The following is a 57122-nucleotide window of genomic DNA, read 5'->3' on the forward strand; positions in this document are numbered from 1 at the left end:
GCATGACGACGCCGATCGTCACCGCGGTCAGCGCCAGCAGCCACTGCAGCTGGCCGCCGAGGCCGAACAGCACGGTGCCCGCGACGGTGACCGTGATCAGCCCGCCCACCAGGGCGACCAGGTCCGGTCCGCCGCGCTCCCGGCGGCTGGGGGTCCGCTCGTCAGTCACGGGTCACCTCCACGCTCCCGACCCCGACCCGCAGGTCGAGGGTCAGCTGACCGCCGCCGGGCCCGTCCGGGCCGAGGTCGGTCGTCGTCTGGTCCGCGGTGCCGCCGCTGGACGTCTGGTTCAAGCACTGCACGTCGCCCAGCTCCGCCTTGCACCGCACGGTCGCGTCGACGTCCCGGGGCAGCCGCACCACGATGTCGCCGACCCCGACGCTGGTCGCGCTGCTGGCCGATTCGCCGTCGGCGATCTGCATGTCCCGCAGGTCCAGCGTGACCGTCCCGGCCGACAGCTGGTAGTCGGGGGCCAGGCCGCTGAGGGCCGCCGGGCGGATCTGCTGGTCGCCGACGGAGCCGCCGAAGGTGCTCGCCGGTAGCGCCGAGGCCAGCATCGCCACGGCCGCCAGCGGGACCGCCGCGACGATGAGCCCCCGCCCGCCGCGCAGGAACGAGCCGAGGAGCATCCCCACCCCGAGCACGCCGAGCGCGATGGCCAGCGAGACGTACAGCGGCGCTCCCAGCGAGCCGGTGAGACCACCGGCGAAGGCCGCCAGCACCAGCGTCACCCAGGTGATCCAGCGCCGCGGCGGCCGCTTCGGCTCGGGCGGTTCTGGCTCGCCGGGCTCCGGCAGGTCCCAGGCGAACGGTGCGGCGCCGAGCGGGTCCCACGCGGGCGGGGTCTGCTGCTCGGTCTTCGAGGTCGACTCGGCACCGGGGTAGACCCAGGTGTTCTCGCCCGCGGGCGTCGCGTCGGGCACCGGTGTCGTGGTGGGTGCCGCGGCGGGCGGTGCCACGTTGCGGTCGCCGTACGTGCGGTGCACCAGGTAGAACGCGCCCAGCCCCACCGCGAGCCCGATGATCGACGGCGAGCTGGTCAGCCAGAACACGCTGGGGATCAGCAGCAGCACCAGGATCACGGCGAGCGTGCTGGAGGTCGGCTCCGGCTTCGGCTTCGGACCGCCGGGAACCGGGTCGCCCTCCTTCGGGAACAGCAACCAGCCCAGCAGGTAGAGCACTACGCCCGCACCGCCGTAGATGGCGGCCAGGACGAAGGCGACCCGGACCAGGATGGGATCGATGCCGTACCGGAGGCCGATCGCCGCGGAGACGCCACCCACCTTGCCGCCGAACCGCGGCCGGACCGGGCGGGTCGCCCAGAAGTCCCGCAGGGTGTCCTCGAACGCCGCGACTCCGGCGCGCTTCGTCGTGCTCATGCCAACCACTATCGGTGCCAGGCGACCCCCGGAGCATCAGGGACGCCCCTGATCCGGCCCGGAATGTCATTGCCAGTCGGTGGTTGAGTTGCCAGGGTGGTCGCTTGGCGGAACCTGAGCGCTTCCCCGGACTGCGGGTGCCCCTCCTGATGTATGTCCAATGCACGGCGGAGGGGCCGTCCTCGCCGGGAAACCGCTCAGAACCCGCCGGTGGTCACTTTGCCGAGGTGGCCCAAGCGGCTGCCGCCGCTTCCGAAGGCGCGGACGGCTTCGCCGACAGGATCTCAGGGACGGTCCCTGATGCCCCCGTGCGCGCGAGCGTGTGACCATCGATGTCGTGAGAGACCAGCTGAACCAGCAGCGCGACACCGGGCCGGGGGCTGCCACGCAGCCGATGGCCCAGCAGCGCCCGCAGAGCGTGGCGCAGCTGCGGCGGCGCCGCAGCGGGCGACTGGTCGCCGGGGTGGCCAGCGGGGTGGCCGAGCACCTCGGGGTGCCGGTGCTCTGGGTGCGCGGCGGGTTCGCGGTGCTGGCGGTGTGCGGCGGGGCGGGCATCCTGGCCTACTCGCTGCTGTGGGTGTTCGTGCCGCAGTCCACCGGTGCCGAGAAGCCGGTGTCGACCAAGGAGCGGCAGCAGGGCTTCGGCGTGATCCTGCTCTGCCTCGGCGCGATGGTGGCCGTCGGCGGTCTGATCTCGATGCCCACCTGGCTGGGCGCGCCGCTGGTGGTGGTGCTGGTCGGGGCGGCCGTGGTGTGGCGGGAGGCCGACGAGTCGCAGCGCCGCCGCTGGCGGCAGGGCGCGCGGACCAACGTGGTCGGCGCGCTGCTCGGCGGTGGCGGCCGGTCGGCCATGATCCGGGTGCTGGCCGGTGCGGCGCTGGTCGTGGTGGGCATCGTGGTGCTGCTGGCCGGATCGACGTCGATGGACGAGGTGCGCTTCGCCCTGCTCGCGGTGGGCGCGACGCTGGTCGGTGTCGCGGTGCTGACGGTGCCGTGGTGGGTGCGCCTGGTGCGCGACCTCAACATCGAGCGGGCCAGCCGGATCCGCTCCCAGGAGCGCGCCGAGATCGCCGCTCACCTGCACGACTCGGTGCTGCAGACGCTGGCGCTGATCCAGAAGCAGGCCGAGTCCGAGCGCGAGGTGCGGCGGCTGGCCCGCGGGCAGGAGCGCGAGCTGCGGAACTGGCTGTACGGCCCGGACGGCTACGGCGCGCAGCGGCAGGCGGTGGAGGACAAGCCCGCGGCCACCCTCTCCGCCGAGCTGACCCGGATCTGCGGCGAGGTCGAGGACAGCTTCGCGATCAAGGTCCAGCAGGTCGTGGTCGGCGACTGCGACCTCGACGAGCGGTTGTCCGCGCAGCTCGCCGCGGCCCGGGAGGCGGTCGTCAACGCGGCCAAGCACGCCGGGGTCGCGGAGGTGAGCGTGTACGCGGAGGTGGAGGCCTCGCAGGTCTCGGTGTACGTCCGCGACCGCGGCGCCGGGTTCGACCCGGCCAGCGTGCCCGCCGACCGGCACGGCCTGGCCGATTCGATCCGCGGCCGCATGCAGCGGCACGGCGGGAAGGTCAAGGTGCGCACCTCGCCCGGCGAGGGCACCGAGGTGCAGATGGAAATGCCGAGAGCGGCGTGAAGTTCGCGTACGCTGCGGACGAGCCCAGCGATGGAGGATGTTGATCGTGACCGGTGAAGACACCACCGCCCCGCACCGGGTCCGGGTGTTCCTCGTCGACGACCACGCGCTGTTCCGCACCGGGGTGCGCGCGGAGCTGGCCGCTGCCGAGCAGGTCGAGGTGGTGGGCGAGGCCGGGTCGGTGGCCGAGGCCGTCGCCGGGATCGCGCACTACAAGCCCGAAGTCGTCCTGCTGGACGTGCACATGCCCGACGGCGGCGGTGCCGAGGTGCTGCGCCAGGTGCGCGGCCAGCAGCCGGACGTGGTGTTCCTGGCGCTGTCGGTGTCCGACGCCGCGGAGGACGTGATCGCGGTGATCCGCGGCGGCGCCCGCGGCTACGTCACCAAGACCATCTCCGGCCGGGAGCTGGCCGACGCGATCGTGCGGGTGCGCGCCGGGGACGCGGTGTTCTCGCCGCGGCTGGCGGGTTTCGTGCTGGACGCCTTCTCCGAGGGACCGAATTCGGCCCCGGTCGGCGACCCCGAGCTGGACCTGCTCACGCCCCGCGAGCGCGAGGTCCTGCGGCTGCTGGCGCGCGGCTACGCCTACAAGGAGATCGCCTCGGAGCTGTTCATCTCCGTCAAGACGGTGGAGACGCACGTGTCCAGCGTCCTGCGCAAGACCCAGCTCTCCAACCGCTACGAGCTCTCCCGCTGGGCCTCCGACCGCCGCTTGGTGTGAGGGGTTGTCTGACGAACTCGTTTTGCGTGGCGGTGCCGGTAGCGGAACCTCAGACGCCGCCTGGCTGCGGGATCCCGTTTTTATGTATGTCCAATACACGGCAAACGGGCTGTCCTCGCCAGGCGACGTCTGAGAACCCGCGGCGGTGCCAGTTTGCGGGGTGGGCTAAGCGGCTGCGCCGCTTAAGAGACAACTGACCATCGCCTAGGCCCAGACGCGCATCGGGACGAAGCCGGTGGCGCGGCCCGAGCGGTCCAGGAGCCGTCCCATGCGCTTGACCGTCCGCAGGTTCACCAGCGTGTCGTGCACGACGAGGGCCGGGAAGTTCCGCGTCGCGACCTGCTCGAACTGCTGGACCGCGCTGATCGACGGCAGCCAGACCGTGGCGACCAGGTTGTGCTCGCCGGTGACCGCCGCGCACATCCGGACCGGCGAGAGCCCGGCCAGCCCGGCCCCGACGCGGTCCACGTCGAGCGCGGCGACCCGCCCGCGCAAGGTGGCGGTGACCGGCAGCCCGACCAGCGGCGCGGCCACCTCGCAGCGCAGCGCGAGCACGCGCGAGCGCAGCATCGCGGTGACCCGGCGGCGGGCGGTGGCCTGGCTGGTCCCGGCCTCCTCGGCGAGCTGGGCGTAGGAGGTGCGGCCGTCCGCGGACAGCAGGCCCGCCAGCTTCCGGTCCAGGCCGGTGAAGGTGATCGACGACGCGGACTGCTGGCCGAAGCCGGGATCCAGCGCGGCGTGCGCCGAAGCGCCCAGCGCGTGCAGCCGCCAGTTCGCCCCCTCGCTGTAGAACCGGGTGACCAGTGCGGTCGTGGTGGCGGTCAGGCCGTGGACCTGCTCGACGTGCTGCACCAGGTAGTGGTTGAGCGCTTCGAGGTCCTGCGCGGCCACGGTGAGCAGCAGGTCCTGCGTCCCGGCGGTGATCTCCACGGAGATGCAGCACGAGTCCTCGGCGAGGGTGGCCGCGACCTGCTCCTTGGTGCCCGGTCGGCACCGGGCCGTCACCAGCGCGACGCAGCCGCCGGTGGACAGCGCGCGGAAGTACGCGGTCGTCCAGGCGTCACCGCGCTCGGCGAGCCGCTCCCAGCGCCGGGCCACCGCGTCCGCCGAGCGGACGCCCAGCGAGGTGGCCACCGCGGACCACGGCGCCCGCGGCCAGACCTGCAGCGCGTTCACCAGCGCCAGGTCCGACTCGCTCAGCATGACCGTTTTCCGCGTCACAGCCGGGGATCATGACGGATTCCCCGACATCCGACAACGCTTGCGCCGCGTTCACCGACCATGCCGCCACCCGGATGGAAGGAGGCGCTGGTGACCGCCGCACCCCAGCCCACTGGTACGGAACTCCTCGCCCGCCTGGACCGGCTCCCGGTCGGCAGACCGCATCGCCGGTTGATGCTGCAGGGCGGGCTCGGCTACCTCTTCGAGTCCTACGACGCCGTGCTGCTCGGCTACGCGGCCTCGGCCGTGGTCGCCATCTGGTCGGTCGGCTCCGGCCTGGCCGGGTGGCTGCTGGCCTCGGTGTTCATCGGCTACCTGATCGGCGCGCTGGTCGCGGGCGTGCTGGCCGACCGGATCGGGCGGCGGCGCGTGCTGATGTACGCGCTGCTGGTCTACGTGGTGTTCACGGTCGTCGCGGCGACCGCGAACAGCCCGGGGGAGCTGATCCTCTGGCGGGTGCTCAGCGGGATCGGCATCGGCGCCGAGGCCACCATGATCGTGCCCTACATCTCGGAGTTCCTGCCCACCCGCAACCGGGGCCGCAACATCGGCAACACGATGCTGTTCCTCGGTTTCGGCTACGTGCTGGCCGGGCTGACCGCGGTCACCGTGATCAGCCCGAACCCGGAGCCGGGGTGGCGCATCGCGTGCCTCATCTGCGTCGCTCCCGTCCTGCTGCTGCTCTGGTGGCGCCGGGATCTGCTGGAGTCACCGCGCTTCCTGATCAGCCAGGGCCGCATCGAGGAAGCCGCCGCGATCGTCGAGCGCTTCGAGCGCGAAACCGCGGTCAACGGTCAGCTGCCACCGGTACCGGCGGCGACCGCACCGGCCCGCGAACCCGCGCCCCGGCGGAACGTGCTGCGGCAGTTCGCCGCGCTGTGGGGGCCGGGCCTCGCGGTGCGCACCGGAGTGGTGTGCGTGCTGTGGTTCGCCATCCAGGCCACGCACTACGGCTACGGGACCTGGCTGCCCACGCTCCTGGTGCTCAAGGGCTTCACGATCACCAAGAGCTTCTCGTTCGCGCTGGCCAGCGCCGTCGCGCAGATCCCCGGCTACTACCTGGCCGCCGCCATCAGCGAGCGCATCGACCGGAAGTGGACGATCGTGGCGTTCATGGGCGGCTCCATCGCCTGCGCGGCCGGGCTGGCCACCGCGGAGGACGAGGTGGCGATCTTCTGCTTCGTCGTCGCGCTCTCGTTCTTCATGAACGGCGTCGCCGGTCCGCTGTACGCCTACACCTCCGAGATCTACCCGACCGAGTCCCGGGCGACCGGGATGGGGCTGGCCAGCGCGACCGCGCGGGTCGGGGCGATCATGGCGCCGGTGGCGATCGGCTACCTGCACGACGACCTCGGGTTCGCCGGTGTTTTCGCGATGCTGTGCGGACTCCTGCTGGTCGGCGCCGTGGTGCTCGCGCTGCTGGGGCTGCGCACCGCGGGGCGGAGCTTGGAGGCCATGCACGCCGAACCGGCCGCCGCGAGGACTCGCGACGACCAGCCGGCGTGATCGGTCACTTCATCGGGTGGTTGGTGGCCAGCTCGGCGTAGAGCTGGGAGCCGCGCATCAGGGCGAGGTGCAACCGGGCCCAGCCCTTCGGCGGGGCGATCGGCGGGAGCTCCTCGGTCCTGGTGCGCGGCTCGACCGCGGTGGCTCCGGTGCGGTTTCCTTCCGACATCTTCTCCTCCTGAACGGTGGTGGGGACGGCAGTGGTTCGGGTGGTGGGCGAGCGGCGGGTCAGCAGCACGCCGACCAGCACGACCGCCATGCCCAGCAGGATTCGCAGGCCCAGCTCCTCGCCGAGCAGCCACCAGCCGAGCAGGACCGAGACGATCGGCATCAGGTAGGTCACCGTCGAGGCGGTGGTGGCGCCCTCGTCGCTGATGATCCGGTAGTTCAGCGCGAACGCGAGGCCGGTGCCGAAGATGCCCAGCACGGCGACCGAGACCAGCGCGAGCAGGCCCCAGTGCACCGGGCGCAGGCCGTCCAGCGGCAGCGCCACGACGGCGTACCCGGTGGCCGCGATCATCTGCATCGCGGCCAGCACCAGCGGCGGCAGACCGTGCTGGCCGGTCAGCTTCCGTCCGATGTAGACGTACGAGATCCCGTAGCTGACCGCCGCGCCGAGGCAGGCGAGCACTCCCCAGCTGAGCATGCCGGTGCCCTGCCACGGCGCGAAGATCAGCAGCACGCCGAGGAAGCCGAGCAGCAGCCCGCCGAGCCGGGCCGGGGGCGGTGCCTCGCGGGTGACCAGCACCCCGAACAGCACGGTCCACAGTGGAGTGGTCGCGTTCAGCACCCCGGTCAGCCCGGAGTCGACAGTCTGCTCGCCGATCCCGAACAGGACCCACGGCAGAGTGCTGCCGAACAGCGCGGCGACCGCGACGTGCCGCCAGACCGCGCGGTCGCGGCCGATCCGCAACCCGCGCACCGCGCACAGCGCCAGCAGCACCAGCGCGCCGAGCACGATGCGCGTCAGCGCGATCTGCGTGGGCGCGAGCGCCTCCAGGGCCAGCTTGATCAGCAGGAAGCTGGATCCCCACAGCAGCGCCAGAGCGCCGAGTCGGAAGTAGTTCGTCGGGTTGTTCATGGCCTCTCCGGTTTCGCGGATTCGCCGGGACGGTAGGTGGTGGTTGCTTCGGCGCTTGCCGAACCGTTCGCTCGCCCTCTACGTTCCGCCAGACCGCGCGTAAGGACAAGTGAAATAAAATCAACGAACGTTTCAGATCTGCTGTAGGATCGGGAGCATGTTGGACGTACGCCGCATGCAGGTCCTGCGCGCCGTGGTCACCAGCGGGTCGGTCAGCGCCGCCGCGACGAACCTCGGCTACACCCCGTCGGCGATCAGCCAGCAGCTGTCCACGCTCGAGCGGGAAGCGGGCGTGCCGCTGCTGGAGAAGGTCGGCCGCGGGCTCAAGCCGACCCCGGCCGGGATGCTGCTGGCGGAGCGGGCCGGGCAGATCTCCGAGCTGCTCAGCAGCGCGGAGGTCGAGCTGGCCGACATCCGCGCCGGGCGCACCGGTCTGCTCCGGGTGCGGTTCTTCCACACCGCCTCGGTGGGGCTGATCCCGGCCGCGGTCGCCAAGTTCCGCGCCGAGCACCCGGAGGTGCAGCTGGACCTGCAGATGCAGGAGGTGGGCCTGGTCGACGACCTGGCCGCTGGCGAGTCGGACGTGGCGATCGTGGTGGTCGGCAGCCGGGTGCCCGAGCGGCGCGGCGTGCGGTTCGTGCACCTCGGCGACGACCCGTACCGGGTGGTGCTGCCGAAGAACCACCCGATGGCCGAGCAGGACTGCATCGACCTGGCCCAGCTGGCCGCCGAGCCGTGGGTGAACAGTGCGGTGTCCAGCGACGACATCTGCGCCCAGCTGCTCCAGGAGGCCTACGCCAGCGCGGGTTTCAAGCCGAAGGTGGCGCTGGAGACCGACGGGAGCTACTCGGCGCAGGGCTTCGTCGCCGCCGAGCTGGGCGTGGCGCTGGTGCCGCGCCTGGGCCTCGACGTGGTGCACCCGGGAGTGGTGGTCCGGGCGGTCCGCCGACCGGAACCGGTCCGCCGCCTGTACGCAGCGGTCCGCGAAGCGGTCGCCGACCGCCCGGCCACCAAGTCCCTCCTCGCGACCCTCCACGAGGTCGCGAGCTGATCAGGTGCCCGCATGGTGGAGCTGCGCCATGCGGGCACCGTGTCGTGCCTGCTCTCTCAGCCGTCGAAGCGGTCGCTCTTCACAGCAGCGAGCCGATTTCGTGAGAAGTCTCTGCACTCACCACCGGGACGACGGCCGTGCGATCAGGGTCCTGGTTCCGTCGGTCGACCGCAGTCGTGGCCCGGCCGAGGGGTGGCGACGACTCCGATATCACCGCTGTCGGAGGGGTGGTGACGACTGCAATTTCGATTGAAATTGCATCACCCCAGGGCAACCACCTACCGCTTCGAACCCAAGACCAGCCCCGCACCCCACCGCACCAATCCTCACCAACCCGGCCCGGGTATCACCACCGATCCTCCGGTACTGCCGCCTTGCCGATGCAGGTGGCGAGCTGATCAGCGGCTGGCGGCTCGCCGGGCTGCGGTGGCGATGGCGAAGCCGAGAGCGGCCGCGGCCGCGATGGAGACCGGGACCGTGATCAGCATCCGGTCGAGGAGGTCCGCCCACGCCCACGGGACGAGCGGCCACAGCGTTCGCTGCATCTCGGTGCCGCCGATCAGGATCCCGGCGAGGACGCCGACGACCCCGACGGCCACCGCGGTCGCGAACGAGGTGCGGATGGCCAGCCAGAGGCTGAACGCGGTGAGCATCGCGCCGACCGCGGTGCCGGTGAGCGCGATTGAACCGGCGTCGGCCAGCGGCAGGCCAGCGACCAGGTAGACCGCGGCGCTGGCCACCGACACCGCTGCGGTGATGCCGATCGCGACACCGGTCAGCGCGAGGGCGGGTTTGGTGGTGCCGGTCGAGCGGGCGGCGGTGGCCCGCCAGCCGGGGGCGCAGGCGTACCAGGCGAGCAGACCCAACACGAGGGTGCCGATCGGCAGCACCACCAGGGTGAAGAGCTCGACGCTGCGGCCCGGATCGTGCCAGGTCAGCCACACCCCGATCAGTGCGACGGCCGCCGGGCACAGCCACCGCAGCGCGGTCCCGCGCAGGATCACCACCACCGCCGCCAGAACGCGGGGACGGCCGGGACGTTCCACCTCGGCGCTCGTCCAGCGAAGCTGCGGTTCGACCGGCTTCGACCGCGGGGCCCGGGTCGCCGTGCGGATTCGGGGCAGCAGCAGGAAGGGCACCGCCAACGCCGCGCCGAGCATTGTGGGTGGCCACGGCGAAGCAGCGGCGAGAGCGGCGCCGGGCTCCAGCGCGATGCCGTTGGCGTGCGTGCCGATCAGCGGCAGCACGCCCCGGACGAGCCAGGTGAACGGAAGTGCCGCCCAGGACGGCGATTCGGCGAGCACGACCCCGAGCACCGTCCACATCAGACCCGCGCCGAGCACCACCAGCCATCCCACGTGCAGGGACAGCCACAGCAGCAGCGACAGCACGCCGAGCTGGGACGCCCAGAGCACGACGATGATCGCGGCCGTGCGGCCCCACGGGATCGAGGTCGGATCGGACAGCGCGCCGATGACCAGCACCAGCGGGAGGACGGCGAGCGCGTTCAGCAGCAGCGAACGGGTGGCCAGGACGGTGAACCGGCTCAGCCGCCGGAAGCCCGGGCGCACCGGCCGGTACCAGGTGCCGCCACCCCGGGAGGCGTTCTCGACGCGCGCCGCGGTGGCCACGAGCAGCGCGGTGAGCATCGGCCCGGCGAACACCGCCCACAGGTTCTGGAAGCCGAGCGCACCGGACCAGGAGACCTCGGTCCCGGCCGCGAAGAACAGCGCGATGGCGACCAGGCCGAACGCCAGCCCGCTCAGCGGCAGGCGGGCCACGGCTCCGCGCCGCCAGACGGCGAACTCGGCGCGGAGGGTGCGGGGCAGCCCGATCGTCGTCATGCCCGCACCCCGCCGGTCAGCGCGAAGTAGGCGCGTTCCAGGTCGCCGTCCGGTGCGAACTCGGCGATGCCGCCCTGGTAGCGCAGCTGTCCCGCGGCGATCAACCCGATGTCGTCGGCGAGGGAGGCGACCTCGGAGAGCAGGTGGCTGGACAGCACGATGGTGCGCCCGGTTTCGGTGAAGCGGCGCAACATCGCGCGCAACGCCGCCGTTCCCTCGGGGTCGAGACCGTTCTGCGGTTCGTCCAGCACGAGCAGCTCCGGGTCGCCCAGCATCGCCATCGCCAGCGCCAGCCGCCCCTGCATCCCGACGGAGAAGCTCTTGGCCTTCTTGCGGCCGGAGCCGTGCAGGTCGACCGCGGCCAGCACCCGGTCGACCTCGGCCCCGGACACGCCGAGCAGGTGCGCGTGGACCATCAGGTTCTGCCGCGCGGACAGGTGCCCGTAGAAGCTGGGGCCGTTGATGCTCGCCCCGATGCGGGACAGGGCCTGGCGGCTCCACGGCCGTCCGAACAGCTGGATCTCGCCCGAGCTGGGCGGCAGCAGCCCGAGGACCATCTTGAGCGTGGTGGACTTGCCCGCGCCGTTCGGCCCGAGCAGGCCGTAGATCCGGCCCGGGCGCACGTGGAGGTCGACGGACTCCACCGCGGGGGTGCGGCCGAACGTCTTGGACAGCCCCGCGGTGCGGACCACGGGCACTTCGGCGTTGTGCATCAGCGGTTCTTCCTTTCTGCTACGACGTGTAGCAAGTCGAGGTGTGCGAATGCTGTTCGTCGGGGGCGATCAGCTCACAGCAGGACGATCACGAGTGCGATGGCCAGCCCGCCGGTCGCGCGGGCCAACCACAGCTGCGGAGCCGGGATCTCGCGCGGCGGCGCGGCCAGAGCGCGCGCCCGGTGCGCGAGTTCGCTGCGGTGGGCGGCGAACCCGCTGCTCGCCTCCGCCGGACTGCTGGCTACGTCGAGCTGGGCGAGCAGAGCCTTGGCCACGGCGCCAGCGCCCCGCGTCTCGCGCGCTCCTTGGTCCGCCCAGAGCTCGGCCGCGAGCCGCGCTTCGTCCAGCACCGCGCGCCATCCCGGGATCCACCACCACGCCCGCAGCGAGCAGGTGGCCACGAATATCCACAGTGGATGGCGAGCCTTCGCGTGCACGCGCTCGTGCGCGACGATCGCGGGCACGTGCGCGGCCGGCACCGCCGAGCCGAGGAGGATGCGCGGCCGCAGCAGTCCGACGGTGCACGCCATCTGGTCGGAGTGCACCAGCCACACCTCGCCGTTCCGCTCGGGCGCCAGCGCGGCGACACGTCGCGCGGTGCGGACCACCTGCACCGCTCCGATCGCGAACGACGCGGCCAGCGAGGCGAACGGCAGGACCCAGAGCGCGTGGAAGAGGTGCGCGGCCGCCGTGCCCACCACGTCCTGCCGGTCGACGTGGAAGACGTAGTTGGTGATCCCCCAGGCGTGCGGCGCCCGCCACGGCAGGTCCCGCGCGGGGCTGCCCGGCAGGTACGGCACCGACATCGCCAGCAGCGGTGTCACGGCGGTCAGCACGGCGAGGACGAACCGCTCGCGCGGCGGCAGGCGGCGGGTGACCGGTCTCGCCGCGCGCCACAGGGCGATCGTCGCCAGCGGGCCCCAGATCGTCACCACGATCTGCGGATATCCCAGCAGGCCGGTGCTCACCGCGGGTCGTCCTCGATCTCCGCCAGCAGCGCGCGCACCTGCGCGAGCTGGTCAGCGTCCTCGCGCACCGCTCGGACGAAGTTCGCCACCGCGAGGTCGCCGAACCCGTCCACCAGCTGCCGGACCTGCTCGGCCGCCACCGCCTGCTCGACCTCGGCGCGGGGCCGGGCGGGCCAGTACACGTACTGGCGGCCTTCCTTGCGCCGGGCCAGGAAGCCCTTGACGACGAGGCGCTCCATCACCGTCTTCACGGTGGTGTAGGCCTGGTCACCGCGCAGCCGCCGGACGCACTCGGCCACGTCCATCTCGCCGCCGCCCCAGAGCACCTCCAGGATGGCCAGCTCCAGCGGCCCGAAGTGAGCGGCCAGGCCGCGCCGCGACGTCGACATGCTACAGAGGATAGCAGTTCGGTCGGGTGAGCCCGGCCGCCTCGCGCGGACCGGCGTCAGTTCCGCTTGTCGGTGTTGATCAGCGGCTTGCCGTCCGGGGTGGTGGCCATGCCGAGGACGTGCTGCTCGACCAGCTTGTTGCCGTCCTTGGTGAACTGCAGCGTGACGATCACGTTCGAACCGGACCGCACCGGCTCGCCGATGATCTTCACGTCGTCGATGCTCTTCCAGAACGACTCGTAGCTGTCCTTGCCCTGCTCCTGCAGCTTCGGGCCGAGCAGCTTCCAGGCCTGGTCCAGCTTCTTGGGCACCAGCGAGTAGTACCGCTTCACCACCGACACGACCTCCTCCGGCGACGGCTGCTCCGCCGTGGTCGTCGCCGCGGTGGTGGTCGTGGTCGGCGGCGCGCTGGTCGTGGTGGCCGCGGCGGAGGTGGTGGGCGCCGCCGACGTGGGCGGAGCGACCTCGGACTGCGGGGCGGGCGGCTGCGACGGTTCCGGCTGGCCCTGCGAGGAGTTGTCCCCGAAGGCGTTCGCGGCGAGCACCCCCACGAGCACCGCGACCACGATCGCCACCACCCACAGCGCCGCCTGCTTGTAGTTGCGCCGCGGGGCGGCCTCGGCGGCCGGGACCGCGCCACCGACCATCGTCGGCGGGTTGGCCGCGGTCGGCGGCCCCACCCGGGTGCCCGCAGGCGGGGTGTGCGACGGGGCCGCCGCGGGCCGCTGCCAGCCCGCGCTCGGCGAGGCGTTCGGGATCGGGCGGCCGTCGAGCACCGCCTGCAGCAGGTCGCGGGCCTGCGCCATGGTCGGCCGGTCCACCGGGTCCGGCCGCAGCATCTGCATCAGCGCAGGTGTCATCGGCCCGGCCTGCCGCGGCGGGTCGAACTGCCCGCGCGCCACCCGGTGCAGCAGGCTGATCGCGTTCTCGTCGGTGCCGAACGGCGGACCGCCCTCGATCGCCGCGTACAGCGTCGAACCCAGCGAGAAGACGTCCGAGGCGGGCGCCGGATCGCGCCCGAGCGCCACCTCCGGCGCCAGGTACGCGGGGGTGCCCGCCAGGATGCCGCTCTTGGTGACCGCCACGTCCCCGATCGCCCGGGAGATGCCGAAGTCGGTGATCTTGGCGATGTCGTTGTCGCCGAGCAGGACGTTGCCCGGCTTCAGGTCGCGGTGCACGATGCCCGCCATGTGCGCGGCGGCCAGCGCCCCGGCCACCTGCACGCCGATCCGGGCCACCTGCAGCGGCGGCAGGACGCCCTGCTCGTCGATGACCGACGCCAGGCTCCGCGAGGGCAGGTACTCCATGACCAGCACCGGCTGGCCCTCGTCCTCCGCCACGTCGAACACCACGATCGCGTTCTGGTGCTGCAGGCGGGCGGCGATGCGGCCCTCGCGCATCGACCGCTGACGGGCTTCTTCGGTCTCCTCGGGGGTGTAGCCGGGCTGCAGCAACAGCTGCTTCACCGCGACCGTGCGGTGCAGACGCTCGTCGACGGCTTGCCACACCACTCCCATGGCGCCGCTGCCGATCTGCTGCTGCAAGCGGTACCGGCCTGCGATCAAACGACCTTCGGCGCTCACAGGTTCTCCTGGTACTGGCTCTGCTGCCTGAACTGCCTATTCCGATTGCGGACTGACCGGACCCCCGTGGCCAGCTTTCACCCAACGGTGTGCAACGTTACTGGGCACCTCGCACACCGGTACACACCGGGGCGACCAAGAGCACCGGCCGGGGCGCCCACCTCGCGGTGCGCGCCCCGGCCGGTGCTGATCGTCGCGATCTGCCTCAGTTGTTCGAACTCGAACCCGAACCAGATTCGGAGTCCGACGGCTGCGTGGTCGGCTCCTCCTGCGGTTCGGACGAGACCGTCGTCGGCTTCTGCGAGGAGGTCGGCCGCTGCGAGGACGTCGGCCGCTCCGAGGTCTCCGGGTCCTCCCGCGAGGTGGTCGGCCGGTGCTGCGTGGTCGGCGTCGGCTCCTCGCTGGTCGTCTCCGGCGGGGGCGGCAGCATCGGCGGGGCCTCGCTGGTCGGGATGTTCCCGGTGTTCTCCGGCTGCTGGTTGTTCATCAGCGCCGAGGTCACCAGCACCGCGATCACCGCGACCGCGACCAGCGCGATGCCCGAGATCACCACCGGCCGCTTGCTCTTGCGCGGCTTCTCGTAGATCGCCGCGTCACCGCGGGTGTCCGCGCCCATGTACGAGGTGGCGTCCTCGTACGGCCGCTCCGAGTACGGGTCGTCCTCGTAGTAGGCGACCGCGGTGCCCTCCTGGCCGACCACGCTGGTCGGCTGCTCCGGGCCGGGCTCCGGCGCCAGCGCGGGCGGGATCGGCGCGGCCACGGTCGGGATCGAGCTCGCCGACCCGCCGTCGGCCACCGCCTGCAGCATCTCCCGGACCTGCGCCATGTCCGGCCGGTCCTCGACGCGGTTGGCCATCATCGCCAGCAGCGGGTGGGTCATCGGCCCGGCCTGCTGCGGCGGCTCGACCTTGCCCGCGGCCACCGCGTGCAGCAGCGCGAGGGTGTTCTCGTTCAGGCCGAACGGCGGGTGGCCCTCGATCGCGGCGTACAGCGTCGCCCCGAGCGAGAACACGTCCGAGGCGGGCGTCGGCTCCTGGCCCATCGCCACGTCCGGCGACAGGTAGGCGGGCGTGCCCGCGAGCATCCCGGTCTTGGTGACCTGAACGTCGCCCTGCGCCCGCGAGATGCCGAAGTCGGTGATCTTCACGTCGCCGTTGTCGCCGAGCAGGATGTTGCCCGGCTTGATGTCGCGGTGCACCACGCCCGCCGCGTGCGCGGCGCCGAGCGCCGAGGCGACCTGAGCGCCGATCCGCGCCACCTCGCGCGGCGGCAGCGGCCCGTGCTCGGACATCATCGCCGCGAGGCTGGTGGAGGGCAGGTACTCCATGACCAGGACCGGCTGACCCTCGTCCTCAGCCACGTCGTAGACCGAGATGGCGTTCGGGTGCTGGAGTCGGGCCGCGATCCGGCCTTCCCGCATAGCCCGCTGCCGCGCTTCCTCGGCCTCACCCGGATCCAATCCGGGCTGCAGGAGCAACTGCTTGACCGCGACCGTGCGGTGCAGGCGTTCGTCCACACACTCCCACACCACGCCCATCGCGCCACTGCCGATGCGTCGCTGCACTCGGTAGCGTCCGGCGACCAGGCGACCTTCGTCGCTCACCGACGTCTCCCCGTACTGCTATCGATGCCCAGCGGGATCCGCGATCATCCGGGACACTGGGTCCCGGTGCGCGTGCCCCACCGGACATCGGCGGATTTGGCGGACCGGCTCCGGTCCTCCGACATGTACACGTTCTCAGCGCGGACCGGGTTGGCCGGATGGGCCGGTGACCGAACCGCGCTACGGGAGCCTAGCCGACGCCGTATCGGCGTAGGTCCGAACTGGAAAAGATCTGCGCAACCTTTCCCGACGTTACTCGCCGACGCCACGACGGTCGCCCGATCGGGTCCCTTCTCACAGCTGTTTGCGCAGGTGATGTTGGTCGTGGCGGGTCCGGCGCACCACCCGTCTGACGGACCGAACAGGTTGCTCCCGGCAACCAGATCAGGGCTGTCCGGTTCGCCCCGGTCCGCGCTGCGGGATTCCGGCGGGCACCGGTCGTTGCCGCATTGTTGTCTCCAGCGGAGCCGACGGGTGACTCAGCGCGACGTGGTGTGCTTGGCGCGCAGCAGCTCCACACCGGTGATCCGCGGGTTGGAGTCCGACTCGACGGTCAGCCGTTGGTGCAGGTCAACGCGGTCGCCCGTCGGGTACAGCACGGCCACCTCGGCCAGCACCGCGCCATCCGGCTCGACCCGCACCGCGGGGTCGACGTGCACCGACGCGGCCTCCCGCCACGCGCGCACCAGCGAGTTCTGCTGCCCGGCCACCAGCTCCGGGTCCACCAGCGCCATCGCTCCGGCGGCGTCCTCCGGCAGGCGGCGGTAGAACTCCTCGACCACGTCGCGCGCCGACTTGCCGCTGCCCGCCTCCGGGTTGGCGGTCATCAGCTGCGGGGCCTCCGGCCGCTCGACGGCGTCCTCCCCCGGCGCGGTCTCGGCGAAGCCGCCGTTGTCGGCGAACGGCCAGCGCGCGTCCCGCACCAGGTCCGGGCGGAGCGCGAGCCCGCCCTCGATCGGCGCGGCCGCGGCGGGGCGGGGCACGTCGGCGGGGTGCGCGACGATCGTCGAGGTGGCGGCCGCCGCGCCCAGCAACAGCAGCACCCCCATCACGCCGAAGGCGATCCGCCCGGCCAGCGGCGGGGCGCCCGAGGTGTCGTCGTCCGGCAGGAGTTCGGCGAGCCGCTCGTGCTTGATCGAGAGCGGGGTGCGGCGGATCAGCTCGGCGACGCTGATCGAGTCCGGGGCATGGTGATCGCGCCGACGGCCGGACGGGGGAGTCTCCACGCCGTGAAGACGTACCCCGGCGCACCCCCGCGCGGGAAGGGGTTCCGCCGAGTTCACCGGAAGGGGCGGAGCGCTGTCACCGAACGGAGCAGTGCCGAGCACCATCCGTGACCGTCAGGAGAGCCGCACGTCCGAGTTGATCAGCGGCTTCTCGCCCCGCGCGTAGCGCAGCTCGCGCCGCTGGGTCTGCACCGAGCCGTCCGGCGCGGTCATCCGCAGCGTGTGCACCGTGCTGGTCGGGGTGACGTAGACGTCGACGACCTCGACCGACTCGGCCCCGGAGTACCTGGCGGCGAAGGACTCGTAGCCCTCGTCGCGCAACCGCCCGGTGGTCAGCGCGTACGCCGAGCGCAGGTCACCGCGCGCGATCGCGGCGTAGTAGTCGTCGCTGCGCTGCTTCATCCCCTCCGTGTCGGTGAACGACAGCAGCTGCGGCATCTCGGTGGTGCGGGGGCGCGTGGTCGTCGTGGGCGGGGTCGGATCGGCCGTCCCGGTGCCCGGCGTCCCGGTGCCCTCGTCCGGCAGTCCGGGGACCGCGCTCGTGCCCGGGGCCGGAGCCGCTCCGCTGGTGGGGGCCACCGGCAGCACCGAGCCGGTCGGGCGCACCGCCTCCGGTCGCGTCGGATCGCCGGTGAGGAAGTACCGGTCCCGGTCCCCGTCCGACAGCAGCGGCGGGTACTCGCCACCGCGGGGCATCCCCGGCAGGTCCAGCCCCTCCACCTTCGTCGTGCTGCTCGCCAGCATCGAGGTGACCAGCACCAGCCCGCCCAGCGCCGCCGCCGACGAGGCGATCGCGAACCACGCCGCCTGCCGCCAGCTGCGCGGCGGGGTGACCGAGGCGGGCACCATGCCCAGGTCGAACTTGTGCAGGCCCCCGACCGGCGCGGTGTCCACCATCGGGTCGAGCGCGTGCGGGGTCGCGGCGCGGGGCGCCGGCGTCCAGCCGACCGCCGACCCGGTCTTGCGGTGCCGACCGCGCGTCGGGGTTTCCGGGGCCGGCGGCCAGTCAAGCTGGCCGCTCCAGCCGAGGGTTCTGCCGCTGTGCATCGGAGGTCTCGACTTCCTGCGACTCGCGGGGAGTCACGCCGTGTCGACTACGTGGAAGGCCTCGGCCAACCGGCCGGGCATGCCGTGCCGCTCGGCCGTTCGGGTCAGGTGCCGGCCGATCGTGCCCGGCAGGTCGGGGAGGTGCGCGGTCTGCGAGCGGTGCGCGGACAGCGCGGCGAGCTTGGCGTCGAAGTGGTCGGTGATGTCGACCGCGTGGTTGACCCGCTCCTCGGGGCACTCGGACAGCCACAGCTGGCCCACGGTCCACGGTTCGAGCCCGGCGTCGAGCAGCTCGGGGAAGGCGAAGGCGTTGCGGGCGTCCGGGTAGACGGCGGCCAGCGCGGCCTCGCCGACCGCGCGGTGGTCCGGGTGCGACACCGGCAGGTGCGCCCAGTTGATCTCCGGGGAGTGCGTGATCACCCGGTGCGGCCGGACCTCGCGGATCACCTTCGCGATGTCCCGGCGCAGCCCGAGGTCCGCGACGACCTGCCCGTCCTGGTAGCCGAGGAAGCGCACGTCGGTGACGCCGACGGCGGCTGCGGCGGCCCGCTGCTCGTCCTGCCGCAGGCGGGGAACGTCCTCGCGCGGGGTGTCGTCGAAACCGCCCGCATCACCCGAGGTGCAGATGCAGTAGGTGACCTCCGCGCCGGCGGCGACCCAGGATGCCACGGTGCCCGCGGAGCCGAAGTCGACGTCGTCGGGGTGCGCGGTGACCACGAGAGCGCGCTGGAACACCGCAGCCGTGCCCGACGGAGTGGTCATGGTCACAGCCTACGGTGCAGCCAGGTCAACTCCGGAGCGGGGTCGCCTATGTGCGCTGAGTGATCGGTGTGGGTCGTTCGGCGGGTTGAGTTCCCCCGAACGACCCAGCGATGAGTCGCCGATCAGTACTGGCCGTTGCGGAAACGGCTCTGCGAGGTCTGGAGCGCCTTGAGCGAGCCGAGCCCGCCGCCCGCGCCCAGGATCATCGCGAAGATGTCCGCGCCGACCCCGCCGCCCGCGGCGATCAGGAACGCCAGCAGCGTCACGCCCAGGCCGACCCCGGCGATGGGGAACCGCTTCTTGGCGAAGTCGGCGGCGGGCTGACCGCCGGCCCGCTTCTTCGCGGCGGAGCTCAGCATCGCGAGATAGCCCGCGTGCCCGGCGGCGGCGAGCACGGCGGCGAGTGTCACGAGGAAGGCCACTAGAGCAACCATGAGCACAGTCTGCCTTGTCCCGGTGCTGCCCGGTATGGGTGATATCCCTGAATCTCCGACCCGGGGCCGCGGGAGTGCTCCGAGGTGCTGGCCCGGGGCGTCGGCGGCCATCGGAAAAGGTTGCGCTCAGCCCCTGGATTGAGACCCGAGTCACGCCTAGGTTCTGAAGGCTATGAGTGATCGCTCGACCGAACCGGATCGAACCGACACCGAGCCCGCCCCGGGGCTGGCGGGCAAGCGGGCCTTGGTCACCGGAGCGGCCAGCGGGATCGGCGCCGCGGTGGCGCGGCGGTTGGCGACCGCCGGGGCGGAGGTCGTCGCCGTCGACCGGGCCGCGGCCAAGGTCGAAGCGCTGGCCGCCGAGGTCGGCGCCGAAGCGCTGGTGGTCGACCTCGACGACCCGGAGGCCGCCGCGGAGCTCGGCGGCCGCGCCGACATCGTGGTCAACAACGCGGGCATGCAGCACGTGGCACCGATCCACGAGTTCCCGGCCGACGTCTTCAGCAGCATGCTGCGGGTGATGGTCGAGTCGCCGTTCCGGATCGTGCGCGCCGCGCTGCCGGGCATGTACAGCCGCGGCTGGGGGCGGATCATCAACATCTCGTCCGTGCACGGCCTGCGCGCCTCGCCGTACAAGAGCGCGTACGTGACGGTCAAGCACGCCATCGAAGGGCTGTCCAAGTCGATCGCGCTGGAGGGCGCGGCGTACGGCGTGACCTCGAACTGCCTGTGCCCGGGCTTCGTGCGCACCCCGCTGGTGGAGCGCCAGGTCGCCGAGCAGGCACGGCTGCACCGGGTCCCCGAGGCCCAGGTGGTGGAGGACGTCCTGCTGTCGCGCACCCCGGTGAAGCGCCTGGTGGAGCCAGCCGAGGTGGCCGACCTCGCGCTCTGGCTGTGCGGACCCGGCACGGCGTCCGTCAGCGGCGCCTCGTTCTCCATCGACGGCGGCTGGACCGCGAACTGAGGATCCCGGGTCGGCAGAGAGGACACCGCGATGGCAACCGAATCATCTCCGGCGAGATCGTCCACCGCTCGCGTGGTGGTGGCGAGCCTGGTCGGCACCACCGTCGAGTGGTACGACTTCTTCCTCTACGGCTCGGCGGCCGCGCTGGTGTTCAACAAGCTGTTCTTCCCGGCGCACGACCCGCTCGTGGGCACCATGCTGGCCTTCATCACCTACGCCGTCGGGTTCATCGCGCGGCCGCTGGGCGGGCTGGTGTTCGGCCACTACGGCGACCGGCTCGGCCGCAAGAAGCTGCTGGTGCTGAGCCTGATCATGATGGGCGGCGCGACGTTCCTGATCGGCCTGCTGCCCACGTACCAGGCGATCGGGGTGGCCGCCCCGCTGCTGCTGACCGCGCTGCGCCTGGTGCAGGGCTTCGCGATCGGCGGCGAGTGGGGCGGGGCGGTGCTCATCGTCTCCGAGCACGGTTCCGCCGCGAACCGCGGTTTCTGGGCGTCCTGGCCGCAGGCGGGCGTGCCGCTGGGCAACCTGCTGGGCACCGCGGTGCTGGCGGTGCTGGCCGCGGTGCAGAGCGACGAGGCGTTCCTGGCCTGGGGGTGGCGGATCGCGTTCCTGCTGTCCGGGGTGCTGGTGCTGATCGGCCTGTGGGTGCGGTTGGCGGTCGCGGAGTCGCCGGTGTTCCTGGAAGCGGCGAGGAAGGCGGCCGAGCAGGGCGCGGCGGACAAGCCGCCGATCCTGGAGGTGCTCCGCCGGTACCGCAGCGAGGTCCTCACGGCGATGGGCGCGCGGTTCGCGGAGAACGTCGTCTACTACGTGCTGACCTCGTTCGTGCTCACCTACGTCGCGACGTTCCTGGAGCTGCCGCGGGCGGTGGCGCTGAACGCGTCGCTGATCGCCGCGGTGGTGCACTTCATCAGCATCCCGCTGTGGGGCGCGCTGTCGGACCGGGTCGGGCGGCGGCCGGTGTACCTGGTGGGCGCGATCGGCACCGGGGTCTGGGCGTTCGCGTTCTTCACCCTGCTGGACACCAAGTCGTTCTTCGTGATCACCCTCGCCACCACCCTCGGCCTGGTGTTCCACGGCGCGATGTACGGCCCGCAGGCCGCGTACTTCGCGGAGCTGTTCGGCACCCGCGTGCGGTACTCGGGGGCGTCGATCGGCTACCAGCTGGCGTCGATCGTGGCCGGTTCGCTGGCCCCGATCATCGCGACCGCGCTGCTGGCGGGCTTCGCCTCGGCCGTGCCGATCTCGATCTACGTGGCCCTGTGCTCGCTGGTCACCATCGTCGCGGTGGTGCGCTCCCCGGAGACCCGCGAGCGCGACCTGGCCGCCGACCACGGCGTCTGACCCGGGCGAATCTGTGCGAGGCGGAGGTGGCGAGGAGGGTTCGCGGAGTGGTCATCGTCAGGCAAGCGGCGCCAGCCGCTTTCGGCGGTGAACAGTGACCGCGGAGGGCGACCGGCACCAATCTTTAGGCGTCGCATGCGCCGCAGGCGCATAGCCCACCCTCGCAACCGGCACCGCCGCGGGTTCTCAGAGGTCGCCTGGCGAGGACAGCCCGTTCGCCGTGTATTTGGACATACATAAAAACGGGATCCCGCAGCCAGGCGGCCTCTGAGGTTCCGCTACCGGCACCGCTACGCAAAAGGACCGCGGTATACGCTGTTTTCAGTGGCCGAGGCGGCCGCGGCCCAGGCGGAGCAGGATCATCGCGAGCTCGCGGCCCTCCGGGCCGAGCTCCCGGTAGCGGGCGAGCACGTCCATCTCGCGGTTGTAGACGATGCGCGGGCCGCCGGCGGCCATGCGGGCCTGGCCGATCTGGCGGGAGATCTCGGCGCGGCGCTTGATCAGGCGCAGGATCTCCGCGTCCAGGTGGTCGATCTCCCCGCGGAAGTCGTCGATGGTGGCCGCGGCCTGCTCGGGCGAGGTCTGCTCGGCCTGCGGCCGGTCACCGTCCACTGTGGCGTTCATCGGGCGTTGTCCTCCGGATCCGGCCCCGGCCCCGTCCCCGGCCCGGGAACGCGAAACGCCCCGGGTCCTAGGGACTCCGAGGCGTTCGTAGTGGTTTTCGAGCTCACGCAACTACGGGCGCCGGAGTCCCGGGCCCGTAGAAAAACTCGTAAGTCTGCGCTCGCACGAATCCAGTGTGCCACAACTCGCCTGCGCACAGCGATGAGGTGGGCCACTCATCCCACTGGGTGAACAACGCGGCCTTCGATCACTTGTTCGAGTTATTCCCCTTGGGTTCGCGCTGACCTGCCGGGATCGTGGGGTCCATGGAGATCAGAACGCATTCCGCCCAGCGCAGCTGTCCACCGGCTCCGGCGCCGACCGCCGCGAGGCCTGCCGTCGAACGCCGCGGATCACGAACAGGCCCGCGGCGAGGGCTGCTGCGATGGTCAGCGCGACCATCGTCCAGCCGTAGCCGACCGCGCGCGCCGCTTCGCCGAACGCCACCGCGACAGCGGTCTGCACGCCTGCCCAGAGCATCGCCGCGATCGCGACGAGGCCGAGGAAGCGGCGGTAGGGCATCCGCAAGGTGCCCACCACCGCCGGGACGACCGCGTGCACCACCGCGACGAAGCGCATCGTGATCAGCGCCCGGCCGCCGGACTCCTGCACGACCTGCTCGGCGGTCCGCCACCGGCGGTCGCCGATCTTCCGCCCCGCCCAGGTGTTGCGGAGACCGGGGCCGACCAGGCGGCCCAGCCAGTAGCCCCCGCTCGATCCGATCAGGTTGCCCACCACCGCCGCGGCGAACAGCGCGGGCGCCCAGCCCGCGCCCAGGACGGCGACGGTCAGCAGCAGGGTCGCCTCACCGGGGATCAGCACACCGATGAAGAGGGAGGTTTCCAGCACGAGCAGAACCATTGCCGCCAGCACGCACAGCCACGGGTTCAGCGTCGCGGCCCATGCGATGAACTCCCGGATCGCGAGGTCGATCTGGTTGATCAGGTGCATGCACGGCTCATTCCGCAGTGGGTTCGGGCGGGGGTCGAGAACCACCGTCCCGTTCGGTACCGCGCTGCGGATCGGGGGAGTCCCTGAGCCGTTCCCGGAGTTGCTCTCCGGCGGGGCTGACATCGGTGGTCGGGGCCCGCAGGTCCGACCTGCGCCCCGGTGCCGGACGGGCCGGTCTCAGGAGCAGGCGCACGCGACAGCACGTTCTGCGGCGGGGTGAGTGGTCGAGTGCCCATTGTTGATCTTGATGTCCGTTGTGCGCAAGTCGGGGTCCGGTCGCCGGTTCTCGGCGGCCCCGGCGCCGCGGCTGGTCCGAGTCGTCGGCGTCCTGGCGCACTGCTGCCCGCGACCCCGCCGGGGGCGGGCCCGGAACCGCGGGAGGACGCCGTGCCACGGGATTCGGGCTTTGTCCGGGGCGGCCGGTAACGTGGATGAGCGATGAGCACCCCACTCGACCTCCAGTGGAACAACGACCCGTTGTCGTCCGCCGAACCCCGCCCCGCCGGGCAGCGCGGCCCGGACCCGGAAGCCCTGCTCGCCGGTCTGAACCCGCAGCAGCGCGACGCGGTGGTGCACACGGGTTCGCCGCTGCTGATCGTGGCGGGTGCCGGGTCGGGCAAGACCAGGGTGCTGACCAACCGCATCGCCTACCTGCTCGCGGGCGGGGCGCACCCGGGCCAGATCATGGCGATCACCTTCACCAACAAGGCCGCGGCCGAGATGAAGGAGCGCGTCGCCGAGCTGGTCGGGCGCCGGGCCAACGTGATGTGGGTGTCGACGTTCCACTCGATGTGCGTCCGGGTGCTGCGCCGCGAGGCCAAGGTCCTGGGGCTGTCGTCGAACTTCTCGATCTACGATGCCGACGACTCCCGGCGGCTGATCACCATGATCGCCCGGGAGCAGGACCTCGACTCCAAGCGCTACCCGGCGCGCACGCTCGCGGTGCACATCTCGAACCTGAAGAACGAGCTGCTGAGCCCGGAGGCCGCTGCGGAGCAGGCGGGCAACGACATGGAGCGCAAGGTCGCCCAGGTCTACGCCGCCTACCAGCGCCGGCTCGTCGAGTCCAACTCGATGGACTTCGACGACCTGATCATGCGCACGGTGGAGCTGCTGCAGAACCACCCCGCGGTCGCCGAGCACTACCGGCGGCGGTTCCGGCACGTGCTGGTGGACGAGTACCAGGACACCAACCACGCGCAGTACGTACTGGTCCGCGAGCTGGTGGGCACCGAGGTGACCGAGAGCGGCGTCGAACCCGCCGAGCTGTGCGTGGTGGGTGACGCCGACCAGTCGATCTACGCCTTCCGCGGCGCGACGATCCGCAACATCGAGGAGTTCGAGCGGGACTACCCGGCGGCCCGGACGATCCTGCTGGAGCAGAACTACCGCTCCACGCAGACGATCCTGTCCGCCGCCAACGCGGTGATCCGGCGCAACCCGAACCGCCGGGACAAGCGGCTGTGGAGCAACGCCGGGGACGGCGAGCCGATCGTCGGCTACGTCGCGGACAACGAGCACGACGAGGCGGCGTTCGTGGCGGGCGAGATCGACCGGCTGGTCGACTCGGGCGACGCGACGTTCAACGACATCGCGGTGTTCTACCGGACGAACAACCAGTCGCGGGTGTTCGAGGAGGTGTTCATCCGGCTCGGCCTGCCCTACCGCGTCGTCGGCGGGGTGCGCTTCTACGAGCGCCGCGAGGTCCGGGACGCGCTGGCCTACCTGCGGGTGCTGGACAACCCCGACGACACGGTGAGCCTGCGCCGCATCCTCAACGTGCCCAAGCGCGGCATCGGGGACCGGGCGGAGGCCGTGGTCGCGGTGCACGCCGAGCAGGAGCGGATCTCCTTCGCCAAGGCCCTGCGCGACGCGGCGGACGGCCGGGTGGCGCTGCTGAACACCCGGGCGCGGAACGCGATCTCAAGCTTCGTGGCGCTGCTCGACGAGCTGCAGCAGGTGGCGGCGGAGTCCGACGTCGCGGAGATCCTGGAGCAGGTGCTGGAGCGCACCGGCTACCGGGCCGAGCTGGAGGCCAGCGACGACCCGCAGGACGCCACGCGGGTGGAGAACCTGACCGAGCTCGTCACGGTGGCGCGCGAGTTCACCGAAGCGCGCGCGGGTGCGCCCGCGACCGGAGCGGAGGGCGAGGCCGACCCGTCGGCGGAGGCCGTGGTCACCGCGCCGGTCCCGGCCGCCGAGGACGACGAGGAGCTGGCGCTGGGCCTGCCCGCGGACGATTCGCTGTCGGCGTTCCTGGAGCGGGTCTCGCTGGTGGCGGACGCGGATTCGCTGCCCGAGTCCGGCGACGGCGTGGTCACCCTGATGACCCTGCACACCGCGAAGGGCCTGGAGTTCCCGGTGGTGTTCTGCACCGGCTGGGAGGACGGGATCTTCCCGCACATGCGGGCGCTGGGCGAACCCGCCGAGCTGGCCGAGGAGCGCCGCTTGGCCTACGTGGGCATCACCCGAGCCCGGCAGCGGCTGTACCTGTCCCGCGCGCTGATGCGGTCGGCGTGGGGGCAGCCGATGACGAACCCGGCGTCCCGGTTCCTCACCGAGATCCCGGAGGAGCTGCTGCACTGGCGCCGGATCGAGCCGGAGCGCGCCGCTCCGCAGGTGCGCAGCACCTGGGGCAGCCGCGGCGGCTTCGACCGCACCGGATCGGACTCGGCGCAGGCCGGGCTGTCCGCCCGCGGCATGCGCAGCACCGGCATGAAGGGCTGGAAGGACACCGTCTCCATCAAGCTGGCGGCCGGTGACCGGGTCACCCACGACAAGTACGGCCTGGGCACGGTGGTGTCCACCGAGGGCGAGGGCCCGCGGGCGACCGCGACCATCGACTTCGGCAGCGCCGGAACGGTGCGCCTCATGCTGATCGGCAGCGTCCCGCTGACCAAGCTCTGACCCGACGAGCCGAACGGGGTCCGTCCCAAGTGGACCGAACCCGGCGCGGCCTAGCGGAGGTCGGCGGCTGCCTTGCGGAGCAGCCCCAGCAGCCAGCGGTGCGCCGCGTCGACGTCGTTGCGCGGGTGCCAGGCCATGCCGATGTCCAGCGGTGGTAGTTCGAGCGGCACCTCGAAGGTGTGCAGCCCCGCGTGTTGCGCGGCGGATTCCGTTGCGAGGCAGACGAGATCGGTGGTGCGGGCGAGCACCAGCGCGGTGGCGTGGCTTGGCAGCACGACGGCGACCCGGCGCCGCAGCCCGAGCTCGGCGAGCCGGTCGTCGACTGGCCCGTGGGCCTTGCCGCGCCGCGACACGCTGACGTGCGCTGCGGCGGCGAACCGCTGCGCGGTGACCGGGCCTCGGGTCAGCGGGTGCCCCGGCCGGACCGCGCCGACCAGCCGCATGGTCGTAAGCGGCGCGGTGCGGGTCTCCGGATCCAGGTGATCGAGGACCCCGACCTCCACGTCCACCGTGCCGTCCCGCAGCGCCGAAGTTCCTTCAACGAACTCCGACGCGAATCGCAGCACCAACCCGGGCGCTGCCTCGGCCACCAGGGACAGCAGCGCGGGGGTCAGCGCCCCGGACAGCAGATCGCTGGTCTGGAGGGTGAACGCGCGGGTCAGGGTTGCCGGGTCGAACTCGTTCCCGGGGGTGAGCAGTGCGCGGGACCGCTCGACGACCGCGTGCACCTCGTCGCGGAGCTCCACGGCGCGCGGCGTCAGCACCATGCGCTGCCCGGCGCGCACCAGGAGCGGATCGCGCAGGATGCGGCGGATCCTGCCGAGGGTGCGGCTCAGCGCCGCGGGGGAGGTCTGCAGTTGTTCCGCCGCGCGCGTCACGCTCTGCTCCCGGAGCAGGGCGTCCAGCGCGACCAGCAAGTTCAGATCCATCGTGGACATTCACGGACTCCGCTGCGCGACACCGTTCACATTCGACGTGAACGGTCTGGACCACCTGCATTATTGCGCGCGGCGCAAGGATTCCGTGCCGATCCGGCGATGGCGGCCGGTGCTGCTCGGCGTCGAAGGTGGAGGTCGAGCCCGCACGAGCAGCGGGTACCCGGAGCAGACTGGAGAACGAATGCGCACCGCAGACGTGCTGGCAGTGGTCAGCCAGAGCGGCCCGTCGGTCGACTTCTTCGACGCCACGACCCACCGGCACCTCGAGACCGTCGAACTGCCCGCAGAGCCGCACGAGCTGTGCTTCGACCCGGAGAACCGCGTGCTGTACTGCCCGATCACCTACCGCTCGGGCTACTACCACGCGAACAGCGGCCGGGCGTCGGAGCTCGTGGTCATCGACCCGGACGCGCCCGAGGTCGTCGACGTCATCGACCTCGCACCGGAGCACGGCCCGCACGGCCTGGCGCTGGACGGCCCCAACCGGCGGCTCTACGTCAGCGTGGAGGAAGGCCCGGCCGGGCCGGGCGGCGTGGTCGTGCTCGACACCCGGAGCCGCGCGCGGATCGGTCGCATCGACACCGGAGCGCCCGGCCCGCACTGGTTCGCCATCACCCCGGACGGCAGCCGCGGGTACGCCAGCAACAAGGAGGCCCCGTTCATCTCCGCGGTCGACCTCAAGACCGGCCGGATGCTGCGCCGCGTGCCGGTCCCGGGCAGCGAAGGGATCGCGATGTCCCCGGACGGCACCCGGGCCTGCGCGGCGACCCCGTACAACGACGTGAAGAGGACCTCCCCAGCGCCGACCGGCGTCGTGGTGATCGACACCGCCGCGGACGAAGTGATCCGGACCGTCCCGACCGACCGCCAGGTGATGCCGGTGCACATCACCAGCACGGGCCTCCTGCTGGCCGGTGAGCTGCGGACCTCCCGCAGTGAATCGGCGCTGGGCGGGCAGGAGCGGGGTCGGCTGCTGGTCTTCGCACCGGACGGCTTTGAACCGCTCGGCGCGGTCGAGGTGGGGAAGTTCCCGCTCACCATCACCTCGTCACCCGACGGCACCCGCGCCTACGTCTCCGCGGTGGTGTCCTCCGAGGTGACCGTGGTCGACTTGGCGAACCTCGAGGTCCTGGCGACACTGCCCGTCGCCCGCCGAGGAGAGCCCGGCGCGCACGGTCTCGCCTACGTGCCCGGCCGCGGGTGCTTGGGCTCGTAAAGCCCGATCTCCGCGCCGCTGGGCAGCCGGAACGCGGTGAGCAGCCCCCACCCCTCGTTGCTGACCGTGCGGGTGATCTCGACCCCCTGGTCCTGCAGCTCGCCGATGGTCACGGCGATGTCGTCGCACATCAGGTAGAGCTGGCAGGTGGGGTCGGCGTCGGTGGGGTGGGTGGCCAGTTCGGCGGGCGGCAGCCCGAAGATCAGCCACCCGCCCCCGGCGTCCACGGACTCGAACCCGAGCACGTCCCGGAGGAACGCCCGGTCCCGCTCGGCGTCCCGGCTGAACAGCAGCAAGTGCGCCCCGTTGATCATCGCCCAAGACCTCCTCGCCAAACCGTCCCACGAACCCCCCAAGACCGCTGGCCAGCGGCGGGCTGACTGCGTGGGGCGTATCGCCGCTTGGGTGTTGGTGGTGGATCCGCTGGTGGAGGTTTCGGCGGTGTCGCCGCTTGGGGATCGGTGGTGATACCGGGGTCGGCCTTGCGAGGAGGGGTGACGTTGCGTGGGGGCTGCTTTTGGGTTCAAAGCGGTGGGTGGTTGCTTTGCGTGGTGTTGCAATTTCAATCGAAATTGCCGCCGTTCTCGACGGAGCCTGCGGTGGGGCGGTGAGGCAATTTCAATCGAAATTGCGGACGTCACCACCCCTCGTACGGCCGTCCGAAGTGTGGACGTCACCACCCCTCCGGCGGCCGTCCGAAGTGCGGACGTCGCCGCCTCTAGCACGGCCATCCGAAGCGTGTGTTCATCGTTTTGAGGTGGATGGTTGTGATCGTGCGTTGGGTGGTTGTCAGAAGCGGTAGCGCAGCATTCGGCCCATCCTGCGGATCGCGGTGATGTGGCCGGACGCTCGGAGGGCCGCGCGCATCGGTGCTGGGTAGCGGTCCAGTTCTGGGGCGTCGGTGAAGGACCACTCGGTCACCAGCTTCAGGCCGGGGACGCTGGTTTCCAGGTCCTTCGGGTTGTCGATGCCCCAGTGCAGCCGGGCTCCGGCGTGCACCACGGCCGGGTTGAACCGGTTGGACAGCCGGACGCCGAGGGTGCTGAAGGCGTCGAAGATCAGCTCGCCGCTCGGGAAGTGGTGGGTGATCCGGCGCAGCAGCGCCAGACCGTCCTCTTCGGACAGGTACATCACCAGCCCTTCGGCGATCACCAGAACCGGTTGGTCGCCGGGGATTTCGTCGAGCAGGTCGGGTGCGGTCACCGAGGAGCCGATGGTGCGGCGGTGCGGCGAGGCCGGGAACAGCTTGTCGCGGAGGTCGATCACGTCCGGCTGGTCGACGTCGTACCAGTCGACGCCCTCCGGTGGTGCGACGCGCTCGAACCGGCTGTCCAGGCCGCACCCGAGGTGCAGCACCGTCATGCCGGGCTGCAGCGCCTCCCTGGTCCAGCCGTCGATCACGTTCGCGCGCATCGCCACCGAGGCGGCGTTGCGGGAGCTCATCTTGAACTTCGAGAAGTCGAAGTCGATGCGCTGCACCGCTTCGTCGGCCCAGCGGTCGCCGAGCATCGGGTGGTCGGAGCGGTTGTCCAGGGCGCGGAGGTAGACCGTGGCCAGCATGGTCGCCTGGGCCCCGGTCAGCTCGACCTTCTCGCGCGGTTCGTGCTCGAAGCTGAAGCGCAGCAACCGCATCGCGTCGCGCAGCGGCGGAATCGCGTTCATGACCTTCGCGCTGACCCGGTTCGCGGTCGACATCTTCGCCACGCCGGGCAGGTTCATCAGCGGTCGCTGGTCGCGCAGCCGGAGACCGGGCACCCGGAGTTCGAGCGCGTGCGGATCACCGATGCCCCAGTGGAACTCGGCGCCGGTGCTCTGCAGGAATCGCGAGGCGCGCGCGGCTTTGGCGGCCCACGGCAGCACCACGTCGAACATCATCTCGCCGACCTGGAAGCGCTCGACGAGCCGCCGCAGCATGGCGACCCCGTCCGCTTCGGTCAGGTACATGGTGAGCCCCTCGGCGATGACGAGCGTCGGTCGACCGGTGGGGATCTGGTCGAGCCACCCCGGATCGGTCGCCGAGCTCGCGATGGTGCGGTAGTTCCCCGGCGGCTCCGGGTACAGCCGGTTCCGCAGCTCGATCACGTCGGGCAGGTCGACGTCGAACCAGTCGACCCCGCCCGGCAGGTCGAGCCGGAAGGCCCTGCTGTCCAGGCCGCAGGCCAGGTGCAGCACCACGGCGTCGGGGTGGTCGGCCAGGTAGTCGGCGGCCCAGGTGTCGAGCTCCTTGGCGCGCAGGATGATCGCCATCCGGTCGCCGGAGCTGAGCTTGAGGCCGGGGAAGTCGAAGTCGATGTCGTTCAGCAGCCGGTCCGAGGTCTCGTCGCCGAGCACCGGGTCGGGCCTGCGGTTGTCGAGCGCCCGCGCGTAGAGCGGACCGAGGAGGGTTTGCTGCGCACCGGTCAACCGGATCTGTTCGGACACGAACCCGAAGCTACACTCGGTTCACAAAGTTGTGAAATTAAGAACGCGTATAAATTGTTTCCGTGCGCGAGGAAGCTGGTGAGGATCGGGGCATGGCCGAGCAGCGGGATCCGGACGCCGTCCGGCAGTTCGTCGAGCGGTTCGCGCTGGACCTCACCGGTGCCGGGGTGCCGCGCATGGCGGCGCGGGTGTTCGCCAGCCTGCTGGTCGCCGACGAGGGGCGGCGCACGGCGGCGGAGCTGGCGGAAGTCCTGGGGGTGAGCCCGGCCGCCGTCTCCGGCGCGGTCCGCTACCTGACGCAGGTGAACCTGGTCGCGCGGGAACCCGTCCCGGGGCAGCGGCGCGACCACTACCGAGTGCTCGACGACCTCTGGTACGCCAGCATCATGAACCGCGAGGCGCTGCTGGAGGGCTGGGAGCGGACGCTGGCCGAGGGCGAGGCGGCGCTCGGCGACTCGGCGGCCGCGCGCCGGCTGGCGGAGACGCGCGAGTTCTTCGAGTTCTTGCGCGGGGAGGTCCCGGCGCTCATGCAGAAGTGGCACCGGCAGCGGCGGTCCTGACCGCGCGCCGGTGCCACCCGGTCACGCGGGCGAGATGCCGCGGGACTGCATCCAGGGCAGCGGGTTGATCTTCTTGCCGCTGGAGTTCCAGACCTCGAAGTGCAGGTGCGGGCCGGTGGAGAAGCCGCGGTTGCCCATGGTGGCGATCTGGTCGCCGGCCTTGACCTTCTCGCCCTCGTTCACCGTGATGGTGTTGACGTGGCCGTAGACGGTGATCGTCCCGTCCTCGTGCTGCACCCGGACCCACAGGCCGAAGCCGCTCGCCGGGCCCGCCTCGATCACGGTTCCGTCGGCGACGGAATAGATCGGGGTGCCCTTGGAGTTGGCGATGTCGATCCCGTAGTGCGTGGTGCCCCAGCGCCCGCCGAACCCGGAGGTGAACGTGCCGGTCGTGGGAGGGACGAACTTGGGGGCCCGGGCCGCCTCCTCGGCGGCGATGCGCGCGGCCTCGCGCTCCTGGGTGATCCGCTCGCTCTTGTTGAGCTTCTCGACCTCGGAGCTGACGTCCGAGACCTGGGCGATCGGGAGCATCGCCGGAGCGGGGGCACTACCGCCGACGCCGTTGTAGCCGGACTGCTCCTCGGCCATCGCCGTGTTGAAGGAGGCCGAAGCGTCCGCGGGGTTGAAGTCGTCGCGGTGGTCCGGGGCGGCGTGTCCTTCACCCGCGGCCAGCGATTGCCCGGCAGCTGCGAAAGCGCCAGCGGCAACGGCGGCCACGACCACGCGGCCGCGCCAGACGGATGCAGTTGAGGGGCCCCGGTTCCTGCCCGGACTACTGGAGGGGTCGTCGGGGGACGCCTCCGGGTGGTCCGGAACTCGTTCTTCGCCGCCGGGGGAGCGGTGCTGAGCCAATGCCTGCCCTTCCGTCTCGGGGAGTCCGATCACGCATCCCGGGTCGGGGTTCCGGGTGCCGGTCGGGGAACCGGCCGAAGGTTGTCCTTCGTGATCAGACCGTGACAACGGACCGGGGGACAGTAACCAAGCTGATCCCCTAGGGGCAAATCCCCGTCCGTGACGCGTCGGGCACGGACCGTGTTCGAATGTGCCGCCCGAGGCACGATTGTCAGACCTCCGCGGATACTCGGAGTGGTCGTCGCGCAGTGGAGCTGCCTGCGGGTTCGTGATCGGCGAGCGGCGGCCCGATCGGTGCACGCCTTGCCGCCGGGTGCCTCGATTCAGTCACCCCGCCGTGATGATTCGTGACATAAGTCACACCGCAAGAGCGGCTTGATGGGGATCGCCAATGCTCCGTTCGGGCGGTCACCTCGGGGATGCCCCGGAGGGGGCCGAGTCGGTGCCGGTGGGCGACCTCGGGGTTGCTAGCGTCAGCGCGGTGACTGCGCGGCCCGACCTCACGTCCGGCGGTTCTTCGGCTCCGGCCACGAATCCGCAGCCAGTGCCCCCGCAACTGCGCGCTGCGATGGCGGTGTCCATCGTCGGCGCGGTGCTCATCGGCCTCGGCCCCCTGATCGGCCTCGTCGCCCCCGGTGCCGCTGCCGCTTTCCTCTCCTGGCCGCTGCTGCTGGTCCTCGCGCTGCTCCCCGCCGGGATCGCCTTCGCCGCCCTCCGCCTCGGGCACCCGGTCACCGCAGCGGCGGTGCTGGTCGGACCGGCGGTCCTGGCACCCGGGCGGCTCGTCCTCGACGCGCAGTTCCTCGCCGATCCCGGACTGGCTGCGCGCCCGGAACTGCTCAAGCTGGCCAGCCTCGACGTCTTCTCCCCGTCGATCGGCGTCTGGCTGCTGCTCGCCGGGCACGTGGCGGCGATCGCGGCCGGGTTCCTGGCGGTGCGCGGCGTCGGGCCGAGCGATGAAGCATCCGGCGGGCACCGCCAAGGCCTGCTCGCGCTGGTCCTGTGCGCCAGCGTGCTCGCGGCGGTCGGTGTCCTGATGGCGCCGTTCGCCTCCGACGACCCGTACCTGCTGCCGAAGCCCGCCCTCGACGCTCCGCTGGTGGTGCTGATCGGCAGCGTGCTGCTCGCCGTCGGCGTGCCCACCGCCGCCGGTTACCTGGCCGGATCCGTCGACCAGGACTTCGCTCGCGGCGGGCTGCTCGGTCTGGCCGCCGCCCTGGCCGGAGTGGTCGTCCCGCCGCTGGTCGCCGCCGGGGTGCTGGTCGAGATCAGCTTCTCGTGGGGTCCCCTGCTCGGGCTGATCGCGGTGTTCGCGCTGGTGGCGCTGGCGATGCCCGCCGGGCGCGCCCGATCCGGCGAGGTGGACGAGGACCTGCGCCTGCCCGCGCTGAACAGGCTGCTCACCGTCTCGGCGGTGCTGGCGCTGGTCGCCGGAGCGCTGACCGTGCTGGCCGCGATCGCGCCGCAGGTGGAGATGCCGTACGGCCTGCGCGACCCCTCGTCCTACCCGGCGCGGATGCTGTGGCCGTCCGGGATCGTGCTGCTCCTGGTCGGCGTCGGCCTGCTGCTGCCGCGCCTCGCGCTCCGGGTTCGCCCGCTGCTGCCGGTGGTGTGGGTCCTGGTCCCGCTGGCCGCGACGGGCGTGCTGGATGCGGTGTTCACCGCAGTGCAGGCCGCTGGTGCGGACGCCCGGATCGGCGCGTGGTCGGCCGGGGTGGCGGTGCTGTTCGCCGCCGCGGCCGCGATCATCGCCGCGGTGGCCGGTGCGGTGGAGCGCGACGAGGTGGACCTCACCGAGATCGCGATGCGCCGCCCGGTGCTGATCCCGGCGCTGGTCTCGCTGGTCCTGGGCGCCGCCGCCTTCAGCCTTCCGGTGGTGACCGCGCCCGACTACACCGCGCCCGGCGTGTTCACCGAGTTCGGCACGACCTCGTGGGGCCTGCTGGTGGCGCTGGCCGCCGTGGTGGCCGCGGCCGTTCTGGCGCCGATGTGCCGACCGCCGCGAGCTGCCGCGCTGCTCTGCGGGGCCGCCGTGGTCGTCGCAGTCCGGGCGCTCGAGTACCCGCTGACCGCGGGTCGCCTGCCGGATTCCGCTCCCGGGACGGGCCTGTGGTTCGGCGTCGCCGCGGTGCTGGTGCTGCTCGCTTCCGCTGCGGCTGCCGCCCGGACCAAAGCGGCCTGAGAGCCCGCTCGGCGGCAGTTCCGCTCCGCAGATCAACGGGCGCTGAGGCGATCGGCTGAACGCGACGGCATCTGCGGGCGGCCGGATCACCCGAATCGACGCCTTGCCCACGTCGAAAGCCTGGTCGAGAATCTGACCCACACCGTCACGGTGCGCTGTTCCGTTCGTCACCACGAACGGCCACGACCGGCCTGCCGAACAGGCGAATCGCCGCGCCGGACGGTCCGACCAGGCGTGATGGCCCACCTCAGGTGAGGCAGTTCACCGGACGCGCCGCCCCATGCTTCGTCGCAGGTCGATATCGTCACCCGAGTCCGACACCGACGTCGCAGGAGAGTCGAGTGGACCTGTACGAGTACCAGGCGAAGGAGCTCTTCGCCTCCCACGGCGTGCCGACGCTGCCCGGCACCGTGGTGACCGAACCCCAAGGGGCCAAGGCAGCCGCTGCAGAACTGGGCGGGCCCGTCGTAATCAAGGCGCAGGTGAAGACCGGGGGTCGAGGCAAGGCCGGTGGCGTGAAGCTGGCCGAGACCCCGGAGGAGGCCGAGACCAAGGCCGAGGCGATCCTCGGGTTGGACATCAAGGGCCACGTCACCCGCAAGGTGCTGGTCACCACCGCCTCCGACATCGCCGACGAGTACTACTTCTCGTTCCTCCTCGACCGCGCCAACCGCAACTTCCTCGCGATGGCCTCCGTCGAGGGCGGCATGGAGATCGAAGAGGTCGCCGCCACCAAGCCGGAGGCGCTGGCCAAGGTCGCGATCGACCCGATCCAGGGCGTGGACAAGGCCAAGGCGCAGGAGATCGTCGCCGCCGCCAAGTTCCCGGCCGAGGTCGCCGACCAGGTCGCCGACGTGATCGTTCAGCTCTGGGAGACCTTCGTCGCCGAGGACGCCACGCTCGTCGAGGTGAACCCGCTGGTCAAGGACCCGCAGGGCAAGATCATCGCGCTGGACGGCAAGGTCACCCTGGACGAGAACGCCGCGTTCCGCCAGGCCAAGCAGGCCGAGCTGGTCGACAAGGACGCCGAGAACCCGCTCGAGGCCAAGGCCAAGGAGAAGGGCCTCAACTACGTCAAGCTGGACGGCGAGGTCGGCATCATCGGCAACGGTGCCGGGCTGGTCATGTCCACCCTGGACGTGGTCGCCTACGCCGGGGAGAAGCACAACGGCGTCAAGCCGGCGAACTTCCTGGACATCGGTGGCGGCGCGTCCGCCGAGGTGATGGCGGCCGGTCTGGACGTCATCCTCGGCGACCCCGCGGTGAAGTCGGTGTTCGTCAACGTCTTCGGCGGCATCACCGCCTGCGACGCGGTCGCCAACGGCATCGTGCAGGCGCTGAAGATCCTGGGCGACGAGGCCACCAAGCCGCTGGTCGTCCGCCTCGACGGCAACAACGTCGAAGAGGGCCGCCGCATCCTGGCCGAGGCCAACCACCCGGTCGTGACGATGGTGGACACCATGGACGGCGCGGCTGACAAGGCCGCCGAGCTGGCTGCGGGGGCATGAGGCACCATGGCTATCTTCCTCAACGAGAACAGCAAGGTCATCGTCCAGGGCATCACCGGCTCTGAGGGGACCAAGCACACCGCGCGGATGCTGCGCGCGGGCACCAACATCGTCGGCGGCGTCAACGCCCGCAAGGCCGGGCAGACCGTCGAGATCGAGGGCAAGCAGCTGACCGTCTTCGGCACCGTCAAGGAGGCCATGGAGGCGACCGGCGCCGACGTGTCGGTGGTCTTCGTGCCGCCGAAGTTCGCCAAGGACGCGGTGATCGAGGCGATCGACGCCGAGATCGGCCTGGCCGTGGTCATCACCGAGGGCATCCCGGTGCACGACTCCGCCTACTTCTGGGCGCACGCCAACGCCACCGGCAACAAGACCCGGATCATCGGGCCGAACTGCCCCGGCATCATCTCGCCCGGCAAGTCCAACGCCGGCATCATCCCGGCCGACATCACCGGCCCGGGCAAGATCGGTCTGGTGTCCAAGTCGGGCACCCTGACCTACCAGATGATGTACGAGCTGCGGGACATCGGTTTCTCCAGCTGCGTCGGCATCGGTGGCGACCCGATCATCGGCACCACCCACATCGACGCGCTCCAGGCGTTCCAGGACGACCCGGAGACCGAGGCCATCGTCATGATCGGTGAGATCGGTGGCGACGCCGAGGAGCGGGCGGCCGACTACATCAAGGCCAACATCACCAAGCCGGTGGTGGGCTACGTGGCCGGTTTCACCGCCCCGGAGGGCAAGACCATGGGCCACGCGGGCGCCATCGTCTCCGGCTCGTCCGGCACCGCCGCGGCGAAGAAGGAGGCCCTGGAGGCCGCCGGCGTCAAGGTCGGCAAGACGCCGAGCGAGACCGCCAAGCTGATGCGCGAGATCATCAAGGGCTGAGCCCGATCTCCATCGGTCGCGTCGGGGCCGGGCACCTGCGGGTGTCCGGCCCCGACGGCTGTCACGGCCCGGTGGGCCGCTTCCCGGAGCGGCCCAGCTCAGGTGCCACCGCCGTCCGGCACACCGGGGTCGGTTGATCGGATACCGTCGGTCTGGCCCGTCCTCGTTCCCCCGAATGTCCATTGAGGAGTGTCCCCAGCCATGTCCGCCCCATATCCCCCGTCGCGGAAGTCCAGCTCGGCCGGTGCCGCACTCGGCTTGAAGGAGATCTTGGCGCTGGTGGCGGCCGGGGCCGGTCTCGTCGGTTACCTGATCGGCTTCTTCAGCGAGATCGCCGGGGTGCTCCTCGGCAGCCTCGCCGGTTTCTCCTTCATCACCGCTGCGGCGCTCGCGGGCCTGCGGTTCGTGCCGAAGACGCCGAACGCGCTGTTCGCCGCTGCGCCGCTGTCCGCGTACGCGACCCTCGCGCTGCTGCAGGACCTCGTCGGCGGCAGCTCCGGCGGCATCGTCGTGGTGCTCCTGCTGCTGGCCATCGCGCAGCTCGGCGGCGTGGTCGGCATCCTGCTGATCGACGGCGGGATCATCAACCCGCCCGAGCCCTCCGGCTCGTCCTCGTCCTCCGGCCAGGGCGGTCAGCCCGCCCCGTTCCAGCCCGGCCCGCAGGGCGGCCCCGGCAAGCCCGGCGGCCCCGGCGGGTGGACCCCCTCCGCTCCGCCCGCGCAGCCCGGGCAGTTCGCACCGGCGAGCGGCGGCTGGAGCCCGGCCACCGGTGGCCAGCCCCAGCAGCCGGGCGGGTGGAACCCGTCCTCGGGCGGTTCCCCGGCCCCGAACCAGGGCGGCCCGGCCGGTCAGCAGGGCAGTCCCTCCGGCCCGGGTGGCTCGCCGAACCAGGGGACGTCCGGTCAGGGCGGCCCGGCTGGTCAGTCCGGCCAGTCCGGCCAGGGCAGCGGACCGCAGGGCACCCAGCAGATGCCGCACCCCGGGCTCAACCCGCCGGGGTTCTGATCCCGGAACCCCGCTTGCGCGGGCGGCTGCCAGCCGCCCGCGTTTTCTTTGGCCCTCCTCGTGCTTCAGTCGAACCCGGGCCCGCGAGCGAGCTGGGCCGGAGCGGAAGCCGGTTGGTCGCGCAGGGCGCACGAAACATCCAAAGTGGACGTTCGTTGTCGCCCGATGGGTGGAGGCGGCGGCGTGTTGTGACCCGTTCGGCGGAATCGCGGTGCGACATTCGGCAGCGTGTCCGTGCTCGAGTCGATCCCCCACGCCATCGCCGACGGCCCCCACGAGCGCAGGCTCGGCCTCCGCTGGTGGCTGCTCATCGGCGCGACCTGCACCGTCCTGCTCCTCGGCTACCTGGTGTCGGCCGGGCTGATCGCCCTGGTGACGGCCACGGCCACCAGCGCCGAGTTCAACCCGGTCGTGGTGCTGCTGGCCGCGCTCCCCGGCTGGCTCGCCCTGCACCAGTCCGCGCTGACGATCACGGGCGCACCGATGAGCGTGCTGCCGCTGCTCCCGACCGCGGCCGTGATGCTGATGATCGCGGCCGCCTCGGCCTGGGTGGCCCGGCGCTCCAGGCTGCGGCGACCGGACCAGGCCTGGCCGGTCATCGCGACGATGGGGCTGGTGCACGCCTTCGCGGGCGCGGCCATCGCCCTCGTGCTGGCCGGACCGTTCCGCGCCGTTCCGGTCGATGCCTTCCTGAGCTGCGGCTTGACCGCCACCGCCGCCTCGGCGGCAGGCGTGGCGAACCGCTGCGGACTGATCTACCTCGTCTGGGAACGGGTCGAGGCCGAGGTGTGGTCGGGTCTGCGCATCGGCCTGCTCGCGCTCGCCGCGGTGGTCGCCGGTGGTGGCGTGGTGCTGCTGGTCGGGATCTGCGCATCGGCGCCGGAGATGGTCGCTTCGATGTCGCGGTTCGACGGTGCAGGTGACGCGATCGGCACCTCCCTCCTGTCCCTCCTGTACTTGCCGAACGGTGTGCTGGCGGGCTGGGCCTTCGCCGCCGGTACCGGCCTCTCGCTGGGCGAGCTGACGGTCCAGCCCCTGCACATCGCGCCAGGCCCCGGGCCGGTGCCCGACCTGCCGCTGCTCGCGGTCCTGCCGTCGCAGGCAGGGGTGAGCTGGTCGGTCGTGGCGCTCGCGCTGCCGCTCGCCGTCGGTGTGCTGGTCGGTCTCGCCTGCCGCCGGGTCCAGGGCAGCGCGACCCGCCGACTGCTGTCGGTCGGTGTGGCGGCCTGCACCGCGGCGCTGGGCACGCTGGTCCTCGCTTACGTGGCCGGTGGCGATCTCGGCGGTGGCGCGTTCAGCCCGGTCACGCTGCGGCCGCTCGCGCTGGCCGCGGCGACGATGTGCTGGATCGCCGTCCCGGCAGCTGCCGTGACCTGGTTCGCGGGCCCGGTCGTCTTCGAAGACCCCGAGCCCGCGCCGGGCGCCGCCGAGAGCACCGATGCCGCCGCCCAGGCCGCCGACGCGCCGGAAGCCGACTCCGCCCCGCCGGACGCCGAAGCGAGCGAGGACCCCGCCGAGGACTCCCCGGACGAAGCCGACAGCACCGAGCAGTCCACCTCGGATGGGGAGGCGGAACCGGCGGAGGATGCGCTCGACCCGGAGGAGGCCGAACCGGCGATCCCGCACGCGCGCGAACCCCTCGCCCCGAGCTCGACCAGGACCGCGCGGTCCGAGATCGACCCCAGCGAGTTCGACGGTGACGTCGACGAGTCCTGGGCCCCCGACGACGAGTCCCGGGGCACGGCCGGGACCAGGAACGGCAACGAGGCCCGGAGCGACTAGCGCTCGACCGCTCCCCGCCGGGGATCCGGACGCATCGGGCAGCTGGCCCGGCGGGCGGCTCCGCCCGTGGTGAGGGCTGCGCCACTCGCCCGGCCCCTGGCCGCGTCCACCCCGCGATCAGCGCTTACGCTCTGGGAGAGATCGTGCCCAGGCATGTCAGGAGCGAACGCTGAACCCGAGTACGACCGACCAGTCGGACGCCACCGCGTCGCCCACCCGGTTCACCACCGCCGATCCGGCGCGCGTGGTCGTGCTGGTGTCCGGCTCCGGCACCCTGCTGCAGGCCCTGCTCGACGCGACCAGCTCGCCCGACTACCCCGTGCAGGTGGTCGCGGTCGGCGCGGATCGGGACGGCATCGAAGGACTGGCCCGGGCCGAGCGCGCGGGGGTGCCGACCTTCGTCCGCCGGGTCAAGGACCACCCGAGCCGGGACGACTGGGACCGCGCGCTGACCGAGGCCTGCGCCGAGCACGAGCCGGACCTGGTGGTCTCCGCCGGGTTCATGAAGCTCGTCGGTGCGGACTTCCTGGCGCGCTTCGACGGCCGGTACCTCAACAGCCACCCGGCCCTGCTGCCCTCGTTCCCCGGCATGCACGGCGTGCGCGATGCGCTGGAGTACGGGGTGCGGGTCACCGGCTGCACGTTGTTCGTGGTCGACGCGGGCGTGGACACCGGGCCGATCCTCGCGCAGGAGGCGGTCGAGGTGCGGCCCGACGACGACGAGGCGAGCTTGCACGAGCGGATCAAGGCCGTCGAGCGGCGGTTGCTCGTCGACACCCTGGAACAGCTGGCGTTGCACGGTTGGACCGTGCAGGGACGGAAGGTGAGTATCCCGTGACCGCGAACTCGCAGGAGCGGCGCGCTGTTCGCCGCGCGCTGATCGGCGTGTCGGACAAGTCGGGGCTGCTGGAGCTGGCCACCGGGCTGCACGCCGCCGGCGTGGAGATCGTGTCCACCGGCGGCACCGCCCGCACCATCGCGGCCGCGGGCGTGCCGGTGACCCCGGTCGAGGAGCTCACCGGTTTCCCGGAGGCGCTCGACGGCCGGGTCAAGACGCTGCACCCGCGGGTGCACGCGGGTCTGCTCGCCGACCTGCGCCGCCCGGAGCACGCCGACCAGCTGCGCGACCTGGACATCGCCCCGTTCGACCTGCTGGTGGTGAACCTGTACCCGTTCGTGCAGACGGTGGCCTCGGGCGCCGCTCCGGACGAGGTGATCGAGCAGATCGACATCGGCGGCCCGGCGATGGTGCGCGCCTCCGCCAAGAACCACGCGAACGTCGCGGTCGTCGTCGACCCGAGCCGCTACGAGTGGGTCCTCGAGCAGGTCCGCGAGGGCGGCTTCACGCTGGCCGACCGGGTCGAGCTGGCGGCCGCCGCGTTCCGGCACACCGCCTCCTACGACGTCGCGGTGGCGTCCTGGATGAGCAAGGTGCCGACCGGGGACGACTCGGTGTTCCCCGGCTGGATCGGCGAGACCTGGGAGCGCCGCTCCGCGCTGCGCTACGGCGAGAACCCGCACCAGCCCGCCGCGCTGTACGTCTCCGGCGGTGAGGCGACCGGTCTCGCGGCCGCGGCCCAGCTGCACGGCAAGGAGATGTCCTACAACAACTACGTCGACGCCGACGCGGCCTGGCGCGCGGCGCACGACCACAGCGAGCCGTGCGTGGCGATCATCAAGCACGCCAACCCGTGCGGCATCGCGGTGGCCGAGGACATCGCCGTGGCGCACCGCAAGGCGCACGAGTGCGACCCGGTCAGCGCCTACGGCGGCGTCATCGCGACGAACCGAGAGGTCACGGTGGCGATGGCCGAGCAGGTCGCCGAGATCTTCACCGAGGTCATCGTGGCGCCCGGCTACGCCGACGGCGCGGTGGACGTGCTGAGCAAGAAGAAGAACATCCGGATCCTGACCGCGCAGCCGCCCAAGAGCGGCCGGGTCGAGATGCGGGCGATCTCCGGCGGCATGCTGGTCCAGGGCTCCGACGCGATCGACGCCGAGGGCGACGACCCGGCCAACTGGACGCTGGCCGCAGGCTCCCCGGTGGACGACGCGACCCTGGCAGACCTGAAGTTCGCCTGGCGCGCCTGCCGCGCGGTGAAGTCCAACGCGATCCTGCTGGCCGACGACGGGGCCACGGTCGGCGTGGGCATGGGCCAGGTGAACCGGGTCGACTCGGCGCGCCTGGCGGTGTCCAGGGCGGGTGACCGGGCCAAGGGTTCGGTGGCCGCGTCCGACGCGTTCTTCCCGTTCGCCGACGGTCCGCAGGTGCTGCTGGACGCCGGGGTGCGCGCCATCGTGCAGCCCGGCGGTTCGGTCCGGGACGCCGACACCATCGCGGCGGCGGAGGCGGCCGGTGTGCCGCTCTACTTCACCGGGACGCGCCACTTCGCGCACTGACCCGGGAGCACTCCGAGCGGTGCGGGCGGCCTCGGCCGTCCGCACCGCTTGCTTTTCCGGGGCGGAGCGTCCGGCGAGGTGCTGGTGGAGCTGGTTCGTGCGCATGGGAAACCTCCGTGCTGGGTGGGGAAGAACGTGCGTCGCGCAGCGCTGCCTCCGCTGTCCGGGGCCGGATCATCAGGGCGTCGGAAACCCGGGTCTCGCGGTGCCCGGCGGGGCTGTGCCGGAGCCGTTGCTGAGGTGGTCCGGACGGGCCCGGGAGCGCGGTCGCTGATCAAGTTGTAGCGGCTGTTTCCGGTTGGCTCAGCCGAATTTCGGGAGATCGAACAAATGTTCACCCAATCTGGCTACGGGCCTTGACGAGGGGGTGCCGGGCGGGGTTTACTTGTCTTGTTCGAACTGAGGTTCGAGTTGGAGCAGTCGGTGTCGGGGTCGACTGGTCCGTCGGATCCGGCGCTGCGTTCGGGTGCAGGCGCAGTGCTGGTTCCACCGCTGTCTTCCCCACAGCGGCTTGGTGGGTGCCCGCGCCGGGGTCGGGCACCCACGTGCACGATGTGGGGAGGCAGCGATGTCCGCGATGGCGTCTTCGACGGCGCCGGGCGCGTCCGCGGTTTACGGGGTGTCCGCGGGTGTGCCGGTGGTCGAAGCGGGTGGCGTTCCCGGAGCGGGCCGGGTGCTGCCCACGCGGACGGAACTCGCCGCCGTGCTGCCATGGCCAGGTTTGCGCCGTGGCAGCACGGTGGCGGTGCACGGATCTGTCTCGCTGCTCTTCGCGCTGCTCGCCGAGGCGACCGCCAACGGCTCGTGGGCCGCGGTGGTGGGGTTGTCCGGGATCAGCCTGGTCGCTGCGGCGGAAGCCGGTGTGGAGCTGGCCAGGCTCGCGGTGGTTCCGCGGCCGGGCGGTGACCCGGCCGGGGTGGTCGCCGCGCTGCTCGACGGCGTGGACCTGGTCGCCGTCGGTGGCACTCGGAACATCGCGGACTCGGACGCCCGGCGGCTGTCTGCGCGGGCGCGCAACCGGGGTTCGGTGCTGCTGCCGTTCGGCCCGTGGGCGGGTGCCGAGGTGCAGCTGCGCTGCGCTGACGCCAGCTGGCGCGGACTCGGGCAGGGCCATGGCTACCTGCGGGAACGCGCTGTCACGGTGCACGCAGGCGGACGCGGTGCGGCGTCCCGCCCGCGTTCGTGCCGACTCCTGCTCCCGGCGCGCGACGGCGCTGTCGGTGTTCCAGCGGGCGAACCCGCGGAGATCGCGCGGCCCCGGCTGCGCTCGGTGGTGGGGTGCTAGCGATGCCGCCTCGTCGACTCGTCGTGTGGTGCCCGGACTGGCCGGTGGTCGCCGCGGCTCGGGCGGCCGAACTCGGTCCGCTGGTGCCCACCGCGGTGTTCGCGGCCAACCGGGTGGTGGCCTGCTCCGCGACGGCCCGGGACAGCGGGGTGCGGCGCGGCATGCGCCGCCGCGAAGCGCAGAGCCGCTGCCCGGACCTGGTGGTCTGCGAGCACGATCCGGACCGGGATGCGCGGTTGTTCGAGCCGGTCGTGGCCGCGATCGAGGACATGATGCCGGGAGTGGAGATCATCCGCCCGGGGCTGGTGGCCGTCCCGGCGCGGGGTCCGGCGCGCTACTTCGGGTCCGAGGAGGGCGCCGCCGAGCGGGTCATCGACAAGATCGACGCGCAGGTCGGGGTCGAGTGCCAGGTGGGCATCGCGGACGGGCTGTTCGCGGCGGTCCTGGCCGCTCGGCGCGGCCAGCTGGTCGCGCCCGGGTTGAGTCCGGAGTTCCTCGCGCCGCTGGCCGTCGACGAGATCGACCAGCTCGCCGACCGGCTCAGCGGTCGGCAGGCGGCGGGCCGGGCGGAGCTGGTGGACCTGTTGCGCCGCTTGGGGATTCGCACGCTGGGCCAGTTCGCCGCGCTGGATCCGGCGGACGTCGCGACGAGGTTCGGGCGGTCCGCGCTGGCGATGCACCGCGCGGCCGCCGGGCGGGAGGAGCGGCCGGTGCTCCGGCGCCAGCCACCGCCGGACCTGGTGGTGTCCGAGCAGCTCGACCCACCGGTGGACCGGGTGGACCGGGCGGCTTTCGCGGCCAAGGCGCTGGCGGACCTGCTGCACGCCAGGCTCGGCGAGCTCGGTCTGGCGTGCACCCGCCTGGGGATTTCGGCGCGCACCGAGCACGGCGAGGAGCTCGACCGGGTGTGGCGGTGCGCGGAGCCGCTGACCCCGGCGGCCACCGCGGACCGGGTTCGGTGGCAGCTCGACGGTTGGCTGAACGGACGCAGCGGGTCGTCGCGCCCGACGGCCGGGGTGAGCGTGCTGAGCCTCCGCCCGGAGGAGGTCGTCGGAGCGGGCGGGCTGCAGCTCGACCTGCTCAGCGCCGCGACCGGTGAGGCGGACGCCCGCGCCGGCCGCGCGTTCGCCCGGGTGCAGGGCATGCTCGGGCCGGAGGCGGTGCTGACCGGGATCCTCGACGGCGGCCGGGACCTGCGCGATCGGGTGCGGTTCGTGCCCTGGGGCGACGAGCGCCGCCCGGCGCTGGCGCCGGACCGCCCGTGGCCGGGGCGGATCCCGGCCCCGTCGCCGTCGGTGGTTCCGGATTCGCCGTGGCCTGCGGAAGTGCTCGATGCCGAGGGGCGGTCGGTGGGGATCACCGACCGGGACCGGCTCACCGCCGCGCCGCACCGCGTCGAGGTGGCGGGCGGGCGGTCCCGCGCGGTGTCGCGCTGGGCCGGGCCGTGGCCGGTGACCGAGCGCTGGTGGGTGGAGCTGCTGGCCGTCGCCGCCGGGCAGACGGCACCGGCGACGCAGGTGCCGCCGCGGTCGTCGGTGCGGATCCAGGTGGTGCTCGAAGCGGACTCCGGGCCGGGAGCGCCGGAGGCCGAGCTCGACCCCGGCGAGGTGGCCCTGCTGCTGGTGCACGAGCAGGGGCGTTGGTGGGTGCAGGGGGCCTACCGATAGGCACGAACACTCGTTCGAGTGGTTTGCCGGTTTTTCGGTGGCATGGTCGTTTCGAACTGGAGTTCACTGGTTGTCATGAGTTGGTTCAACCCTCCCCAGACCTGGTCGGAATTGGAGACCGCGCTTTCCGGCCGGCCCCTGTCCGCCGATGGGCGAGGGGCCCGCGACGAGCGGCACCCCGGCGACGGGGGCGACGGTCCGGAGTGGACTCGGCAGGGCGCCGAGCGCCGGTCCGACGTCACGCCCGAGGTGCCGTCGGTGCCGTACGCGGAGCTGCACGCGCACTCCAACTTCAGCTTCCTGGACGGGGCGAGCCACCCGGAGGAGCTGGTGGCGGAGGCGGCGCGGCTGGGTCTGGAGGCGATCGCGCTCACCGACCACGACGGGCTGTACGGGGTGGTGCGCTTCGCCGAGGCCGCCGCCGAGCACGGGGTGCGCACGGTGTTCGGTGCGGAGCTGAGCCTGGGGCTCAGCGCGCCGCAGAACGGGGTGGCCGACCCGGAAGGTCGGCACCTGCTGGTGCTGGCCCGGGACCCCGTCGGCTACGCGAGCCTGTGCCGGGCGATCAGCGAGGCGCAGTTGGCCGGGGAGGAGAAGGGGCGCCCCGTCTACGAGCTGGAGAAGCTCGCCGCCGCCGCTGCGGGGCGTTGGCAGGTGCTCACCGGCTGCTGGAAGGGGACGGTGCCAGCCGCGCTCGCGGCGGGCGGGTTCGACGCCGCGGCAGCGGAGTTGGACAGGTTGGTCGCGCTGTTCGGCGCGGACCACGTCGCGGTGGAGCTCACCGACCACGGACTGCCCGAGGACTCCGAGCGCAACGATGCGCTGGCCGAGCTGGCCGCCCGCGCCGGTGTGCCCACGGTGGCCAGCACCGGGGCGCACCTCGCCCGGCCGCAGCAGGCCAGGCTGGCCGGTGTGGTCGCCGCGATCCGGGCCCGCCGCAGCCTGGACGAGATGGACGGCTGGCTGCCCGCCTGGGCGGGCAACTACCTGCGTTCCGGTGCCGAGATGGCGGAGTTGTTCGCGCGCTACCCGGGAGCCGTGCAGCGAGCCGCCGAACTCGGCAAGGAGTGCGCCTTCGACCTGGATCTGGTGGCGCCGCAGCTGCCGCCGTTCCCCGTGCCGGAGGGGCGGACCGAGGCGAGCTGGCTGCGCGAGCTGACCTACCGGGGCGCGCTGCAGCGGTACGGCCTGCCGCAGCAGAACCCCGAGGCCTACCGGCAGATCGAGCACGAGCTGGCGGTGATCGAGCAGCTGGAGTTCCCCGGCTACTTCCTGATCGTGCAGGACATCGTGGAGTTCTGCCGCAACCACGGGATCCTGTGCCAGGGCAGGGGATCGGCGGCGAACTCGGCGGTGTGCTTCGCGCTGCGGATCACCAACGCGGACCCGGTCCGCTACCAGCTGCTCTTCGAGCGGTTCCTGGCCCCGGAGCGGGACGGTCCGCCGGACATCGACCTGGACATCGAGTCGGACCGCCGGGAGGAGGTGATCCAGTACGTCTACCGCAAGTACGGCCGGATGCACGCCGCCCAGGTGGCGAACGTGATCAGCTACCGGCCGCGCTCCGCGGTGCGCGACGTCGCCCGCGCCCTCGGCTACTCGCCCGGGCAGCAGGACGCCTGGAGCAAGGAGATCGAGCACTGGGGACCGCTGCCGGAGGACTCCGAGATCCCCGGCCCGGTGCGGGAGCTGGCCGGGGAGCTGATGGGGTTCCCGCGGCACCTGGGCATCCACTCCGGCGGGATGGTGATCTGCCACCAGCCGGTCAGCGAGGTCTGCCCCGTGGAGTGGGCGCGGATGCCCGGCCGCACGGTCCTGCAGTGGGACAAGGACGACTGCGCGGAGGCCGGTCTGGTCAAGTTCGACCTGCTGGGGCTGGGCATGCTCTCGGCGCTGCGCTACGCCACCGAGATGGTCCGCGAGCACCACGGGGTGGAGGTCGACCTCGGCGAGCTGGACCTGGCCGACGACGCGGTCTACGAGATGCTGCGCCGGGCCGACGCGGTCGGGGTGTTCCAGGTGGAGAGCCGGGCGCAGCTGGCCACGCTGCCGCGGCTGAAGCCCCGGGAGTTCTACGACCTGGTGGTCGAGGTGGCGCTGATCCGGCCGGGGCCGATCCAGGGCGGCTCGGTGCACCCCTACATCCGCCGCCGCAACGGCGAGGAGGAGTGGGATTTCGAGCACGAGCTGATGGCCGGGGCGCTGGCGAAGACCTACGGGGTCCCGCTGTTCCAGGAACAGCTGATGCAGCTGGCGGTGGACGTGGCAGGGTTCTCCCCGGCGGAGGCCGACCAGCTGCGGCGGGCGATGGGGGCCAAGCGGTCCGAGGAGCGGATGGCCCGGCTCAAGGGGCGGTTGTTCGAGGGGATGGCGGCCAATGGCATCTCCGGCGAGCTGGCCGAGCAGATCTACCGGCGGATGCTGGCCTTCGCCAACTACGGCTTCCCGGAGAGCCACGCGTTGAGCTTCGCGCTGCTGGTGTTCGCCAGCGCGTGGTTCAAGCACTACTACCCGGCGGCTTTCTGCGCCGCCCTGCTCAAGGCGCAGCCGATGGGGTTCTACTCGCCGCAGTCGCTGGTCGCGGACGCCCGGCGGCACGGTGTGCGGGTGCGCGGACCGGACGTCAACGCGAGCCGGGTGAAGGCAGACCTGGAGCCCGATGCCGCCAGCGAGGGGCGGCAGGCGGTGCGGCTCGGGTTGGCTTCGGTGCGCGGGCTGGGCGACGGTGCCGAGAAGCTGGTCGCCGAGCGGGCGGCGAACGGCCCGTACACCGGCATGGCCGATGTGGCTCGGCGCGCGGAGTTGACCGCGGCGCAGATGGAGGCGTTGGCGACGGCCGGAGCGTTCGGTTGCTTCGGGCTGTCCCGGCGCGAGGCGCTGTGGAACGCCGCAGCTGCGGCCGGTGATCGTTCGGACCGGTTGCCGGGGACCACGGCCTCGGCGGCGGCTCCGGCCCTGCCGGGCATGGACGGCGTCGACGTGGCTGCGGCGGATGTCTGGGCCACCGGGGTTTCCCCGGACAGCTTCCCGCTGCAGTTCGTGCGGTCCAAGTTGGACTCGATCGGTGCGCTGCCGGCGGAACGTCTGTCCGAAGTGGAGCACGGGACCAGGGTGCTGGTCGGTGGTGCGGTGACGCACCGGCAGCGACCGGCCACCGCGGGCGGGATCACGTTCCTGAACCTGGAGGACGAGACGGGCATGGTCAACGTCATGTGCTCGCCGGGTTTGTGGGCGAAGTACCGCAAAGTCGGGCGCTCCAGCGCGGCACTGCTGGTGCGCGGAATCGTGGAGCGAGCGGAGGGGGTGATCAATCTCAGAGCTGACCGGCTGCAGAAGTTGGAGGTACGCATCCCCTCGACCTCTCGCGACTTCCACTAGCTGGTTGGTTCCGCACTCGTTTCGCGCAGCGGTGCGGGTTGCGGAATCAGCCGTCTGGCAGCCAACCCGATTCGGCGTCGATCGGCCCGACCGGCAGCGGATGAACACCACTCCCTCCCAGGGTGTTGCTTCCGGCCATCGTTCGGGCGGTCCAGGAACGCCGGGGTCCGGGCGCGGTGAACCCACCGGCGCCGCGCTCGGGCCCACCCGAGGACCGTTCTCGGTCTTGATCGCCGTCCTAACCGGGGCGCAGCCGCTCAGCACGGGGGCCTCGACGTAGAGCTCGCGTTGGCGAGCAGCTCCGGCGCTGCCCTGCGATCAGGCAGCCGCTGAGCTACCCGCCACGGCGAGTCCGGTTGCCGGTGCTCAGGCGTGCTCGCCGTGGTTCCGCGTGCTCGCGCCGTTGAACCGATTGCCCAGTTTCCGCAGGTGTTCCGCTAGTTCAGGAGGTGATTCGACTTCGAAGTCGACATCGAGCATGCCCACCACGAGCGCGACGAGGTCGTAGGAGTCCGAGGCGAGTTCCACGCGGCACGTGCTCTCGTCCACCGGCGTCACGATGCCGTCGATCCGGCCGTCGATGTCCGCTGCGGGTGCGTGCACGAGCAGCTGCGAACGCAGCGGCCACATCGCGAAGCCCATCGTTCTGCGCAGGTAGGCCGCGACGTCGCCGTCCGGAGGTTCGCGGTGCGCGAAGCGCGGGCCGTTGGGGGTGCGCAGCGTCATCCGGTCCACCCGGAAGGTGCGCCAGGAGGTTCGCTCGACGTCCCAGCCGACCAGGTACCACTTCCGCCCCCAGCAGATGAGGCGGTGCGGTTCGACGTTGCGCCGCGACGCGACGCCGTGGTGGTCGAGGTAGTCGAACCGCAGCGTTTCCGCGGCGCGGATGGCGGTTGAGATCGCGGTGAGCGCCGTCGCCCGCACGCCCGGCTCGGTGCCGGGCGACATGGTGACGACCGCGTTCTTCAACGTGGTGACCCGGTGGCGCAGCCTGGACGGCAGGACCTGTTCGAGCTTGCTCAGGGCCCGCAGCGAGGCTTCCTCGGCCCCGGCGACGTGACCGGCCGCCGCGGTGTGCAGGCCGACCGCGACGGCGACCGCTTCGTCGTCGTCGAGCAGGAGCGGCGGCAGCGAGGCGCCGGGCCCGAGCCGGTAGCCGCCGTTCGGGCCGATCGTGGTGTGCACCGGGTAGCCGAGGTCGCGCAGCCGCTCGACGTCGCGCCGCACGGTCCGGGTGGTGACCTCGAGGCGTTCGGCCAGTTCCGTACCTGACCAGTCGCGGCCCATCTGCAGCAGCGACAGCATCCGGAGCAGGCGGGCGGGTGTTGCCAGCATTCGTCCACCCTGGCAGAGGAGCAGGACCGGAGCTGTCCTGCTCCGGCGGGAGGCTGCGCGCATGAGCACAGCAGAACCGTTCCGGATCGAGGTTCCGCCGGAGGCCCTGGACGACCTGCGGGAGCGGCTGGCCCGCACCCGCTGGCCCGGTGAGATTCCCGGGGTCGGCTGGTCGTACGGCGTGCAGCAGGACTACCTGGCCGAGCTGGTCGAGTACTGGCGCGCGGACTACGACTGGCGTCGGCACGAGGCCCGCCTCAACTCGTTCCCGCAGTTCACCACGGTGATCGACGATCAGCGGGTGCACTTCCTGCACGTCCGCTCCCCGGAGCCGGACGCGATACCGCTGATCATCACGCACGGTTGGCCGAGCACGGTCCACGACTTCGTCGACGTCATCGGGCCGCTGACCGATCCGCGTGCGCACGGCGGCGACCCGGCGGACGCCTTCCACGTGGTCGCGCCGTCGCTGCCCGGGTTCGCCTTCTCCGGGCCGACCACGCGGCCGGGCTGGGGCGTGAACCGGATCGCGCGTGCCTGGGCCGAGCTGATGCATCGCCTCGGGTACGAGCGGTACGGGGCGCAGGGCGGCGACTTCGGCAGCATCGTGTCGCCGGAGCTCGGCCGGGTCGCGCCGGGAAACGTCCTCGGCGTGCACGTGAACGCGCTGGTGAACGCTTCGGTGGCGAGCGATCCCGCCGACCTGGCGAGGTTGTCGGCGGCGGAGCGCGAACGAGCCGTGCGGAACCAGGAGCTCTGGTACGAGCACTCCGGTTATGCGGTCCAGATGTCCACCCGGCCGCAGACGTTGGCCTACGCGCTCAACGATTCGCCGACCGGTCAGCTGGCGTGGAACCTGGAGTCGTTCGTCGACTGGGATCCCGCGCGCACCGAGCAGACCCCGATCGACCGGGACGCGATCCTGACCGACGTCACGATCTTCTGGTTGACCGGAACGGCGGGTTCGGCGGCCCGGCTCTACCTGGAGTCCGCCGACGGGTGGGGCCGACGTCCCGAGCGCACCGCGGTCCCGACCGGCGTGGCGAACTTCGCCGGGGACGGGGCGATCCGCGGTCTGGCGGAGCTCTCCCACGAGATCACCCGCTGGACCAGCTTCCGCACGGGCGGGCACTTCGCCTCGCTGCAGGCCCCAGATCTGCTGGTGGACGACATCCGGGCCTTCTTCAGAACCGTGCGCTAGCGGAGAACCCGGATGCTGCGGCTGAACGGGAATTCCGTTCAGCGGTGCCGGTCGACTCGGTGGCGGCGTTGATGTCGTCCAGCGAGGCCAGCAGGTCGGCCACCGCTGCGTCGAGCCGTTCGCGCTCCCGGTTCAGGTCCGGCAGCCTGCCAAAACCAGGCCGGGGCCAAGGACCTGCGTGGAGCGGGGAGTTCACGCCGATCAGGCTCGGCACATGGCGGCGATCGCGGAACAGGCGATCGCCGCTGGCCGCGGGGGCGAGGACTACCTCGCCGTGTTCGAGAACGATCAGGCGAGGCCGCAGCGGCGGATCGCCAGCAGGGCGTAGGTGCGGGCCGCCTGCTCCAGCTCGGCGATCGGGACGTGTTCGTCGTGGGCGTGCGCGTAGCGGATGTCGCCCGGGCCGTACTGGAGCGTCGGGATGCCAGCGCCCGCGTAGAGCCGCAGGTCGGTGCCGTACGGCGCGCCCAGCGCCACCGGTCGGGGCCCGCCCGCCGCGACGACGGCGTCCTCGGTGTCGGGCAGCAACCGGTGGCCTTCGGGCAGCCGACCGCTGGCGAAGATCCCGCCGGGCCAGCTGACCTGGACCGGGTGCTCCGCCAGCCAGGGATCTGCAGCGCAGGCCTCCGCGATGGCGGCGGTGAACTCGGCCTTGGCGTCCTCGATCGACTCGCCGATCCGGACGCCGTAGCGGCCTTCGGCGATGGCCAGGTCCGGCACCGTGCTGGCCCAGTCGCCGACCCGCGCCATGCCGACGGACAGCGGGTACGGCACCTCCAGGTGCGCAACGAGCGGGTCGGGATCGGCGTTGCGGCGGGATTCCAGCTCGCGGAGCGCGGGCAGCAGGTGGGCGAGCTTGTCCAGCGCGTTCACGCCCCGGTAGCGGGTGGAGCCGTGCGTGCTCTGACCAGCGATTTCGAGCCGGAACGTGAGCGAGCCGCCGTTGGCGGCCACGATCGTGCCCGAGCTCGGCTCGGCCAGCACGCACGCCGCTCCGCGGTGTCCGCGCCGCAGGGTGGCGAACGCGCCGAGCCCGCCGTCCTCCTCACCGACGACGGTGTGCACGGCCACCGGTCGGGCGAGCTCGACCCCGGCGGTGCGCAGGGCCTGGAGCGCGCCGAAGATCGCGGCCAGCCCGCCCTTCATGTCGCAGGTGCCCCGACCTGCGGCGATGCCGTCCTGGACGCGCAGGGCGTACGGGTCGCGGTCCGGCCAGCGGTCGAGGTCTCCGGGCGGGACGACGTCGCTGTGCCCGCAGAGCACCAGCGCGGGCTCCGGGCCGTCGCCGCGCACACCCACGCAGCCGTAGGCGATGTCGCGGTCGGCCTCCTGGCCGGGGAAGCCGTCCTGCTCGGCGAGTTCGCGCACGTCGATGCGCCAGTGGTCCACCCGGTGCCCGAGCGCGGCCAGCCGGTCGGCGCACCACTGCTGGGCGTCGTGCTCGCCGCTGGTACCGCCCACGCTGGGGATCGCGACGAGTTCGCGCAGGTCGTCCAGGATGCCGTCGGTGTCCACCGCGTCGAGGACGCGACGTTCGAGGTCGGAGGGGGTCTGACCGCTGTTCACGTGTCGAGTGTGTCGCATGCGTCCAACAGCCCGGGCCGCGCCCACTACCATCTCCGCGTGGCCGAAGGCGACAACACCGAGCGGGAATTCGAGATCGGCAAGGACGGGCTGGGCGGCATCGTCGTGGGCATGGACGGCAGCCCGGCGAGCTTCCACGCCGCGGCGTGGGCTGCTGGCCTGGCGCGGCGCGAGCGCGCCCGCCTCGTCCTGGTCTACGTCGAGGCGGTGGGCGGCGTCGCCTACTGGTCGCCGATGGGCGTCGCGGTCGCCAGCGAGGCGGCCGAGAGCCTGGTGGAGGAGTTGAAGAAGGAGGTCGTGTCGCACCTGAAGTGGGTGGACATCGACTGGGACTTCGTCCACCACCGCGGCGACCCGGCGGTGGGTCTGGAGCAGGTCGCCGAGCAGTACCGGGCGGACCTGATCGTGGTGGGCCGTTCCCGGCGGCGCGGCGGGCTGCTCGGCACGGTGCCCGCGACGTTGGTGGTCGAGGCGGTCCGGCCGGTCGTCGTGGTGCCGTGATCGCGTCGCTGCCCGGAGCACGTCCGGCTGATCGGGCGGGTGCGGGGCCTCGGCCTGTCGGGTGCTCGTGACACGCTGAGCGCATGACGAACGTGGTGGGTGAGGACTTCCAGGACGCGGTGCTGACGGATCAGGAGTGGGCGGGCCGCACGTTCGAGCACTGCGACTTCACCGACGCCGACCTGACCGGCCTGAGCACCCGGAACTGCGTGTTCACCGAATGCGTCTTCACCGGCACGGACCTCAACGCCTCGCGGCACGTCGCCACCGCGTTCCGGTCCTGCAAGTTCGAGCGCACCGTGTTCGGGAAGTCCACATTGGATGGATGCAGCCTGCTGGGGTCCAGCTTCGTGGACTGCCGCCTGCGCGCCTGGCAGCTGCGCGAGACGGACCTGACCCTGGTGGGCATGGGCCGAGCCGACCTGCGCGGCCTCGATCTGCGCGGAATCCGCTTCCGCGAAGCCAACTTGACCGAGTGCGACCTGCGCCGCTGCGACCTCCGCGAAGCGGACTTCACCGGCGCTCGCCTGCTCGGCGCCCGCCTGGCCGAAGCGGACCTCAGGGAAGCCCGGATCGACGCGGACGCCCTGGTCCAGGCGAGCCTCAAGGGTGCCCGAGTCGACACGATGCTCGCTCTCGCCTTCGCCGCAGCCCACGGCCTCAGCGTCGACTGAAACGCCGCCCCCGCGCTAAACCGCTCTCTCATCCGCAGGCGGAGCACCGCTTTTGTGCGAAGCCAGTCCGGAGACGACGCTCTGCGTCGGCCGCAGCGCCTTGCCGTGCCGATAGATATGGACAGGGAGCTCGGGACGTCCACGGGAGCGGCGCGGTCAAGTGCGATGTTCTGCGGCATCAACGTGTCGGTTTCGCGCGAAATCGCTGCACTACGGCTCCGAGCGCGGTTCAGCGACGACAGCCGGGATCTCCTCTCGAAAGATGCAGCCCGAGGAGTTGGGTGGGCAGTAGGTCGAGCGCGATGTCCTGCGGGGCCAACGTGCAGGTTTCGCGCGAAATCGCCGCGCTGCAGGACCCAAACGCGCCCTTCAGCAGCGACCGTTGGGGAAGGTGCAGTCCGGGGAGTTGGGCTCGTTCGACCATGGGAGCCGGGTGGTCGAGTTCGGTGTTCTGGGGTGCTGCAGCGCTTGAAATCGCCGCGTCTTCGCCGTAGCGGGCCATCGCGGACAGGACCTGGGAACCTGAAGGAGGCGCTGGCCGCCTTGCTGATCGACGTGGTTCCCCGGAAAACCAGATCAGGCAGGGGAGTTCCTGCGGTCGCACGGGACCGGTAGCCGCCTCCCAACCGGCTGCTGGTGTTCGCCGAGGACGCCTCCGTGAACCCCGGCCAAGGCACGCACTGGTTGTTCAGGAACAGGTAGGCCAGGTGGCCGTCCTGGTCGGCAGTCACCATCCGGGCGCGGGAGCCGAAGGGCTTCCGCAGCTCCTGGGCACCGGCCAGCGGCGTGGCCGGGTCGCGGAGGTTCTGCAGGATCAGCACCTCCGCCCACAGCGGCCGCGGCGGGTCCGCCTCTCCTGCTCGAAATCGGCGGCGGTATCCGGAAACCGGTGATCGACCGGCTGCTGGAGCGCGGCCTCATCCGCTCCGAGGAGCGGCGGGTGCTGGGCCTGTTCCGGACGACCAGGCTGCCCGCCGAGGACACCGGCCACGAAGCGGAACTCCGGCGGAAGATGCGCGCTGCGCTGGAGGAGCCCCGGCGGCCGCACCGGGGGGTCGGGCGAGGTGCAGAAGCGTGCGGAGGAGTTCGAGGAGGGCAACTGGGGCGCCGAAGCCGTGAGCACTGCGGTGGTCCGCACCGCTGCGGCGATCGCCGAGTCCACCGCCGTCGTCACCGTGATCACCGCGTGCTCGGCGGCCCGTCGATCCCCAGCAGCAGTAGGCAGGGTTCGAGGCCTTCGACCTCGACCGGAACGGTGCGGTGCCGTTCCCAGTCCGCCCGGGTGAGCCGCAACCGCTGCTCGATCACCAGGGCTCCTCGGGCGACTTGGCGCCGCCGACCGTTGGGCTGGTAGCCGAGTTTCCGGGAAACGGCCAGGGAAGCCGCGTTCTCCTCGATCGCTGCGGAAACGGCCTCCTCCGCGCCGAGGCAGGCGAAGGCGAGGTGCAGCACGGCTGCGCGCATCTCGGTGCCGATGCCCTGCCCCTGGTGGCGCTGCCCGAGCCACGAGCCCGTGCCCACCTGGCGGGTGATGGCCAGGTCTTCGGCGCTCATGCTCTGCTGCCCGACGACGACTCCGCCGTGGAACACGGTGAGGTTGAGCGACCAGTCCCGCGGCGTCCAGCTGCCCAGCTGCCGCCAGTAGTGCTGGAGGACGTTCAGCGCGACCTGCTCGGGCGGATGGTCGGTCCACGGTACGGAGAACGGCATGACGGCCGGGTCGTGAACACCTTCGGCGGCCAGCGCGGCCAGCTCGGCGAGTTCGTCGGGCGAAGGCAGGCGGAGCTCGAGCCGAGGCGTCGTCAGCCTCAGTCCCACCAGCGGGAAGTGATCGACCAGCACCCGTCCATCGTGGCGGAGCCGTGCCTGCCGGGCAGCTGCTTTTCCGCTCGCCCGCCGATCCCCGCGCCAGCGCTTTGCACTGCGTCGGGCGGGCGTGCGCGGCTATCCTGGCCGCATGGCGCGACAGCTGGTCACCGACCGGTTGGTCCTGCGGACTTGGCGCGTCGAGGACGCGGGAGCGGCGCTCGACGTCTACGGCAACGCCGAGGTCGCGCGGTGGCTGAGCCCGATCATGGAGCCGGTTCCCGATCTCGTGGCGATGCGCCTGCTGCTGCGGCAGTGGATCGCCGAGGACGCCAGGGCGATCCCGCCGCTGGGGCGGTGGTGCGTCCAGCGGCGCGAGGACGACCGGGTGCTCGGCGGGGCGTCGCTGTTGCTGCTGCCACCGGGCAACCAGGACGTCGAGGTCGGCTGGCACCTGCACCCGGACCTCTGGGAGCGGAGTTACGCGAGCGAGGCGATGTTCGCGCTGGCCGGGTGGGCCTTCGAGCACGAGGTCGACGAGCTGTTCGCCGTGGTCCGACCGGACAACGCCCGGGCGGCGGAGACGGTGCGCGACAACGGCATGGAGTGGGCCGGGCGGACGGACAAGTACTTCGGGCAGACCGTGGAGCTCTACCGGCTCCGACCGGCGGACCTGGACCGTTCGGCACCCCGCGCGGACCTGCCGCCGGACAGCGGGGCGCGGTGACGATCGCTTTCCCGCTCCGCACCCGGGGCGTAGGGTTGCGGGTAGCTGGTTGAGCCGGTTGCTCCCGCAATCGACGGGGCTGCTCCTGACCGTTCGTCGAAGCGGCGCAGGGACATTCCACAGCCCTAGCAAGCCGAACGACCGCGCTCGGCTGGATTTGGACTGCTTCATGACCATTCGAACGTTGCCCTCCCGGGTGCGTGCTCGCCCCGGGAATTCCGCTGGAACGGCGGTGCGACCGCGGGACAACGGGGAAACCGTCGAACTCGACCCCACGCTGCAGCTACACCTCACGTATCAGCGCCCGGACGCGGTCGTCCTGACCGCGATCGGCGACATCGACCTCGCGACGGCCCCGCGGGTCGCTGCCCTCCTGTGGCCCCGCCTGCTGACGAAGCTGTCGTCGGTCGTGCTGGACCTCAGCGGCGTGACCTTCCTCGGCCTGGCGGGACTGGAGCTGATCGCCGCCGCCCACGCCTACGCCCCGTACCGGGACGTGGAGTTCACCGTGATCGGCGGTCCCACAGCCGTCGAGCGCGCGTTGCGCGCGGGGGAACTGGCCGGTGCGAGCGCGGGTCGCCCGTGATCCGTTTCGCGTTGGTGCGCAAGGGATTCCGCGACCAACCGGCACGTTGAACCGGACGCGGAAATGCATGAGGGGCACCCGCGGGTCCGCAGGTGCCCCTCACGCTTCGAGCTCGGTCACTCCATGGGCGGGCGCTCGGTGGCGGGCATTTCCGCCAGGGTGCCGTCCGCCAGGAGGTCGCTGATCGCCGCCGGGAGGACGAACGCCGTGCCGCCGCCCGGCTGCTCGAACCACGGGACCGCCGTGCCGCGCAACGCCTGGATCGGGCGCTGGACGCGGTAGGCGAAGTACGAGCGGTTCGACCACTGCGGCGGGAGCGAGCGGTGCGTGTACGGCGTGCGCATCGTGTAGACCACGTTGCCGTTCGGCTCACCGAAGCGGTCCAGCTCGGTGCCGGGCTGGAGCATGATCACGCGCCGGTCGCGGTACAGCGTCAGCGGCGGTTCGCCGTTGAGCGGCTGGATCTGCTGACCACCGGGTTGCTGCTGACCACCGGGCTGCTGGCCGGGCTGCTGCTGGCCGCCCTGCGGCGGGCGCGGCGGTCCGGGCGGCGGGCCCTGCCGGTGCGGACCGGCCATGCCGGGGCCACCGGGGCCGGGGCGGCGTTCCGCGCCGCCCACCGGGCCGGGAGCG

General features: G+C 72.0%; 48 protein-coding genes and 2 pseudogenes (2 of these 50 only partly in view). 25 read left to right on the plus strand and 25 right to left on the minus strand.

Annotation, left to right across the window (positions count from 1 at the left end):
- Positions 1–169: the 5' portion of a hypothetical protein gene (locus F1721_RS14680; RefSeq protein ID WP_150067210.1), read on the minus strand. 29 nt of this gene lie to the left of the window's left edge; 169 of the gene's 198 nt are visible here — the first part of the coding sequence; its start codon is at positions 167–169; its stop codon lies beyond the left edge, outside the window.
- Positions 162–1379 (minus strand): PspC domain-containing protein, encoded by a 1218-nt coding sequence (locus tag F1721_RS14685; RefSeq protein ID WP_150067211.1) that lies wholly within the window; start codon positions 1377–1379, stop codon positions 162–164. The genes F1721_RS14680 and F1721_RS14685 overlap by 8 nt, the downstream gene beginning before the upstream one ends.
- A 394-nt stretch (positions 1380–1773) precedes the next feature.
- On the opposite strand from F1721_RS14685, the gene F1721_RS14690 reads away from it, so the two are divergent.
- Positions 1774–3009 carry an ATP-binding protein gene (locus F1721_RS14690; protein ID WP_150067428.1) on the plus strand — a complete coding sequence of 412 codons (1236 nt, stop codon included), beginning with the start codon at positions 1774–1776 and terminating at the stop codon, positions 3007–3009.
- A 37-nt stretch (positions 3010–3046) separates the two neighbouring features.
- The gene (locus tag F1721_RS14695) at positions 3047–3730 is read left to right on the plus strand and encodes a response regulator (protein ID WP_150067212.1); all 684 of its coding nucleotides are present in this window, start codon (positions 3047–3049) and stop codon (positions 3728–3730) included.
- 204 nt (positions 3731–3934) lie between these two features.
- On the opposite strand, the gene F1721_RS14700 is transcribed toward F1721_RS14695, so the two are convergent.
- Positions 3935–4933, minus strand: coding sequence for an Lrp/AsnC family transcriptional regulator (locus tag F1721_RS14700; RefSeq protein ID WP_150067213.1), 999 nt, complete (start codon positions 4931–4933; stop codon positions 3935–3937).
- 108 nt (positions 4934–5041) lie between these two features.
- Here F1721_RS14700 and F1721_RS14705 point away from each other — a divergent pair, with 108 nt between their 5' ends.
- The gene (locus F1721_RS14705) at positions 5042–6457 is read left to right on the plus strand and encodes an MFS transporter (protein ID WP_170301485.1); all 1416 of its coding nucleotides are present in this window, start codon (positions 5042–5044) and stop codon (positions 6455–6457) included.
- A gap of 4 nt (positions 6458–6461) precedes the next feature.
- On the opposite strand, the gene F1721_RS14710 is transcribed toward F1721_RS14705, so the two are convergent.
- The gene (locus F1721_RS14710) at positions 6462–7538 is read right to left on the minus strand and encodes a DMT family transporter (protein WP_150067215.1); all 1077 of its coding nucleotides are present in this window, start codon (positions 7536–7538) and stop codon (positions 6462–6464) included.
- Positions 7539–7695: 157 nt separating this feature from the next.
- On the opposite strand from F1721_RS14710, the gene F1721_RS14715 reads away from it, so the two are divergent.
- Entirely contained in the window at positions 7696–8589 is an 894-nt protein-coding gene (locus F1721_RS14715) for a LysR family transcriptional regulator (RefSeq protein ID WP_150067216.1), read from the plus strand.
- Positions 8590–8987: 398 nt separating this feature from the next.
- Here F1721_RS14715 and F1721_RS14720 read toward each other — a convergent pair whose 3' ends face one another.
- The 10 genes from F1721_RS14720 to F1721_RS14765 all read right to left on the minus strand — a co-directional run bounded on the left by F1721_RS14720 (position 8988) and on the right by F1721_RS14765 (position 19158).
- A complete protein-coding gene (locus F1721_RS14720) occupies positions 8988–10433 on the minus strand; it encodes an ABC-2 family transporter permease (RefSeq protein WP_150067217.1) in 1446 nt (481 codons plus the stop codon).
- Positions 10430–11146, minus strand: a complete 717-nt coding sequence (locus F1721_RS14725; protein ID WP_150067218.1) for an ABC transporter ATP-binding protein — start codon at positions 11144–11146, stop codon at positions 10430–10432. Before F1721_RS14725 ends, F1721_RS14720 begins: the two co-directional genes overlap by 4 nt.
- 74 nt (positions 11147–11220) lie before the next feature.
- The gene (locus tag F1721_RS14730) at positions 11221–12114 is read right to left on the minus strand and encodes a M48 family metalloprotease (protein ID WP_150067219.1); all 894 of its coding nucleotides are present in this window, start codon (positions 12112–12114) and stop codon (positions 11221–11223) included.
- A complete protein-coding gene (locus F1721_RS14735; RefSeq protein WP_150067220.1) occupies positions 12111–12503 on the minus strand; it encodes a BlaI/MecI/CopY family transcriptional regulator in 393 nt (130 codons plus the stop codon). The genes F1721_RS14730 and F1721_RS14735 overlap by 4 nt, the downstream gene beginning before the upstream one ends.
- A 56-nt stretch (positions 12504–12559) precedes the next feature.
- Positions 12560–14086 carry a serine/threonine-protein kinase gene (locus F1721_RS14740; protein WP_150067221.1) on the minus strand — a complete coding sequence of 509 codons (1527 nt, stop codon included), beginning with the start codon at positions 14084–14086 and terminating at the stop codon, positions 12560–12562.
- Between the two features lie 205 nt (positions 14087–14291).
- Entirely contained in the window at positions 14292–15689 is a 1398-nt protein-coding gene (locus tag F1721_RS14745; protein WP_150067222.1) for a serine/threonine-protein kinase, read from the minus strand.
- A 479-nt stretch (positions 15690–16168) separates the two neighbouring features.
- Positions 16169–16915, minus strand: a complete 747-nt coding sequence (locus tag F1721_RS14750) for a hypothetical protein (protein ID WP_150067223.1) — start codon at positions 16913–16915, stop codon at positions 16169–16171.
- 114 nt (positions 16916–17029) lie between these two features.
- Positions 17030–17962 carry a hypothetical protein gene (locus F1721_RS14755; protein ID WP_150067224.1) on the minus strand — a complete coding sequence of 311 codons (933 nt, stop codon included), beginning with the start codon at positions 17960–17962 and terminating at the stop codon, positions 17030–17032.
- A gap of 33 nt (positions 17963–17995) precedes the next feature.
- Positions 17996–18724, minus strand: a complete 729-nt coding sequence (locus F1721_RS14760; protein WP_150067225.1) for a PIG-L deacetylase family protein — start codon at positions 18722–18724, stop codon at positions 17996–17998.
- 122 nt (positions 18725–18846) lie between these two features.
- On the minus strand, positions 18847–19158 hold the full coding sequence (locus F1721_RS14765) for a hypothetical protein (protein ID WP_150067226.1): 312 nt from the start codon (positions 19156–19158) through the stop codon (positions 18847–18849).
- A 172-nt stretch (positions 19159–19330) separates the two neighbouring features.
- On the opposite strand from F1721_RS14765, the gene F1721_RS14770 reads away from it, so the two are divergent.
- Together F1721_RS14770 and F1721_RS14775 are read left to right on the plus strand one after the other, a co-directional pair.
- Positions 19331–20122, plus strand: a complete 792-nt coding sequence (locus F1721_RS14770; RefSeq protein WP_150067227.1) for a 3-hydroxybutyrate dehydrogenase — start codon at positions 19331–19333, stop codon at positions 20120–20122.
- A gap of 30 nt (positions 20123–20152) precedes the next feature.
- Positions 20153–21469 (plus strand): MFS transporter, encoded by a 1317-nt coding sequence (locus F1721_RS14775; RefSeq protein WP_150067228.1) that lies wholly within the window; start codon positions 20153–20155, stop codon positions 21467–21469.
- Between the two features lie 321 nt (positions 21470–21790).
- On the opposite strand, the gene F1721_RS14780 is transcribed toward F1721_RS14775, so the two are convergent.
- Both F1721_RS14780 and F1721_RS14785 read right to left on the minus strand, forming a co-directional pair.
- A complete protein-coding gene (locus F1721_RS14780) occupies positions 21791–22093 on the minus strand; it encodes a chorismate mutase (protein ID WP_150067229.1) in 303 nt (100 codons plus the stop codon).
- Positions 22094–22405: 312 nt separating this feature from the next.
- Positions 22406–23083 carry a DedA family protein gene (locus F1721_RS14785; protein WP_150067230.1) on the minus strand — a complete coding sequence of 226 codons (678 nt, stop codon included), beginning with the start codon at positions 23081–23083 and terminating at the stop codon, positions 22406–22408.
- A 438-nt stretch (positions 23084–23521) separates the two neighbouring features.
- Here F1721_RS14785 and F1721_RS14790 point away from each other — a divergent pair, with 438 nt between their 5' ends.
- Positions 23522–25990 (plus strand): UvrD-helicase domain-containing protein, encoded by a 2469-nt coding sequence (locus F1721_RS14790; protein WP_150067231.1) that lies wholly within the window; start codon positions 23522–23524, stop codon positions 25988–25990.
- Positions 25991–26040: 50 nt separating this feature from the next.
- Here F1721_RS14790 and F1721_RS14795 read toward each other — a convergent pair whose 3' ends face one another.
- On the minus strand, positions 26041–26928 hold the full coding sequence (locus F1721_RS14795) for a LysR family transcriptional regulator (protein ID WP_342782931.1): 888 nt from the start codon (positions 26926–26928) through the stop codon (positions 26041–26043).
- A gap of 181 nt (positions 26929–27109) precedes the next feature.
- On the opposite strand from F1721_RS14795, the gene F1721_RS14800 reads away from it, so the two are divergent.
- The gene (locus tag F1721_RS14800) at positions 27110–28144 is read left to right on the plus strand and encodes a YncE family protein (protein ID WP_150067232.1); all 1035 of its coding nucleotides are present in this window, start codon (positions 27110–27112) and stop codon (positions 28142–28144) included.
- On the opposite strand, the gene F1721_RS14805 is transcribed toward F1721_RS14800, so the two are convergent.
- The gene (locus F1721_RS14805; RefSeq protein WP_150067233.1) at positions 28111–28458 is read right to left on the minus strand and encodes a VOC family protein; all 348 of its coding nucleotides are present in this window, start codon (positions 28456–28458) and stop codon (positions 28111–28113) included. The two genes, F1721_RS14800 and F1721_RS14805, sit on opposite strands and share 34 nt — an antisense overlap.
- A 475-nt stretch (positions 28459–28933) precedes the next feature.
- Positions 28934–30565, minus strand: a complete 1632-nt coding sequence (locus F1721_RS35085; RefSeq protein WP_246154892.1) for a class I SAM-dependent methyltransferase — start codon at positions 30563–30565, stop codon at positions 28934–28936.
- 92 nt (positions 30566–30657) lie between these two features.
- Between F1721_RS35085 and F1721_RS14815 the strand changes: the two genes are divergently transcribed.
- Positions 30658–31125, plus strand: a complete 468-nt coding sequence (locus F1721_RS14815; RefSeq protein WP_150067234.1) for a GbsR/MarR family transcriptional regulator — start codon at positions 30658–30660, stop codon at positions 31123–31125.
- Between the two features lie 21 nt (positions 31126–31146).
- On the opposite strand, the gene F1721_RS14820 is transcribed toward F1721_RS14815, so the two are convergent.
- Positions 31147–31848 carry a M23 family metallopeptidase gene (locus F1721_RS14820; RefSeq protein WP_150067235.1) on the minus strand — a complete coding sequence of 234 codons (702 nt, stop codon included), beginning with the start codon at positions 31846–31848 and terminating at the stop codon, positions 31147–31149.
- A gap of 610 nt (positions 31849–32458) precedes the next feature.
- Between F1721_RS14820 and F1721_RS14825 the strand changes: the two genes are divergently transcribed.
- The 10 genes from F1721_RS14825 (at position 32459) to F1721_RS14870 (ending at position 48075) form a co-directional block, all read left to right on the plus strand.
- The gene (locus F1721_RS14825; protein WP_211840481.1) at positions 32459–34159 is read left to right on the plus strand and encodes a hypothetical protein; all 1701 of its coding nucleotides are present in this window, start codon (positions 32459–32461) and stop codon (positions 34157–34159) included.
- A 341-nt stretch (positions 34160–34500) separates the two neighbouring features.
- Positions 34501–35667: an ADP-forming succinate--CoA ligase subunit beta gene (sucC, locus tag F1721_RS14830; RefSeq protein ID WP_150067236.1), complete on the plus strand. Its 1167-nt coding sequence runs from the start codon at positions 34501–34503 to the stop codon at positions 35665–35667.
- A 6-nt stretch (positions 35668–35673) separates the two neighbouring features.
- Complete coding sequence (gene sucD / locus F1721_RS14835) at positions 35674–36558, plus strand: succinate--CoA ligase subunit alpha (RefSeq protein ID WP_150067237.1); 885 nt, start codon at positions 35674–35676, stop codon at positions 36556–36558.
- 201 nt (positions 36559–36759) lie between these two features.
- Positions 36760–37563, plus strand: a complete 804-nt coding sequence (locus F1721_RS14840) for a DUF5336 domain-containing protein (RefSeq protein WP_150067238.1) — start codon at positions 36760–36762, stop codon at positions 37561–37563.
- A 228-nt stretch (positions 37564–37791) separates the two neighbouring features.
- Positions 37792–39345 (plus strand): cell division protein PerM, encoded by a 1554-nt coding sequence (locus F1721_RS14845; protein ID WP_150067239.1) that lies wholly within the window; start codon positions 37792–37794, stop codon positions 39343–39345.
- 244 nt (positions 39346–39589) lie between these two features.
- A complete protein-coding gene (gene purN, locus F1721_RS14850) occupies positions 39590–40183 on the plus strand; it encodes a phosphoribosylglycinamide formyltransferase (RefSeq protein WP_246154894.1) in 594 nt (197 codons plus the stop codon).
- A complete protein-coding gene (purH, locus tag F1721_RS14855; RefSeq protein WP_150067241.1) occupies positions 40180–41745 on the plus strand; it encodes a bifunctional phosphoribosylaminoimidazolecarboxamide formyltransferase/IMP cyclohydrolase in 1566 nt (521 codons plus the stop codon). Before purN ends, purH begins: the two co-directional genes overlap by 4 nt.
- 568 nt (positions 41746–42313) lie before the next feature.
- Positions 42314–43030 carry a hypothetical protein gene (locus tag F1721_RS14860; protein WP_150067242.1) on the plus strand — a complete coding sequence of 239 codons (717 nt, stop codon included), beginning with the start codon at positions 42314–42316 and terminating at the stop codon, positions 43028–43030.
- A 2-nt stretch (positions 43031–43032) separates the two neighbouring features.
- Positions 43033–44697 carry a DNA polymerase Y family protein gene (locus F1721_RS14865; protein WP_150067243.1) on the plus strand — a complete coding sequence of 555 codons (1665 nt, stop codon included), beginning with the start codon at positions 43033–43035 and terminating at the stop codon, positions 44695–44697.
- A gap of 75 nt (positions 44698–44772) precedes the next feature.
- Positions 44773–48075 (plus strand): error-prone DNA polymerase, encoded by a 3303-nt coding sequence (locus F1721_RS14870; protein WP_150067244.1) that lies wholly within the window; start codon positions 44773–44775, stop codon positions 48073–48075.
- 366 nt (positions 48076–48441) lie between these two features.
- Here the strand turns inward: F1721_RS14870 and F1721_RS14875 are convergent, their stop codons facing one another.
- Positions 48442–49410, minus strand: a complete 969-nt coding sequence (locus tag F1721_RS14875) for a helix-turn-helix transcriptional regulator (RefSeq protein ID WP_150067245.1) — start codon at positions 49408–49410, stop codon at positions 48442–48444.
- A 61-nt stretch (positions 49411–49471) separates the two neighbouring features.
- Here F1721_RS14875 and F1721_RS14880 point away from each other — a divergent pair, with 61 nt between their 5' ends.
- A complete protein-coding gene (locus F1721_RS14880) occupies positions 49472–50611 on the plus strand; it encodes an epoxide hydrolase family protein (protein ID WP_150067246.1) in 1140 nt (379 codons plus the stop codon).
- 288 nt (positions 50612–50899) lie between these two features.
- On the opposite strand, the gene F1721_RS14885 is transcribed toward F1721_RS14880, so the two are convergent.
- Positions 50900–52177, minus strand: a complete 1278-nt coding sequence (locus F1721_RS14885; RefSeq protein WP_246154897.1) for an ArgE/DapE family deacylase — start codon at positions 52175–52177, stop codon at positions 50900–50902.
- 57 nt (positions 52178–52234) lie between these two features.
- Between F1721_RS14885 and F1721_RS14890 the strand changes: the two genes are divergently transcribed.
- Together F1721_RS14890 and F1721_RS14895 are read left to right on the plus strand one after the other, a co-directional pair.
- Complete coding sequence (locus F1721_RS14890) at positions 52235–52696, plus strand: universal stress protein (RefSeq protein ID WP_235863529.1); 462 nt, start codon at positions 52235–52237, stop codon at positions 52694–52696.
- 83 nt (positions 52697–52779) lie between these two features.
- The gene (locus tag F1721_RS14895) at positions 52780–53370 is read left to right on the plus strand and encodes a pentapeptide repeat-containing protein (RefSeq protein ID WP_150067249.1); all 591 of its coding nucleotides are present in this window, start codon (positions 52780–52782) and stop codon (positions 53368–53370) included.
- Between the two features lie 734 nt (positions 53371–54104).
- Here the strand turns inward: F1721_RS14895 and F1721_RS35635 are convergent.
- A pseudogene (locus F1721_RS35635) lies at positions 54105–54191 on the minus strand (alpha/beta hydrolase); the annotation flags it as partial.
- 68 nt (positions 54192–54259) lie between these two features.
- Here F1721_RS35635 and F1721_RS35640 point away from each other — a divergent pair.
- A pseudogene (locus F1721_RS35640) lies at positions 54260–54424 on the plus strand (GPP34 family phosphoprotein); the annotation flags it as partial.
- Between the two features lie 125 nt (positions 54425–54549).
- On the opposite strand, the gene F1721_RS14910 reads toward F1721_RS35640, so the two are convergent.
- On the minus strand, positions 54550–55212 hold the full coding sequence (locus tag F1721_RS14910; RefSeq protein ID WP_150067250.1) for a GNAT family N-acetyltransferase: 663 nt from the start codon (positions 55210–55212) through the stop codon (positions 54550–54552).
- Between the two features lie 115 nt (positions 55213–55327).
- On the opposite strand from F1721_RS14910, the gene F1721_RS14915 reads away from it, so the two are divergent.
- Positions 55328–55903 carry a GNAT family N-acetyltransferase gene (locus tag F1721_RS14915; protein ID WP_150067251.1) on the plus strand — a complete coding sequence of 192 codons (576 nt, stop codon included), beginning with the start codon at positions 55328–55330 and terminating at the stop codon, positions 55901–55903.
- 232 nt (positions 55904–56135) lie between these two features.
- Positions 56136–56489, plus strand: a complete 354-nt coding sequence (locus tag F1721_RS14920; protein ID WP_170301486.1) for an STAS domain-containing protein — start codon at positions 56136–56138, stop codon at positions 56487–56489.
- 116 nt (positions 56490–56605) lie between these two features.
- Here F1721_RS14920 and F1721_RS35340 read toward each other — a convergent pair whose 3' ends face one another.
- Positions 56606–57122: the 3' end of a glycohydrolase toxin TNT-related protein gene (locus tag F1721_RS35340; protein ID WP_150067253.1), read on the minus strand. Its footprint extends 2066 nt past the window's final position; 517 of the gene's 2583 nt are visible here — the last part of the coding sequence; its start codon lies off the right edge, out of view — the gene reads right to left on this strand; it ends in the stop codon at positions 56606–56608.

The organism is Saccharopolyspora hirsuta, assembly GCF_008630535.1.
GTDB classification, from domain to species: domain Bacteria; phylum Actinomycetota; class Actinomycetes; order Mycobacteriales; family Pseudonocardiaceae; genus Saccharopolyspora; species Saccharopolyspora hirsuta.

Coding starts and splice junctions, on each gene's coding strand:
- F1721_RS14840 (WP_150067238.1), top strand. CDS start 36,760: ATGTCCGCCCCATATCCCCCGTCGCGGAAGTCCAGCTCGGCCGGTGCC.
- F1721_RS14775 (WP_150067228.1), top strand. CDS start 20,153: ATGGCAACCGAATCATCTCCGGCGAGATCGTCCACCGCTCGCGTGGTG.
- F1721_RS14880 (WP_150067246.1), top strand. CDS start 49,472: ATGAGCACAGCAGAACCGTTCCGGATCGAGGTTCCGCCGGAGGCCCTG.
- F1721_RS14895 (WP_150067249.1), top strand. CDS start 52,780: ATGACGAACGTGGTGGGTGAGGACTTCCAGGACGCGGTGCTGACGGAT.
- F1721_RS14795 (WP_342782931.1), bottom strand. CDS start 26,928: ATGTCCACGATGGATCTGAACTTGCTGGTCGCGCTGGACGCCCTGCTC.
- F1721_RS14725 (WP_150067218.1), bottom strand. CDS start 11,146: ATGCACAACGCCGAAGTGCCCGTGGTCCGCACCGCGGGGCTGTCCAAG.
- F1721_RS14865 (WP_150067243.1), top strand. CDS start 43,033: ATGCCGCCTCGTCGACTCGTCGTGTGGTGCCCGGACTGGCCGGTGGTC.
- F1721_RS14875 (WP_150067245.1), bottom strand. CDS start 49,410: ATGCTGGCAACACCCGCCCGCCTGCTCCGGATGCTGTCGCTGCTGCAG.
- F1721_RS14785 (WP_150067230.1), bottom strand. CDS start 23,083: ATGCACCTGATCAACCAGATCGACCTCGCGATCCGGGAGTTCATCGCA.
- F1721_RS14915 (WP_150067251.1), top strand. CDS start 55,328: ATGGCGCGACAGCTGGTCACCGACCGGTTGGTCCTGCGGACTTGGCGC.
- F1721_RS14760 (WP_150067225.1), bottom strand. CDS start 18,724: ATGACCACTCCGTCGGGCACGGCTGCGGTGTTCCAGCGCGCTCTCGTG.
- F1721_RS14720 (WP_150067217.1), bottom strand. CDS start 10,433: ATGACGACGATCGGGCTGCCCCGCACCCTCCGCGCCGAGTTCGCCGTC.
- F1721_RS14710 (WP_150067215.1), bottom strand. CDS start 7,538: ATGAACAACCCGACGAACTACTTCCGACTCGGCGCTCTGGCGCTGCTG.
- F1721_RS14805 (WP_150067233.1), bottom strand. CDS start 28,458: ATGATCAACGGGGCGCACTTGCTGCTGTTCAGCCGGGACGCCGAGCGG.
- F1721_RS14860 (WP_150067242.1), top strand. CDS start 42,314: ATGTCCGCGATGGCGTCTTCGACGGCGCCGGGCGCGTCCGCGGTTTAC.
- F1721_RS14870 (WP_150067244.1), top strand. CDS start 44,773: ATGAGTTGGTTCAACCCTCCCCAGACCTGGTCGGAATTGGAGACCGCG.
- F1721_RS14735 (WP_150067220.1), bottom strand. CDS start 12,503: ATGTCGACGTCGCGGCGCGGCCTGGCCGCTCACTTCGGGCCGCTGGAG.
- F1721_RS14690 (WP_150067428.1), top strand. CDS start 1,774: ATGGCCCAGCAGCGCCCGCAGAGCGTGGCGCAGCTGCGGCGGCGCCGC.
- F1721_RS14700 (WP_150067213.1), bottom strand. CDS start 4,933: ATGCTGAGCGAGTCGGACCTGGCGCTGGTGAACGCGCTGCAGGTCTGG.
- F1721_RS14800 (WP_150067232.1), top strand. CDS start 27,110: ATGCGCACCGCAGACGTGCTGGCAGTGGTCAGCCAGAGCGGCCCGTCG.
- F1721_RS14695 (WP_150067212.1), top strand. CDS start 3,047: ATGTTGATCGTGACCGGTGAAGACACCACCGCCCCGCACCGGGTCCGG.
- F1721_RS14790 (WP_150067231.1), top strand. CDS start 23,522: ATGAGCACCCCACTCGACCTCCAGTGGAACAACGACCCGTTGTCGTCC.
- sucD (WP_150067237.1), top strand. CDS start 35,674: ATGGCTATCTTCCTCAACGAGAACAGCAAGGTCATCGTCCAGGGCATC.
- F1721_RS14765 (WP_150067226.1), bottom strand. CDS start 19,158: ATGGTTGCTCTAGTGGCCTTCCTCGTGACACTCGCCGCCGTGCTCGCC.
- F1721_RS14770 (WP_150067227.1), top strand. CDS start 19,331: ATGAGTGATCGCTCGACCGAACCGGATCGAACCGACACCGAGCCCGCC.
- F1721_RS14755 (WP_150067224.1), bottom strand. CDS start 17,962: ATGCACAGCGGCAGAACCCTCGGCTGGAGCGGCCAGCTTGACTGGCCG.
- F1721_RS14685 (WP_150067211.1), bottom strand. CDS start 1,379: ATGAGCACGACGAAGCGCGCCGGAGTCGCGGCGTTCGAGGACACCCTG.
- F1721_RS14715 (WP_150067216.1), top strand. CDS start 7,696: ATGTTGGACGTACGCCGCATGCAGGTCCTGCGCGCCGTGGTCACCAGC.
- F1721_RS14815 (WP_150067234.1), top strand. CDS start 30,658: ATGGCCGAGCAGCGGGATCCGGACGCCGTCCGGCAGTTCGTCGAGCGG.
- F1721_RS14780 (WP_150067229.1), bottom strand. CDS start 22,093: ATGAACGCCACAGTGGACGGTGACCGGCCGCAGGCCGAGCAGACCTCG.